This is a genomic window from Streptomyces endocoffeicus, assembly GCF_016741935.1.
Taxonomy (GTDB): Bacteria; Actinomycetota; Actinomycetes; order Streptomycetales; family Streptomycetaceae; genus Streptomyces; species Streptomyces endocoffeicus.
In genome coordinates, this window is record NZ_JAERRG010000024.1 from 1 (window position 1) to 57,518 (window position 57,518).

Annotated in this window: 49 protein-coding genes and 1 pseudogene (1 of these 50 running past the window's edge); 29 read left to right on the plus strand and 21 right to left on the minus strand. The window is 70.0% G+C overall.

Annotation, left to right across the window (positions count from 1 at the left end; translation table 11 throughout):
- Nucleotides 1–39: 39 nt before the first annotated feature.
- Complete coding sequence (locus JK364_RS40080) at nt 40–1,416, minus strand: MFS transporter (RefSeq protein WP_201856350.1); 1,377 nt, start codon at nt 1,414–1,416, stop codon at nt 40–42.
- A gap of 537 nt (nt 1,417–1,953) precedes the next feature.
- Between JK364_RS40080 and JK364_RS40085 the strand changes: the two genes are divergently transcribed.
- Complete coding sequence (locus tag JK364_RS40085; protein WP_201856351.1) at nt 1,954–2,592, plus strand: RraA family protein; 639 nt, start codon at nt 1,954–1,956, stop codon at nt 2,590–2,592.
- Complete coding sequence (locus tag JK364_RS40090) at nt 2,589–3,677, plus strand: D-2-hydroxyacid dehydrogenase (protein WP_201856352.1); 1,089 nt, start codon at nt 2,589–2,591, stop codon at nt 3,675–3,677. Before JK364_RS40085 ends, JK364_RS40090 begins: the two co-directional genes overlap by 4 nt.
- A 42-nt stretch (nt 3,678–3,719) precedes the next feature.
- Here the strand turns inward: JK364_RS40090 and JK364_RS40095 are convergent, their stop codons facing one another.
- Nucleotides 3,720–6,071, minus strand: coding sequence for a glycosyl hydrolase family 95 catalytic domain-containing protein (locus JK364_RS40095; RefSeq protein WP_201856353.1), 2,352 nt, complete (start codon nt 6,069–6,071; stop codon nt 3,720–3,722).
- Between the two features lie 187 nt (nt 6,072–6,258).
- Nucleotides 6,259–6,912 carry a DUF998 domain-containing protein gene (locus JK364_RS40100; protein WP_201856354.1) on the minus strand — a complete coding sequence of 218 codons (654 nt, stop codon included), beginning with the start codon at nt 6,910–6,912 and terminating at the stop codon, nt 6,259–6,261.
- Between the two features lie 347 nt (nt 6,913–7,259).
- Here JK364_RS40100 and JK364_RS40105 point away from each other — a divergent pair, with 347 nt between their 5' ends.
- Nucleotides 7,260–8,417 (plus strand): alkaline phosphatase PhoX, encoded by a 1,158-nt coding sequence (locus JK364_RS40105; protein WP_201856355.1) that lies wholly within the window; start codon nt 7,260–7,262, stop codon nt 8,415–8,417.
- A 67-nt stretch (nt 8,418–8,484) separates the two neighbouring features.
- Here the strand turns inward: JK364_RS40105 and JK364_RS40110 are convergent, their stop codons facing one another.
- Together JK364_RS40110 and JK364_RS55925 are read right to left on the minus strand one after the other, a co-directional pair.
- Nucleotides 8,485–9,705, minus strand: a complete 1,221-nt coding sequence (locus JK364_RS40110) for an LCP family protein (RefSeq protein WP_443732271.1) — start codon at nt 9,703–9,705, stop codon at nt 8,485–8,487.
- 572 nt (nt 9,706–10,277) lie between these two features.
- Entirely contained in the window at nt 10,278–10,679 is a 402-nt protein-coding gene (locus JK364_RS55925; RefSeq protein ID WP_230993229.1) for a hypothetical protein, read from the minus strand.
- Nucleotides 10,680–10,842: 163 nt separating this feature from the next.
- On the opposite strand from JK364_RS55925, the gene JK364_RS40120 reads away from it, so the two are divergent.
- The 5 genes from JK364_RS40120 (at nt 10,843) to JK364_RS40140 (ending at nt 17,413) form a co-directional block, all read left to right on the plus strand.
- Nucleotides 10,843–11,748, plus strand: coding sequence for a LysR substrate-binding domain-containing protein (locus tag JK364_RS40120; protein ID WP_201856357.1), 906 nt, complete (start codon nt 10,843–10,845; stop codon nt 11,746–11,748).
- Nucleotides 11,749–11,928: 180 nt separating this feature from the next.
- A complete protein-coding gene (locus JK364_RS40125) occupies nt 11,929–13,257 on the plus strand; it encodes an MFS transporter (protein ID WP_201856358.1) in 1,329 nt (442 codons plus the stop codon).
- Between the two features lie 55 nt (nt 13,258–13,312).
- Entirely contained in the window at nt 13,313–14,989 is a 1,677-nt protein-coding gene (locus tag JK364_RS40130) for an acyl-CoA dehydrogenase family protein (protein ID WP_201856359.1), read from the plus strand.
- Nucleotides 14,982–16,229 (plus strand): CaiB/BaiF CoA transferase family protein, encoded by a 1,248-nt coding sequence (locus JK364_RS40135; protein ID WP_201856360.1) that lies wholly within the window; start codon nt 14,982–14,984, stop codon nt 16,227–16,229. Before JK364_RS40130 ends, JK364_RS40135 begins: the two co-directional genes overlap by 8 nt.
- Before the next feature lie 2 nt (nt 16,230–16,231).
- Nucleotides 16,232–17,413, plus strand: a complete 1,182-nt coding sequence (locus JK364_RS40140) for an acyl-CoA dehydrogenase family protein (protein WP_201856361.1) — start codon at nt 16,232–16,234, stop codon at nt 17,411–17,413.
- 72 nt (nt 17,414–17,485) lie between these two features.
- On the opposite strand, the gene JK364_RS40145 is transcribed toward JK364_RS40140, so the two are convergent.
- Nucleotides 17,486–18,706 carry a cytochrome P450 gene (locus JK364_RS40145; RefSeq protein ID WP_201856362.1) on the minus strand — a complete coding sequence of 407 codons (1,221 nt, stop codon included), beginning with the start codon at nt 18,704–18,706 and terminating at the stop codon, nt 17,486–17,488.
- 259 nt (nt 18,707–18,965) lie between these two features.
- On the opposite strand from JK364_RS40145, the gene JK364_RS40150 reads away from it, so the two are divergent.
- The gene (locus JK364_RS40150; protein WP_201856363.1) at nt 18,966–19,316 is read left to right on the plus strand and encodes a hypothetical protein; all 351 of its coding nucleotides are present in this window, start codon (nt 18,966–18,968) and stop codon (nt 19,314–19,316) included.
- Nucleotides 19,317–19,461: 145 nt separating this feature from the next.
- Here the strand turns inward: JK364_RS40150 and JK364_RS40155 are convergent, their stop codons facing one another.
- The 9 genes and pseudogenes from JK364_RS40155 to JK364_RS40190 form a co-directional block, all read right to left on the minus strand.
- A complete protein-coding gene (locus JK364_RS40155; protein ID WP_307841522.1) occupies nt 19,462–22,131 on the minus strand; it encodes a SpoIIE family protein phosphatase in 2,670 nt (889 codons plus the stop codon).
- A 625-nt stretch (nt 22,132–22,756) separates the two neighbouring features.
- Nucleotides 22,757–22,879: pseudogene (locus JK364_RS55930) on the minus strand (extracellular catalytic domain type 1 short-chain-length polyhydroxyalkanoate depolymerase); the annotation flags it as partial.
- A 196-nt stretch (nt 22,880–23,075) separates the two neighbouring features.
- Nucleotides 23,076–24,404 carry a cytochrome P450 gene (locus tag JK364_RS40160; RefSeq protein WP_230993230.1) on the minus strand — a complete coding sequence of 443 codons (1,329 nt, stop codon included), beginning with the start codon at nt 24,402–24,404 and terminating at the stop codon, nt 23,076–23,078.
- Nucleotides 24,405–24,529: 125 nt separating this feature from the next.
- Nucleotides 24,530–25,084, minus strand: a complete 555-nt coding sequence (gene ssuE, locus JK364_RS40165; RefSeq protein WP_201856365.1) for an NADPH-dependent FMN reductase — start codon at nt 25,082–25,084, stop codon at nt 24,530–24,532.
- Nucleotides 25,085–25,112: 28 nt separating this feature from the next.
- The gene (locus tag JK364_RS40170; RefSeq protein ID WP_201856366.1) at nt 25,113–25,574 is read right to left on the minus strand and encodes an OsmC family protein; all 462 of its coding nucleotides are present in this window, start codon (nt 25,572–25,574) and stop codon (nt 25,113–25,115) included.
- 79 nt (nt 25,575–25,653) lie between these two features.
- On the minus strand, nt 25,654–27,018 hold the full coding sequence (locus tag JK364_RS40175; protein ID WP_201856367.1) for an LLM class flavin-dependent oxidoreductase: 1,365 nt from the start codon (nt 27,016–27,018) through the stop codon (nt 25,654–25,656).
- Between the two features lie 58 nt (nt 27,019–27,076).
- On the minus strand, nt 27,077–28,201 hold the full coding sequence (locus tag JK364_RS40180) for an NrtA/SsuA/CpmA family ABC transporter substrate-binding protein (RefSeq protein ID WP_201856368.1): 1,125 nt from the start codon (nt 28,199–28,201) through the stop codon (nt 27,077–27,079).
- A 127-nt stretch (nt 28,202–28,328) separates the two neighbouring features.
- The gene (locus JK364_RS40185; RefSeq protein ID WP_201856369.1) at nt 28,329–29,108 is read right to left on the minus strand and encodes an ABC transporter ATP-binding protein; all 780 of its coding nucleotides are present in this window, start codon (nt 29,106–29,108) and stop codon (nt 28,329–28,331) included.
- On the minus strand, nt 29,075–29,830 hold the full coding sequence (locus JK364_RS40190; protein WP_201856370.1) for an ABC transporter permease subunit: 756 nt from the start codon (nt 29,828–29,830) through the stop codon (nt 29,075–29,077). Before JK364_RS40190 ends, JK364_RS40185 begins: the two co-directional genes overlap by 34 nt.
- Before the next feature lie 664 nt (nt 29,831–30,494).
- Here JK364_RS40190 and JK364_RS40195 point away from each other — a divergent pair.
- The gene (locus JK364_RS40195) at nt 30,495–31,160 is read left to right on the plus strand and encodes a GntR family transcriptional regulator (protein ID WP_201856371.1); all 666 of its coding nucleotides are present in this window, start codon (nt 30,495–30,497) and stop codon (nt 31,158–31,160) included.
- Nucleotides 31,161–31,227: 67 nt separating this feature from the next.
- On the opposite strand, the gene JK364_RS40200 is transcribed toward JK364_RS40195, so the two are convergent.
- Nucleotides 31,228–31,899 (minus strand): HAD family hydrolase, encoded by a 672-nt coding sequence (locus JK364_RS40200; protein WP_201856372.1) that lies wholly within the window; start codon nt 31,897–31,899, stop codon nt 31,228–31,230.
- Nucleotides 31,900–31,914: 15 nt separating this feature from the next.
- Nucleotides 31,915–32,799, minus strand: coding sequence for a MurR/RpiR family transcriptional regulator (locus JK364_RS40205; RefSeq protein ID WP_201856373.1), 885 nt, complete (start codon nt 32,797–32,799; stop codon nt 31,915–31,917).
- Nucleotides 32,800–33,182: 383 nt separating this feature from the next.
- Here JK364_RS40205 and JK364_RS40210 point away from each other — a divergent pair, with 383 nt between their 5' ends.
- The 5 genes from JK364_RS40210 to JK364_RS40230 all read left to right on the plus strand — a co-directional run bounded on the left by JK364_RS40210 (nt 33,183) and on the right by JK364_RS40230 (nt 38,704).
- Nucleotides 33,183–34,313, plus strand: coding sequence for an aminotransferase class I/II-fold pyridoxal phosphate-dependent enzyme (locus JK364_RS40210; protein WP_201856374.1), 1,131 nt, complete (start codon nt 33,183–33,185; stop codon nt 34,311–34,313).
- Between the two features lie 102 nt (nt 34,314–34,415).
- Nucleotides 34,416–35,387, plus strand: coding sequence for an amino acid ABC transporter permease (locus JK364_RS40215; protein WP_201856375.1), 972 nt, complete (start codon nt 34,416–34,418; stop codon nt 35,385–35,387).
- 59 nt (nt 35,388–35,446) lie between these two features.
- The gene (locus tag JK364_RS40220; protein WP_201856478.1) at nt 35,447–36,202 is read left to right on the plus strand and encodes an amino acid ABC transporter ATP-binding protein; all 756 of its coding nucleotides are present in this window, start codon (nt 35,447–35,449) and stop codon (nt 36,200–36,202) included.
- Between the two features lie 29 nt (nt 36,203–36,231).
- Nucleotides 36,232–37,200 carry an ABC transporter substrate-binding protein gene (locus tag JK364_RS40225; RefSeq protein WP_201856376.1) on the plus strand — a complete coding sequence of 323 codons (969 nt, stop codon included), beginning with the start codon at nt 36,232–36,234 and terminating at the stop codon, nt 37,198–37,200.
- 85 nt (nt 37,201–37,285) lie between these two features.
- A complete protein-coding gene (locus JK364_RS40230; RefSeq protein ID WP_201856377.1) occupies nt 37,286–38,704 on the plus strand; it encodes an alkaline phosphatase family protein in 1,419 nt (472 codons plus the stop codon).
- On the opposite strand, the gene JK364_RS40235 is transcribed toward JK364_RS40230, so the two are convergent.
- Together JK364_RS40235 and JK364_RS40240 are read right to left on the minus strand one after the other, a co-directional pair.
- Nucleotides 38,668–39,936, minus strand: a complete 1,269-nt coding sequence (locus JK364_RS40235; protein WP_201856378.1) for a serine hydrolase domain-containing protein — start codon at nt 39,934–39,936, stop codon at nt 38,668–38,670. The genes JK364_RS40230 and JK364_RS40235 overlap by 37 nt on opposite strands.
- Nucleotides 39,933–40,766: an IclR family transcriptional regulator gene (locus tag JK364_RS40240; protein WP_201856379.1), complete on the minus strand. Its 834-nt coding sequence runs from the start codon at nt 40,764–40,766 to the stop codon at nt 39,933–39,935. Before JK364_RS40240 ends, JK364_RS40235 begins: the two co-directional genes overlap by 4 nt.
- A 95-nt stretch (nt 40,767–40,861) precedes the next feature.
- Here JK364_RS40240 and JK364_RS40245 point away from each other — a divergent pair, with 95 nt between their 5' ends.
- From JK364_RS40245 to JK364_RS40265, 5 genes are read left to right on the plus strand one after another with little or no spacing between them, the layout of a single operon-like run.
- Nucleotides 40,862–42,391, plus strand: a complete 1,530-nt coding sequence (locus JK364_RS40245) for an ABC transporter substrate-binding protein (RefSeq protein ID WP_201856479.1) — start codon at nt 40,862–40,864, stop codon at nt 42,389–42,391.
- Entirely contained in the window at nt 42,388–43,362 is a 975-nt protein-coding gene (locus JK364_RS40250) for an ABC transporter permease (RefSeq protein ID WP_201856380.1), read from the plus strand. Before JK364_RS40245 ends, JK364_RS40250 begins: the two co-directional genes overlap by 4 nt.
- Nucleotides 43,359–44,195, plus strand: a complete 837-nt coding sequence (locus JK364_RS40255; protein ID WP_201856381.1) for an ABC transporter permease — start codon at nt 43,359–43,361, stop codon at nt 44,193–44,195. The genes JK364_RS40250 and JK364_RS40255 overlap by 4 nt, the downstream gene beginning before the upstream one ends.
- Nucleotides 44,192–45,010 (plus strand): ATP-binding cassette domain-containing protein, encoded by an 819-nt coding sequence (locus JK364_RS40260; protein WP_201856382.1) that lies wholly within the window; start codon nt 44,192–44,194, stop codon nt 45,008–45,010. The genes JK364_RS40255 and JK364_RS40260 overlap by 4 nt, the downstream gene beginning before the upstream one ends.
- Nucleotides 45,007–45,885 carry an ATP-binding cassette domain-containing protein gene (locus JK364_RS40265; RefSeq protein ID WP_201856383.1) on the plus strand — a complete coding sequence of 293 codons (879 nt, stop codon included), beginning with the start codon at nt 45,007–45,009 and terminating at the stop codon, nt 45,883–45,885. Before JK364_RS40260 ends, JK364_RS40265 begins: the two co-directional genes overlap by 4 nt.
- On the opposite strand, the gene JK364_RS40270 is transcribed toward JK364_RS40265, so the two are convergent.
- Nucleotides 45,872–46,837 (minus strand): ROK family protein, encoded by a 966-nt coding sequence (locus tag JK364_RS40270; protein ID WP_201856384.1) that lies wholly within the window; start codon nt 46,835–46,837, stop codon nt 45,872–45,874. The two genes, JK364_RS40265 and JK364_RS40270, sit on opposite strands and share 14 nt — an antisense overlap.
- Here JK364_RS40270 and JK364_RS40275 point away from each other — a divergent pair.
- From JK364_RS40275 to ssuE (JK364_RS40315), 9 genes are all read left to right on the plus strand, one after another.
- Nucleotides 46,836–47,618 carry a creatininase family protein gene (locus JK364_RS40275; RefSeq protein ID WP_201856385.1) on the plus strand — a complete coding sequence of 261 codons (783 nt, stop codon included), beginning with the start codon at nt 46,836–46,838 and terminating at the stop codon, nt 47,616–47,618. The two genes, JK364_RS40270 and JK364_RS40275, sit on opposite strands and share 2 nt — an antisense overlap.
- Before the next feature lie 13 nt (nt 47,619–47,631).
- Nucleotides 47,632–48,741, plus strand: coding sequence for a mandelate racemase/muconate lactonizing enzyme family protein (locus tag JK364_RS40280; protein ID WP_201856386.1), 1,110 nt, complete (start codon nt 47,632–47,634; stop codon nt 48,739–48,741).
- 506 nt (nt 48,742–49,247) lie between these two features.
- Complete coding sequence (locus JK364_RS40285) at nt 49,248–50,822, plus strand: ABC transporter substrate-binding protein (protein ID WP_201856387.1); 1,575 nt, start codon at nt 49,248–49,250, stop codon at nt 50,820–50,822.
- A gap of 29 nt (nt 50,823–50,851) precedes the next feature.
- Nucleotides 50,852–51,880, plus strand: a complete 1,029-nt coding sequence (locus tag JK364_RS40290) for an ABC transporter permease (RefSeq protein WP_201856388.1) — start codon at nt 50,852–50,854, stop codon at nt 51,878–51,880.
- A 3-nt stretch (nt 51,881–51,883) separates the two neighbouring features.
- A complete protein-coding gene (locus JK364_RS40295; RefSeq protein ID WP_201856389.1) occupies nt 51,884–52,771 on the plus strand; it encodes an ABC transporter permease in 888 nt (295 codons plus the stop codon).
- Nucleotides 52,771–53,670, plus strand: coding sequence for an ABC transporter ATP-binding protein (locus JK364_RS40300; RefSeq protein ID WP_201856390.1), 900 nt, complete (start codon nt 52,771–52,773; stop codon nt 53,668–53,670). Before JK364_RS40295 ends, JK364_RS40300 begins: the two co-directional genes overlap by 1 nt.
- Nucleotides 53,667–54,539 carry an ABC transporter ATP-binding protein gene (locus JK364_RS40305; protein WP_307841523.1) on the plus strand — a complete coding sequence of 291 codons (873 nt, stop codon included), beginning with the start codon at nt 53,667–53,669 and terminating at the stop codon, nt 54,537–54,539. Before JK364_RS40300 ends, JK364_RS40305 begins: the two co-directional genes overlap by 4 nt.
- Nucleotides 54,540–54,562: 23 nt before the next feature.
- Nucleotides 54,563–55,897 (plus strand): LLM class flavin-dependent oxidoreductase, encoded by a 1,335-nt coding sequence (locus JK364_RS40310; RefSeq protein ID WP_201856391.1) that lies wholly within the window; start codon nt 54,563–54,565, stop codon nt 55,895–55,897.
- 113 nt (nt 55,898–56,010) lie between these two features.
- Nucleotides 56,011–56,568, plus strand: a complete 558-nt coding sequence (ssuE, locus tag JK364_RS40315) for an NADPH-dependent FMN reductase (RefSeq protein WP_201856392.1) — start codon at nt 56,011–56,013, stop codon at nt 56,566–56,568.
- Between the two features lie 74 nt (nt 56,569–56,642).
- On the opposite strand, the gene JK364_RS40320 is transcribed toward ssuE (JK364_RS40315), so the two are convergent.
- Nucleotides 56,643–57,518, minus strand: partial view of a carbohydrate ABC transporter permease gene (locus tag JK364_RS40320; RefSeq protein WP_230993232.1) — the 3' portion only. It continues 75 nt past the right edge of the window; only the last 876 of its 951 coding nucleotides appear in the window; its start codon lies off the right edge, out of view; its stop codon occupies nt 56,643–56,645.

A 57,518-nucleotide genomic window follows, 5' to 3' on the forward strand; every position in this document is an offset into this window, starting at 1 on the left:
AGGTAGGGGCGGGCGCCGAGTGGGACGCCGCCGGGCGGCTCAGTGGCTGGCGAGGGGCCGGCCCTTGGTCTCGCGCACGAAGGCGACAGTGGCCAAGGTGATCAGAGCGGTGATGATGGAGGCGTAGGCGGGGATCATGTTGGAGCCGGTCGATTCGATCAGCTCGGTCATCAGCAGGGGGGCGCTGCCGCCGAAGAAGATGGTCGAGATGCTGAATCCGATGCTGTAGGCCGAGTAGCGCACGCTGGTCGGAAACATCTCGGCGAGCACGGTGTGGACGACGGCGGCGTGCCCGGAGAAGGCGATCGCCAGCACGATGGTGCCGATACAGGCAAGCCCGAACTCGCCCGTGGTGAGGAGCCGGAACATCGGGTACGAGACGGCGGCCATGGCCACGGCCGATCCGGCGAGGATGGGTTTGCGGCCGATCCGGTCCGACAGGCGGGCCATGAGCGGGATGCAGATGGCGATGGCGAGCAGGCTGAACGCCGTGACCATGAGAGCTCGCAGCATGGAGAAGTTGTGCTCGCCGAGCGATGTCTTCAGGTACGTCGGCATGTAGACGAAGAGCAGGTAGTAGCCGGGGCCGTTGAGCGCGGGGAGGAAGATGGTCAGCCCGATCGCCTTCAGGTGGCGCGGCGAACTCAGCGCTTCCCGCAGCGGGTTGCGCGCGACCGTCCGCTGTTCGCGCAGCGCCTCGAAATGAGGGGTTTCCTCCAGCTGGCGACGGATGTAGAAGCCGATGTACCCGAGGGGGACGGCCAGGAGGAACGGCACCCGCCAGCCCCATGAGGTCATCGAGTCGTCGCCGAGCGCGGTGATGAGGATCGCGGAGAAGGCACTGCCGGACATCAGGGCGATGAACGAGCCCACGGCGATGAAGCTCATCATGTAGTTGCGGCGCGCGTCGGGGGCGTATTCACCGACGAAGGACATCGCGCCGGCCACCTCGCCGCCCGCCGAGAAGCCCTGGAGCACCCGCAGCAGGACCAGGAGGACGGGCGCCGCGACGCCGATGACCGAGTGGGCGGGGATCAGACCGATCGCCGCGGTCGCCGCACTGATGAGGACCAGCAGGGTGGCCAGCAGGGACTTCCGGCCGATCTTGTCACCGAGGTATCCGCAGATGACGCTGCCGAACGGGCGGGCGACAAAGCTGATCAGGAAGCCGACGTTGGTGAGGAAGAGGTTGCCGGCCTCGGCCTCCCCCATGATGTTGATCGCGAGATAGGTGACGAGCAGGCCGTAGATGCCGTAGTCGTACCACTCGACGAAGGACCCGACCGCGCCCGCGAGGGTGGCCTTGCGGACCACCTTGTCATCGGCGGAGACGACATCGGCGGCTGCTGTATCGATCTGGCCCGGCACCGCCTCGCGGCGGGCTGATGTGGCATCAAGCCGATCTGACGCTGTCATACGCGTTCACTTTCGGTGTCGCGGACTCCGGGAAGGGTGTCCTGAAGAAGGATCGTGAGCTGGAGCCTGGTAGCCGCCGGCAGCCGCGGTGATGCCGAGGCGCACCCCTGCGCTGTGGTCCGGCGGGGAAGGCGGTGACGGCGCCTCGGGAGAGTTGGGTGGCTTGGGGATGTTCAGGAACCCGTCCGTCCAGGGCTCGCGGTGGTCCGTGCCGGACCGCTCGTCGCGACGGTTCCAAGGTGCGACTTGAATCGCGAATGAGAATAGATTCGCATTCTTGAGGCGGTCAAGGGTCCGCGTTGCCCCCACGTTAACCTTTCGACTCCATCGCCCTTCCGTCCCTGATTGCCGGAATTGCCCCGTCGATCGAGGCTCGCTCCGGTGACACACTCCCCCACGTCGACCCTTGTCCTGCGGCGCGGAGCGATGCACACTGACACCCACGAAACGCGAAAACTTTCGCAGTTTCTCTGTCGCACGACACCGTCGCCGGCGCGCTTCATCCCTCGCGCCGGACACCATCCGAAGGAGCCCGCGATGACTCAGGACAACGTGCGCGTGACACCCCCATGGGAACGCGTCGACGGGCAGCTGCTGGACCGGTTCCGCGCCCACTCCGTCGCCAACCTCGGTGATGCGCTCGACCGGCTGAACATCGTCGACGGTGGCATCGCACCCGTCTGGCAGGGCGCCAAGGCCGTCGGAACCGCCCTTCCGGTCCTGACCGTCGCCGGGGACAACAAGGCGGTGATCGCGGCACTCGAGCACATACGCCACGGCGACATCCTCGTCATCAACGCCTTCGGCCACGACGGGCGCGCCGTCATCGGGGACAACCTCGCCCAGCGCTTCGCCGCGTACGGGGCCGTGGGCGCGGTCGTCGACGGCTACGTCCGCGACGCCGCGATCATCGAGGAACTCGGCGTCCCCGTCTTCGCCCGGGGGCTCACCCCCGCCGGCCCGTTCAAGAACGGGCCCGGCGCCATCGGCGAACCGGTCGCCATCGGCGGCGTCGTGGTGAATCCCGGAGACATCGTCGCGGCCGACGGCGACGGCGTCATCGTCATCCCGCCCCACCGGGCCCACGAAGCGCTGACGTCGGTCCAGGAGATCGTCGCCCGCGAGGCCGCGCTGGACGCCGAAGTCGAGGCACTGCGGAACGCGGGCGTCCGATGAGCGACCGGAACCAGGCGGAAGGCAGCCTCAACCAGGCGGGAGGCCGCCTCCGTGTCGCGGTCGCCGCCCCGCTGTCCGAGGAGAACCGCGCCCGCGTCAAGGAGCTGGAGCCGCGGATCGACCTCGTCGTCGACCATGATCTGCTGCCCCCGATGCGCTGGCCCGCCGACTTCGCGGGAGACCCGGCCTGGCGGCGCGGCCCCGCGCGGCAGCGCGCCTACGAAGAGGCCATCGACTCCGCCGACGCCCTGTACGGCGTCCCCGACGTGGACCCGGCCGCCCTGGCGCGAGCCGTCCGGGCCAATCCGCGCCTGCGCTGGGTGCACACCATGGCCGCGGGCGGAGGCAGCCAGGTCAAGGCCGCCGGGCTGCGTCCCGATGAACTCGACCGTGTCCTCTTCACCACCTCGGCCGGGGTCCACGGACGCCCGCTCGCGGAGTTCGCCGTCTTCGGCGTGCTCGCGGGAGCCAAGGATCTGCCCCGTCTGAACCGCCAGCAACGTGATCGGCAGTGGAGCGGCCGCTGGACGATGGGACAGGTCAGCCGCCAGACCGTTCTCGTCCTCGGCCTCGGCGGGATCGGCCGGGCCGTCGCCGGGGCACTCCAGGCGCTGGGGGCGACGGTCATCGGCACGAGCCGGAGAGACGTCACCGTCCCCGGTGCCTCCACCGTGATCCACCCCGACCGCGTCACCGAGGTGGCACCGACCGTGGACGCCGTCGTGAACACGCTCCCCGGCACCGAGGCGACCGAGCACCTCCTCGGCGAGCGGTTCTTCGACACCCTCCGCCCAGGGGCCTCCCTTGTCAACGTCGGCCGCGGCAGCGTCGTCGACGAGGCCGCCCTGGCCCGCGCACTCGACTCGGGCCGGGTCGGCTTCGCCGCGCTGGACGTGTTCGAGCCGGAGCCCCTGCCGGTCGACAGCCCGCTGTGGGACCACGAGCGGGTGCTGGTGAGCCCGCACACCGCCGCGCTCGACGCGGCGGAGGACCGCCTCATCGCCGAACTCTTCGCCGCCAACGCCACCCGGCTCCTCGACGGAGACGAGCTGGTCAATCGTGTCAACACCGTCGAGTTCTACTGACCGGGGAGCCCCCCGTACATGATCGCTCCCCGGAACCCCGGCTCAGTCCGGCAGCCCCCACGGCTTCGCGTCGCCGACGGCCGGTACGTCGCGCGGGCGTAGATCGGGGTGGGCGCCGCGCGGAGCGACGACCGCCGTCTCGTCCCGGCCGAGGGGGATCTCGATACGGCCGGGGCCCGTCTCCCGGTACCGCAGCCGCCGGCCGTGCTCGTCCCGTACGTCGATGGCGCCGGCGATGCCGTGCTGCAGCACCAGTGGCGCACCCGCCTCGCTGTGGACCCGCACCCACCGGGTCCTGCCGTCGGAGCGGTCCGCGTCGACGAGGAACGCGCCCTGGGCGCGCAGGGACTGGAACGAGACGTCGGGCCAGCGCCGTGAGACGGAGGGGAAGACCCGGACGACGCCGCCATGGCTCTGTATGCCCATGTCGAGGATCGACTGGGCCGTGGTCAGCGGGCTCTCGATGCCCAGGTTGGTGTCCTCCGCGTACATGGTGTTCGCGGTCATGTAGCAGTCCATGTAGGACTCGTCGAAGCGGTTCCCGGTGAAGGTGGTGAGGAAGTCGAGGGCGTCCTCGGGCCGCCCCATCCGCGACGCCATCGAGGAGGCCGCCGCGTAGCTGTACCCCGCCCAGAGGCTGCGGTCCTCGGTCCAGTGGTCGAACGTGGTCCGCATGATGTCCCGGTCGCCCGGCCGGTCCCAGTCCAGCTCGTGCAGCGGGTACAGCCACAGCATGTGGGAGAAGTGGCGGTGGGAGTCGGCGAGTGGTGTGCCGGCGCCGATCAGGACGCCGTCCGCGCCGCGCGGGTAGTCGACCAGACGCCGCAGGATCTCCCGCCAGCGCCCGGCGCGCGGGTTGTCGGTGCGGAGGATGCGCAGGCAGTCGAGGAGCGTGGCGCAGCCCCAGCGGAGCAGGGAGAGGTCGTAGGTGCAGTCCACCGCGTCCGCGTACTCCGGAGAGCGGGTGAGCGGCAGATGCAGCTTGCCGTCACCGCCCTCGTAGAGGAAGTGGTCGTAGTAGTTCACCGCTTTGACGAGGATCGGGTAGAGGACGTCGCGCACGATGCGCGTGTCCATGGTGTGGCGGTAGCTGAGCCAGACGTTGTGCATGGCCCAGGAGAGGTTGCCGTTGTTGTCGGTCTTGGTGGAGGTGCCCGGGACGCCGACGGTGTGGGCGCCGGGGCGCAGCGTCCAGTCGGAGGGGTGGGACAGGGCGTAGATCTCTTCGTTCGGGATCTCGGGCGGGAGGGACAGCGGCAGGTTCTTCTCGAAGCTCTTGAAGGTGGAGGTGACGGAGTCGAGTTCGAGGTGGTTGGAGCCCTGGATCAGCCAGGTGGCGATCTGGACGTTGAGGTTCCACCAGACCGCGGTCCAGCTGCCGCCGGTCTCCGGGTACCAGGGTCCCCACTCGGACATCGAGGGGCCTCCGGCGCGGGTGGCGCAGGCGGCCTTGTAGAGCTGGATCCAGTAGAAGTCCTGGATCCGCTTGTCGGGCACGGAGAGCAGGCTGCGCTCGTAGAAGCGGTTCCACCAGCCGCGGTGCTCGCGCACCAGGTCGTCCGGGTCCTCGGCCAGGGTGCGCGCCACCTCGGCCACGGCCAGTTCGGTGGTCTTCGCGAGGTCGTCGGGGTAGCGGTAGACGATATGCGCGGCGAGCAGCCTGCCGGTGCCGACTCGGCGCTCACGCCAGGCGGTGGTCCACCCGCCACCCGCGATCAACGGCTGTTCGACGTAGTGGGTGGCGCCCGTGGAGCCGGTGCGGGGGTCGGGGTTGCCGGTGTAGTCGGCGGGCTTGCCCTTCGTCCGGGGCGAGGTGGCGGACATCCATGTGAACGACCAGGCCGCGCTCTCCTCGCCCGCGCTGGGCCGGGTGGAGATCAGCAGCGCGGTACGGGCGTTGTGCACCAGCATCGAGAAGCGGACGCTGCCCCGGGTGGTGGTGACGGTGCCGGTCAGCTCGGCGTCCCAGATGTCGAGGGTCCAGTCGACATCGGTCACCTCGCCGGCGAGGGTGAGGTCGAAATGCCCTATGGGCAGGCGTGAATAGCCGTATGTGGCGGCCCACTGGGGTCGCTGGTCCTGTACCTGGTTGTGGCTGACCATCACCTTCACGGAGTTGGCCGTGGCGCCCCGGTAGACGTTCACCCCGAGCAGACCGTTGGCCAGGAACGGACCGTCCTTCCAGTCGCCGGGCATCCGCCGCCACCGCGGAGCGGCGGCCCTGGCCAGCCGTTCGGGCAGGCTTCCCGACCCGTCGGGCCCCCGGGGCGCGGCCCAGGCGGTACCGGAGCCGGTCAGCCGCCCTCCGGCACCGAGCGCGACCGCCGAGCCGGCTACGGCCGCCGAGCCGATCACTCCTCTTCGAGAGATCCCGTTCCCTGTTGGCGCGGTCACGTATGTGCCTCCCATATCCGGTGGTGAACTACCGGCATGGTGCAGGCCATATGAGCTCCAGGGGAAGACCTCCGACGTATCAGAATCCAGAAGGGCCCATATCCGCAGGTGAGTTGGACGGCTCAGCGGCTCCCGCAGTGATGAAGAACGCCAGCCAACCGATGTATAGCCCCCTGTGCGGCGAGGGTCAGCGACACCCGCCTCTCCCAAGAGATCCACGAGCATGGAACAGCCCGAGGGCGCCGCCAGCCAGCACCCACGTCAGGAGAGGGAAGGCCGCGACTCGCTCCATACCTCCCATGCCCAGCCCCAGGTAGTGGTGCGAAAGGAAGAGCCCCAGGGCGGTGATTGCCATGATCCCCAGCAGGCTCGTGGCCCAACGCAGTGGACCCGGAGCATCGTTGGACAGGCCGACTCCCGCCAGCAGAAGGCCGATGTTGCCCGTTCCCATGATCAGCAGGGCACCCAGGACGTGCTGGTCCTCGTTGACGTCCGCAGGCGCCAGCCCCGCGAGCACAAATCCCAGACCGGCTCCGGCCAGCAGAAACCGCGCCACGGTGGCGGTGACGCCGCGGCGCCACATGGGGCCGGTCAGAGCGGCGCCGACGATGAGCAGCGTTCCCAGGGTGATGAACGAGACGTTCATCAGGTTGTGTTCGGGAGAACAGATATACCGTGGATCGGGTTCCCGCTGCATGGCGCAGTGAGCGTTGCCCAAGTCGCTGATGTTGTTCCGTGACCAGCTGTACGGTCTCCCCCAGGCCGACTCCACGATCGCGTGGATCACAAAGAACTGCGCTACACCCGCGATCCATGCGGAATATCCGATCCGAACCTTCACCTGTCCGCCTTCTGCCGCCCGATTCCCGTACGAGCCAGCGGACCATGCGGCTCCGGCCTCAGGCACTCCGGTGAGCCCCCGAAGCGGGGTAGGGCAGACCCCATGAAGTGTCGGACCCGGGAGGATGGCCGCCCGCTGAGCGGCGGGGGCGCACTGCACGGCGCGTTCGGAGGTGATCCGGGGCGACGGCAGTGCCAGCGCCTTTGACGGACACACTCCACGCCCGCGTCATGTGGTGTCCAGGCCCTGTCAATTCTGCCCACTGGCCGTCTGTCTAGGGTTCAAGACCGTGGGACCCCGCCGTCGGCCGGCGGCGGGGAACGGTCACGGCACTCCTTGGAGCCAGAGTGAAACGTCGCACCCTCCTGCGCGCCGCCGTCATCGGCGGCTCCTCGGCAGCTCTCGGCGGAACCCTGTGGCGCGGCGCCGCGTACGCCGCACCGGCGCAGCCGGGCGCCGGCCCGTACGGGGCGCTCGGTTCGCCGGACGCCAACGGCGTACGGCTTCCCGCCGGGTTCACCAGCCGGGTGATCGCCCGTTCGCGGCAGACGGTCGCCGGCACCTCGTACACCTGGCACGACGCCCCGGACGGCGGAGCCTGCTACGCCGACGGCAGCGGCTGGATCTACGTCTCCAACTCGGAGATCAACCCGTCCGGCGGGGCGAGCGCGGTGACGTTCTCCTCGGCCGGGGCGGTCACGGGCGCGTACCGCGTCCTCTCCGGTACCCGGCAGAACTGCGCGGGAGGCAAGACCCCGTGGAACACCTGGCTGTCCTGTGAGGAGGTCGACCGCGGCTATGTGTACGAGACCGATCCGTGGGGCGTGAAGGCCGCGGTGCGGCGCGACGCGATGGGCCGCTTCAAGCACGAGGCGGCGGCGGCCGATCCCGTCCGCCGGACCGTCTACCTGACCGAGGACGTCACGGACGGGTGCTTCTACCGTTTCACGCCCACGACGTGGGGTGACCTGTCCTCCGGCAAGCTGGAGGTCATGGTCGCCGGCTCCGGCACCAGTGGCCCCGTGACCTGGGCGACCGTGCCGGACCCGACCGGCGCCACCGCCACCCGCAACCAGGTGGCCGGGGCCAAGCGGTTCAACGGCGGCGAAGGGTGCTACTACGCGAACGACACCTGCTGGTTCACCACCAAGGGCGACAACCGGGTGTGGCAGTACGACGCGGCCGCCCGGACGATCGAACTGGCCTATGACGATTCGCTGGTCACCGGCGGCACGGCCCCGCTGACCGGTGTGGACAACGTGACCGGCGCGTCCTCCGGCGATCTGTACGTGGCCGAGGACGGCGGGAACATGGAGATCTGCGTCATCACCCCGGACGATGTGGTGGCCCCGTTCCTGCGCGTCGACGGCCAGTCGGGCTCGGAGATCACCGGCCCGGCGTTCTCGCCGGACGGCAGGCGGCTGTACTTCTCCAGTCAGCGCGGCACCAGCGGCAGCTCGTCGGGCGGCATCACCTACGAGGTGACGGGGCCGTTCCGCGGCTGACGGCCCGCGGTTGTACCGGAGCCGGAGACGCCGAGCGGCAGGCCGTCCAGCCGCCGCTCGGCGGGGATCACTGTGTGTCGGTCACGGTGACCGGCTCGTCGTTCTTGAGCTCCTGCACAAGCTGCTTGACCTTGGCCTTGTCCCACTGGAGGTTGCCGCCGACGCTGCCGGAGAGCGGCATGTTCAGCGACTTGCCGTCGCTGCCGGTGACGTCCTGCATGGCGAAGAACATCTTGGCCAGGTAGTAGGGGTTCATGTCCTTGTCGACGATGAGGGTGTCGAGTCCGGCTCCCATGGTGGGGTAGAGCTTGAAGGGGTTCAGGAGCGTGCCGGGCGTCGCGGTCTGGCCGGCCAGCGCGGAGAGGAACTTCTGCTGGTTCTTGGTGCGTTCCAGGTCGCTGGTGGCGAACGCGTGCCGGGTGCGGACGAACGCGAGAGCCTGCTGGCCGTTCAGCGTCTGCTCGCCCGCGTCGAAGTCGGCGCCGGACCACTTGTCCTTGAAGCCCTTGTCGAGGGTCATGTCGACGCCGCCGATGGAGTCCACGATGTTGGCGAAGCCGGAGAACCCGACCTCCGCGTAGTGGTCGATGTGCAGACCGGTGTTGTACTCGACGGTGCGGACCAGCAGCTGGGGGCCGTCGATGGAGTACGCGGCGTTCAGCTTGTTGTCGCCCAGCGGGCCCTTGAGGTCCCCGGACTCGGAGCCGCGGAACCTCGGGATGGTCACGTTCGAGTCGCGCGGCAGCGATATGAGTGTCGGGCCGGACGCGCCGTCGTGCAGGATCATCATCGAGTCCGTGCGCTTGCCGTCGGCGGAGCCCGTGTGCAGGTCCTTCTTCTGCTGGTCCGACATGCCCTCGCGGCTGTCGGATCCCACGATCAGATAGTTGGTGCCCTCCCCCGTCCCGGGGCGGTCGACCACCTTGCCGAGGTCGACTTCCTTGCGCAGCTGGGAGTCGGCCCAGAAGTACGTCGCCACCGAGACGACCAGCAGAACGAGGACCAAGGCGACCAGGACACGTATGACCGTCCTGCCACGGCGGCGGCGCGGCCTGCCGCGGTGCCCACCACCGTGCTCCTCGTACGGGAAGTCATCCGGTGGGTAGGTGCCGTCGTTGCCCGGCGCGGGGCTTCCCCATCCAGCGGGGTGCGCGAAGTCGGGGTTTCTGCTGTCTGTCCTTGGGTGCATGCCCGACAGTGTGCATTCCTCGCCCGGCCGAAACGCAAATGCCGGAGGGGATGCGCCTCGGAGTGTTTCCAATTTGATATACAACTCCAAGACGGGCAGGGAAAAACGCACAGCCGATATTTCCCATCAGCTATGGCTGCTTATGTGAAGGCCCTGCGACCACTCTGCATTTCGGACATTACCTGTGTGTGCTCCCGGTGGACCTCCGGCTCTCGTGTGCTGATCTTCTGGGATTTACCGCGTACGGCTGGGGCGCGTCGCCACACACCACTCCATGGCGGTGCCGACAGTGCCATTACCTACAGCGCCGAGGGCGCGGATCGTGTTACTCGGCCAGGATCGGACGGGGTCTGCCGGGCGAAAACGGACCGGAAGTAACACGCGTTTACGGTACGGCGCTGTAGGTACTGCCGACTGGTCCTCGGCGCGCGCCCTCCCTGGTCGATCTCCGGTCCCCCCGGGTTCAGGGACAGCAGGGCGCGTGGCGCGGGCGGGTACCCGCTATCCGCCCGCGCCCTCCTCCGACCCCCCGCCGGCCCCAGCCGGCGACATCGCCCGCACGGGGCATCTCCGCTGGTCATCACATAGTCCGGAGCGTCTGTCCGCCCGAACACGGCGGCGGCCGGTACCCCTCGGCACGAGGAGGGGCACCGGCCGCCGAGCGTGTGGAGTCAGAGCCGTCGCACCCAGGCCGCGGCGCCGTGCCCGATCGCCAGGTAAATCACCGCGGGCAGTGCGTAGTTGAAGAAGACTCGCACGGATTCCGTGTCCATCGTGAAGATGTCCTGTGACCATCCGGCGAGCCAGTCCGCTATACCGTGCACGAAGTCGACGAAGACATTCGCCTGATTCGCGTCGAGCAGGTACAGCAGGATCCACAACGCCAGAAAACCCGCGGCGATGTCCGCGAGGGTGTGAATGACCAGCGCTGTCCTGTCTGCACCCTGACCCCCTCCATTGCCCGCCCGACGCCGATTGGCGGCGGGATAGCCGACAGGGTCGGCATGGTATGGGCGATTTCCATCGCTGTTGTACTGACTGTTATCCGCTACGCGGTCATGGGGGTAACTCATGGAGCTCCCCCTTGCCGAGTCAGCCCAACCGAAACCTTCTTCACACTCGTTTCACACCGGTGTTCCCGGGGTGTTATGAATTCCGCCGAGCACCGGCCTCGGCCGACGAAATTTGAGGTGGCGTCAGTTCTCCTGGAGCGGTGCGGATGGCATGGTCGGGTGCGTGGAGCTACGTCACCTTTCCGGATTCGTCGCCGTCGCCGAGGAACTGCACTTCGGGCGGGCGGCCGAGCGGCTGCACATCGCCCAGTCGCCGCTGAGCCAGCAGATCCGGCTGCTGGAGCGCGACCTCGGGGTCAGGCTGTTCGACCGCACGACCCGGTCCGTGCAGCTCACCGCCGCGGGGCGGGCGCTGCTGGAGCCCGCCCGGCGGCTGCTGGCCGAGGCCTCGGCCGCACGACGGACCGTGCAGGCGGCGCATCTGGGCGAGGTCGGCCGCGTGACGCTCGGCTTCGCGGGTGCCAGCAGCTACTCCGCCCTGCCGGTGCTGACGCGTGCCGTCACCTCCGAACACCCTGGTATCGAGTTGGTGCTGGAGGGCCAGACCTATGCCGGTGAGGCGCTGGGACGGATCGCCGAGGGGTCGCTGGACCTCGGCTTCGTGGCACTGCCCGTACGGCGCGGGATCAGCGCACGCGTCGTCCGCATGGAGCGGCTGCAGCTGGCGCTGCCGGACAGCCATCCGCTCGCGAACCGTGCCGAGGTGGCCTTCGCCGAGCTGGCGCGGGAGCCGTTCGTGACGTTCCCGCTCTCTCGCGGCTCCGCGGTGCGGGAGGCGATGGTGCAGGCCTGCCACGAGGCGGGGTTCGCGCCGCGGATCGCTCAGGAGGCACCCGATTCGTACACCATGCTCGCCCTGGTCGGCGCGGGTGTCGGCCTCGCGGTGGTCGTGGAGTCGGCGCGCAACATTCAACTGGAACATGTCGTCTTCCGTCCCCTCGCCGGGGACGATGTGCCGGTGCTGCCGATCGCGCTGGGCTGGCGCTCGGGCAACGAGTCCGCCGCGCTGGCGGCGGTGCTGCGCGTCGCCGACCGGGTGCTGCCCACCCCGGCCGACTTCCATCGATAGCGGCGGTCGGCCGTCGATTATGACGGATGACGTCTGACCGATGGGCGTAATTGGTCTTGGACACCTCTGAAACGGCGGGTGCACAGTGATGCCCATCTCGCGATGGGGCGCCGAGCGGCCGCACCGCTCTCCTCCACAGGCTCTCGTGGCGAGATCTGCCGCTACGAGAGGACGCTCGTCATGCAGCACACCGCACCCGCCGATCGGCCGCCCACGGCCCGCGACGCCAAACGTGCCGGGATCACCGCCTTCGTCGGCACCACCATCGAGTGGTTCGACTTCTACATCTACGGCTCCGCCTCCGCGCTCGTCCTCGGCAAGGTCTTCTTCGCCGACATCCCGCCCGCGGTCGGCACACTGGCCGCGTTCGCCACCTTCTGGGTCGGGTTCCTCGCCCGCCCCCTCGGCGGCCTGATATTCGGCCACTACGGCGACCGCCACGGCCGCAAGAAGGCCCTGATCACCACGCTCGTCATGATGGGCACGGCCACCTTCTGCGTCGGGCTGCTGCCCGGATACGCGCAGATCGGCGCCGCCGCCCCCGTCCTCCTCGTCCTGCTGCGTATGGTCCAGGGCGTCGCGATGGGCGGGGAGTGGGGCGGCGCCGTGCTCATCGCCACCGAGTACGCCCCGCCGAAGCGGAAGCTGCTCTACGGGGCCTTCGCCCAGCAGGGCTCCCCGGTCGGCAATCTCCTCGCCACCCTCGCCTTCCTCGGCATCGCCAGGCTCCCGGACGCCGCCTTCGAATCCTGGGGCTGGCGCGTACCCTTCCTCGCCTCCGCCGTCCTCGTGGCCATCGGCCTGGTCATCCGGCTGCGGCTGGCGGAGACCCCCGAGATGCTGGCCGTCCTGGAACGCAAGCAAACCGCCAGGCTGCCCATCAAGGTCGTGCTCACCCGCTATCCGCTGCTCGTCGCGCTGGGCGTACTCGCGGGCACCGCCGGCGTCGCGATCACCTACATCAAGACGACCTTCGCGCTCTCCTGGGCCACCTCCGACATCGGCTTCGACCGCACCACCTTTCTGACCGTCATCTCCCTCACCCTCGTGGTGCAGGTCGTGGTCCAGCCCTTCGGCGCCGTCCTGGCGAGCAAGTGGCCGCTGAAGAAGGCCGTACTGTGGATGCTCATACCCGAGTTCGTCGTCCTGCCGCTGATGTTCGTGCTCTGCGCCACCGGCAACTTCTGGCTCGCCGTCCTCGGGATGGGGCTGGCGACCTTCCCGCACGCCATGTACTACGCGGCGCTGGCGGGCATCCTCGCCCGTGTCTTCCCCGTCGAGGTCCGCTACACCGGAATGTCCCTGTCGTACCAGCTGTGCACGACGCTCTTCGCCGGGACCGCGCCGATCGTCGCCCAGTACCTGCTCACCACCTCCGGCTCGATCTGGCCGGTCGTCGGTCTCGGCCTCGGCTACACCGCCGTGACCCTCCTCGGCGTGCTGCCCCTGCTGGCCCGCACCGGTGAACCTTCCCCGGCCGTCACCGCCCGCGCCGCCACACCCGTCTGAGCCGCCTCACCCGTCTGAGCCGTCTCACCCGCCTCACCCAACAGGAGAACCGTCCGTGAACTACGCCGATCAGGACCCCGCCCTGCGCCCGCTGCTCGACCGGATCCTGTCCGCCGAGGACCGCGCCCGAGTGGAACCGCTGCTCACCGAACTCGGCGAGCTCGCCGCCGGTGAGCTCGACCGGCAGGCCGCGCTCGCCGATGCCAACCCGCCGGAGCTGCGCCAGTACGCCCCGGACGGTGAACGTGTCGACGAGATCGAGTACCACCCGGCGCACGACCGGGTGGCCTCGATCGCGTACGAGCGGTTCGGCCTCGCCGCGATGTCGCACCGCCCCGGCGTCCACGGCTGGCCCACCGCGATCCCGCACACGGTCAAGTACGCACTCTCCTATCTGTACGTCCAGTCGGAGTTCGGCATGGCATGCCCGCTGTCGATGACCGACTCCGCCGCCCGTGTCCTGCGTCTGTTCGACCCGGAGCGGTACGCCGACGAGATCGCCGCCCTGTCCTCCACCGACCGTGAACTCCGCGCCACCGGGGCGATGTTCATGACGGAGCAGCAGGGTGGTACGGACGTCGGCCTGACACGGACCCTCGCCACCGACCACGGCACCCACTGGAGGCTCACGGGCAAGAAGTGGTTCGCCTCCAATCCGGCCGCCGATGTGATCCTCACGCTCGCCCGTGTCCCGGGGCAGGGCGCGGGCACGCGCGGGCTCGGCATGTTCCTCGTGCCGCGGCTGCGCCCGGACGGCAGCCGCAACGCCATCCGTATCGACCGCCTGAAGGACAAGCTCGGCTCGAGGTCCATCGCGAGCGCCGAGGTCTCCCTCGAGGAGGCGTATGCGACCCCGGTCGGCGAACTCACCGGCGGATTCCGCCAGATGGCCGAGATGGTCAATGTCTCCCGCCTCTCCAACGCCATGCGCGCCACCGCTCTGATGCGCCGCGCCGTCCGCGAGTCCGTCGGCCACACCCGCGTCCGCGAAGTCTTCGGCAAGCCGCTGTTCGAGCAGCCCCTGATGCGCGCCACCCTGCTGCCGATGGTCGTCGACGCGGAGGCCGCACTCGGCCTCGTGCTCGAGGCGGCCGCCCGTCTGACCGAGGCCGACAACGGGTCCGCCGCCGCCCGGGACCTGATCCGCGTCCTCACCCCCCTGGCCAAGTACACCCTGTGCAAGCGTGCCCGCACCGTCACCGGCGAAGCGATGGAGATCCGCGGCGGCAACGGCTACATCGAGGACTGGGTCAACCCGCGCCTGCTGCGCGACGCCCACCTCGGCTCCATCTGGGAGGGGTCGTCGAACGTGATCGCGCTCGATGTGCTGCGCTGCATGCGCCGCCGGAGTGCCCACCACACCCTCGCCGACACCTACGGGACCGGCCGCCTCGCCGACCGCTGGAAGGCGCTGCGCGAGAAGGGGGACCGGCTCCTGGAGCTCCCCGGGGAGGAGGCGGAGATGAGGATCGGCCGGTACGCCGACGAACTCGCCCGCACCGTCATGGCCACACTCCTCTTCCAGCAGGCCGAGTACGAGGCCGAGGCGACCGGCAACGGCCGCACGTTCCTGGTCGCCCACGCCTGCCTGGCCCTGCTCAACGACCCGGACGCCCTCCCCCGCACCGCGCTGGACCACCTCGCCGAACTCGCCGACGGCGGCCGGGTGCCGCTCGCCCTGGTCCCCGCGCCCGGTGCCGGGTACGAGGCGATGGAGGCCGCCCGTGTCTGAGCAGCCCACGGCCGCTCCGCTCGCCGGGATCAAGGTCGTCGATCTGTCGAAGATCCTGGCCGGACCGTATGTGACGATGTCGCTCGCCGACCTCGGTGCCGACGTCATCAAGGTCGAACATCCCGATGGCGGCGATCCCACGCGCGGCTGGGGCCCGCCCTTCAACGGCCCCGACGCGACGTACTACTTGGCCGCCAACCGCGGCAAGCGCTCGGTGACGCTGGACCTGAAGTCGCCCCTGGGCCAGGAGGCCGTCCACCGGCTGCTGGCGACCGCTGACGTGGTCGTGGAGAACTTCCGCCCCGGCAGTTCCCTCGCACGCGCCTTCGACTACAAGGATCTGTCCGCCCGCTACCCGCGCCTGGTGCTGCTGCACATCTCGGCGTTCGGCGACCACGGACCGCTGCGCGACGAGCCCGGCTACGACATGATCGCGCAGGCCTCGGCCGGCCTGATGTCGCTCACGGGCGAGCCGGACGGCCCGCCCGTCAAGGCCGGATACGCGATGGGGGACCTGGCCGCCGCCCTCTTCGGCCTCATCGGGGTGACCTCCGCACTCGTCGAACGGGAGCGGACGGGACGCGGGCAGTACGTCACCACCTCGCTGTACGAGTCCCAGCTGGCCCTGCACATCAACTGGGCGACGGGCTACTTCGCGACCGGGGAGCGCCCCGGGCGCCTGGGCTCCGGCCACCCGAGCCTGGTCCCGTACCAGGCCTACCCGGCCGCCGACGGACACTTCGTGATCGCCGTCGGCAACGACGCGCTGTTCCGCCGGCTGTGTGCGGCGCTCCGCCAGCCGCAATGGGCGGACGACCCGCGGTTCGTCACCAACCGCGACCGGGTGGCGAACCGCGCCGCCCTCAACGCCAAGCTCCAGGCCGTCCTGGTCGACGACACCGTGGCCCACTGGTGTGCCCTGCTGGGACGCGAGGGCGTCCCGGTCACCCCCATCCGCCATCTCGACGAGGTCTACGACTGCCCACAGACCGAGGCGCTGGGCATGCTCCGCCACGTCGACCACCCCACCATCGGACCGCTGCGGCAGATCGCCTTCCCCGTCACCTTCCGCGGCGAGCGCCCACCGGTGCGCACCGCCCCGCCCACACTCGGCCAGCACAGCCGCGACGTACTCGCCGAACTCGGCTACGGCGAGGCCGAGATCACCCGTCTGCTCGACCACTCGACCCCGCACTCACACCAGCGCTCACACCCACGCTCACGCCAGCGAGGAGCCTGACCATGCCGTCCACCACCCTCGACCCGGTCGACCCGCTCGGCCTGGAATCCCTCCTCACCGACACGGAGCGGGCCGTCCGCGACACCGTCCGCCAATACCTGGCCGACAAGGTGGAACCGCACATCGCCGAATGGTTCGAACAAGGCGAGCTCCCCACCCTGGCCGACCTCGCCCGCGATTTCGGAGAGCTGGGTCTGCTCGGCATGCACCTCGACGGATACGGCTGCGCGGGCATGTCCGCCCTGGCGTACGGGGTGGCCTGCCGTGAGCTGGAGGCCTGCGACTCGGGCCTGCGTTCCTTCGTCTCCGTACAGGGCTCCCTGGCCATGTTCGCGATCCACCGCTTCGGCTCCGGGGAGCAGAAGGACCAGTGGCTGCCGCGGATGGCGGCGGGCGAGGCCATCGGATGCTTCGGCCTGACCGAACCCGACCACGGCTCGGACCCCTCGTCGATGCGCACGCGCGCCCGGCGCGATGGCGGCGACTGGATCCTCGACGGCCGCAAGACGTGGATCACCAATGGCTCGGTGGCGGCGGTCGCCGTCGTCTGGGCACGCACCGACGACGGCATCCGCGGCTTTGTCGTACCCACGGACACCCCCGGCTTCTCCGCGCCCGAGATCAAGGGCAAGATGTCGCTACGGGCCAGTGTCACCAGCGAACTCGTCCTGGACTCCGTCCGGTTGCCCGCATCCGCGACGCTGCCCCGGGCCCAGGGCGTCTCCGCCCCGCTGACCTGCCTGAACGAGGCGCGGTACGGCATCGTCTGGGGCGTCACCGGCGCGGCCCGCTCGGCCTGGCGGACAGCCGCCGACTACGCGGCCCAGCGCGAGCAGTTCGGCAGGCCACTGGCGGCCTTCCAGCTCACCCAGCAGAAGCTGGTCGACATGGCCCTGGAACTGCACAAGGCGACGATGACCGCGATGCGGCTGGCGGACCTGAAGGATTCCGCTGAAGGCGTCCACCCGGCGCAGATCAGCCTCGGCAAGCTGAACAACGTACGGGAAGCCCTCGAGATCTGCCGCACGGCCAGGACCATCCTCGGCGCCAACGGCATCTCCCTCGAATTTCCGGTCATCCGCCATATGAACAACCTGGAGTCCGTCCTCACCTACGAGGGCACTTCCGAGATGCACACCCTCGCGCTCGGCCAGGCGCTGACCGGGCACGCGGCCTTCCGCTGACCCGGACGGCTCCGGGAGCCGCCGTCCTGGAGCTCCCGTCGCCGGTCCGCGCCTAGGCCCACCGGTCCGCGTCTAGGCCCGCCGGTCGAACCGCACCCGCAGCGAGCCGGGGCCCCGGGTGAACACCCCTGCCTCGGTGGGGACCTCGCCATCGGCGAAGGCCATCGCCGGGAAGGCGTCCAGCAGGTGGTTGACGCCCACCTCGACCTCGGTCTTCGCCAGCAGCGCCCCCACGCAGAAGTGCCGCCCGAGCGCGAACGCCAGGTGGTCCGCGGCGGCCGAGAAGGCGCTGCCGGTCGTGAGGTCCTCGCGGAAGATGTTGAAGGTGTCGGGGTCGGCGTAGCGGCTCCCGTCACGGTTGGCCGCGCCGATCAGACAGGTGACGGTGGCACCCGCCGGAATCGTGCCACCGCTCACCGCCACGTCCTCGCGCGGCTGACGGAAGATCATGTGCACCGGAGGCGTGAAGCGCAGCGTCTCGGCGAAGGCCGCCGGGATGAGCGTACGGTCCTCGCGCACGGCCGCCAGTTGCTCCGGATGGGCCAGCAGATTGCGGAAGAGACCGGCGATGGCCTTGTCCGTCGTCTCCCCGCCCGCCGCGAGCAGCAGGCTGACGAACGCCTTGATGTCCTCGTCGCTCATCCGCGTGCCGTCTATCTCCGCGGTGCACAGGACGGAGAGCAGATCGTCACCCGGGTGGGTGCGCCGGTCCTGGATGATCGGGATCATGTATGCGGCGAGTTCGTCCCGGGTGCGCAGCCCCGCCGCCGCGATCTCGGGGTCCTGGCTCAGATTGCCCAGGAAGTCGATCATCGAGGTGTACCAGACGTGGAACCGGCCGTGGTCCGCCCGGTCCAGCCCGAGCATGTCGACGATCACGTTGATCGGAAAGCGGGTCGCGTACTGTCCCACCAGATCGGCCTCCGGCGCGTCCCGGAAGGCGTCGATGAGCTCCCGGGAGTTGCGCTCGATGACGGGCAGGAACTTCTCCCGTAAGTCCTTCCCCCGGAAGGCGGGCGCCACCAGCGCGCGGCGCACGGAGTGCTCACGCCCGTCCATCTGGAGAATGGTCCGGCCGTGCACGGGCTCGATCTGCCAGTCGTAGTTGTGGCTGGTGAACACCGGATCCTTGAAGGCCCGGGCGACGTCCTCGTAGCGGGAGATGATGTAGCCGTCGGTCGTGTGGTGGTGGATCAGCGGAAAGTCCTCGCGCATGGTCCGGTAGGCGGGGTACGGGTCCGCCGCGAACTCCGGGGAGAGGATGTCGGGCGCCATGGAGGGGGTGGTCGTCATGAGGGAGCACTTCCTGGGCGAGCGGCGGCGGTCACCGGCCGTACGCGCCCATGGCACATGGCACGGGGCATCACGGCAGGTCACGACGGCGGCCCCGCTCATGCCACATGATGGGACGTCAGGTCGTGGCCAAGGCTAGACGCAGCGGAACCGGCGGGTCCAGATCCACTCCGGCCACTCCCTGGGCGCGGTGCCGTTGCGTGCTGGCTCCGCGAGTATTCATCGTGATCATTTGCCGGAGAGGTCCTACACTGACCCGATGCCGCTTGTGGAAGTGACCTACGCTCCGGGTGTCGCTGAATCGGAGCTCCGCGAACTGGGTTCGGCGCTGCCGCACTTGGTGTCCAAGGCCGTGGAGTGCCCCGAAGAACCGTACGACGGGGCCCTGAAGCCGGGGGATGTCGAGATTCGCTTCCGGAGGCTGAGTCCCTTGGACCACAGCGGTTTGGACGTGGTGATCGAGGTGAAGTCCAAGTGGTTCGAGAGCAGGGCCTCCAACCGCCAGGAACGCGTGGATAAGCTTCACGAGGACGTCAGGACCACCACGGGACTCCGCGACTTCGGCATTTACTTGTCACTCCCGTCAGCCGCGTGGTCACAGGGAGACTGAAACGCTCATCCATCACCAGCAGCCGGTGCCGGTCGGCCAGCGGACGCTGTGCGCGGCGAGCGCATCGTGGTGCTCCAGGCCACCTGGTTCGGCTGACGGTCACCGCCGATCCGTGCCTCGTCCAAGCGGGGCTGCTGGGTGTCGTTCACTCTTCCCATTGATCCAAGAGGGCGTCGGTCAGCGCGGTGGTGGGGGCTGCGCCGTCGTCGTGGAGGGACTGTTCGGTCCAGATGATTTTGCCGCGGGCCGTGTAGCGGGTCCCCCAGCGCTGGGCGAACTGGGCAACCAGGAACAGGCCTCGCCCGCCCTCGTCGGTTGTGGCCGCCCGGCGCAAGTGCGGCGAAGTGCTGGAGCCGTCCGCGACCTCGCAGATGAGGGTGCGGTCGTGCAGCAGGCGCAGCCGGATGGGCTGTGTGCCGTATCGGATGGCGTTGGTGACCAGTTCGCTGGTGATCAGCTCAGTGGTGAAGCCCAGTTGTTCCAGGCCCCAGGTTTCCAGCTGGTGGGTGACCTCGGAGCGGATACGGGAGACCGCCGCGGGGTCGGAGGGAACGTCCCATTCGCGGACTTGAGCGGGGTCCAGGATCCGGGTGCGGGCGACGAGCAGGGCGACGTCGTCGGTGGGGCGCTCGGGCAGCAGGGCGTCAAATGCCGCCTGACAGGTCTGTTCCGGGGTTCGTTGGGTTTGGCCAAGGACGTCTCGCAGAAGCTCCAGGCCTGTGTCGAGGTCTCGATGGCGGTCCTCGATCAACCCGTCGGTGAACAGGGCCAGTCGACTGCCCTCCGGCAGGTGCAGGGTGGCGGTTTCGACCGGGAGACCGCCACCGAGGCCGAGGGGTGGTGAGACAGGGGTGTCGGGGAACGAGACGGCACCGTTGGGGTGGACCAGGGCGGGGCCCAGGTGACCGGCGCGGGCGATGGTGCACGTTCCGGAGACCGCGTCGTAGATCGCGTACAGACAGGTGGCTCCAGTGACCTCCTGCTCGACCTCTTCTTCGCTTTCGTCGGTGTCCATGTGGGCCACCAGCTCATCCAGGTAGCCCAGAAGTTCGTCAGCCGAGAGATCCAGGGCAGACAAGTTGTGGATTGCGGTGCGCAGCCGTCCCATGGTCGCCGCCGCGTGCAGACCGTGGCCGACCACATCGCCCACCACCAGTGCGATGCGCGCTCCCGGGAGGGGGATGATGTCGAACCAATCCCCGCCGACCCCAGCCTGCGCGGGCAGGTAGCGCCACGCCACCTCCAGGGCGTTCTGCTGTGGCAGCCCTCGCGGCAGCAAACTGCGCTGAAGCGTCACGGCCATCGCATGCTCCCGCGTGTACCGCCGCGCATTGTCGATGCAGACAGCAGCCCTCGTCGCCAGCTCCTCCGCGAACGAAAGATCGTCCTCCATGAACGCCGGTGAATCAGCCCCGCGCCAGAAGTCCACCATGCCCACAACCACTCCCCTGGCCTGCAACGGCACGGCGATCAGGGAATGCAGTCCGCCCTCCAGCATCCTTCGGGCCCGGTCGGGATCCTGCTCCCGCCACCCTCTGGTCCCCAGCAGGTCCGCCTCAACCAGCGCCCGCCCCGTCTCCAGCGCCCGGGCCTGTAGTGTTCCCGGCCGGAACGTGATCAACTCACCCTCCGGATACAGGGGCAACCCGTCGCGATGGCCGCTGATCGCCGTGCGCCGCATCTGCCCCCACGGCTCCCGGGCCGGTTCTTCCCCCTGTACCACCACGTCCAGAAGATCCACGGCGACGATGTCGGCGAACCGTGGCACCGCCACCTCTGTCAGTTCCTGTGCGGTGCGGACGACGTCCAGTGTGGTCCCGATCTTCACGCCGGAGTCATACAGCAGCCTCAGCCGCTCCCCCGCTTGTTCCGCCCGTCCCGACACCGCCGCAAGCTCCGTGGTGTCGCGCAACGTCACCACACTGCCCGCTTGTCCGCCGAAGGGGGCGGTCGGTCGCTTGTTCACCGCGAGCAGCCGGTCCCCCGCCAGATGCACCCCATCCGTGACCGGGTCAGCCGACGCCAGCAGCCGCACCGTCTTGCTGTCCAGACCTATGTCGTCCACATAGCGGCGCTCCGCGTCGGTCGGCAGATCGAACAGTCGCCGTGCTTCGTCGTTGACCAGCAGCAGCCGCCCGTCGGCTCCGATGATGAGCACGCCCTCCCGGACCGCGTGCAGCACCGCATCATGGTGCTCGTACATCCGTGTCATTTCCGTCGGCCCCAGCCCATGCGTCTGCCGCCGCAGCCGCCGGGAGACCAGCATCGTGCCGGCCGTCGACGCCGCGAGCGCGCCGGCGCCGGCACCGAAGACGATCGGCAGCTGCTGCTCGGCCAGTCTGGTCACGTTCTGGATCTTGACCCCCGCCGCGACCAGGCCGGCGACCGAGCCATTGTCGCGGAATACCGGGACAATGGCCTCGATGGCCGGGCCGCTGCCCCCGGGCAGCGGCGGCCCCCCGCGCGTTCGCTCAACGGTGACGCGACCCGCCAGCGAGGGCCCGATGATGCCCCCGAACCTCTTCCCGATCGCCTCCGGGAAGGGATGCGTATAACGGATCCCGTGCGTGTTCATGACGACGAGGAAGTCAACATCCGCCCGCTGCCGGGCGGCCTCCGCGCGTGGCTGTAGCACCGCCGTCGGATTCCGGCTGTCCAGCGCCGCGACTACGCCCGGCGAGTTCGCAAACGTCTCGGCGGCGGTCACCGACTGCTGCCGGGCCTCGCGCATGCTGTACTGCCGCGCGAACAGCACGAGGGCCAGTGCCCCGGCCGCGACCAGCAGCACCACGATGATGACCTGCGCAACGAACACCTGCCCGGCGGCGCTGCCCAGGTTCAGCAGGGAGCGGAGTCCCGAACCGGCACCTGGGTCCGATTCTGCTCGCAGTGGACCGGTGGCGAGACGGCGGAGCCAAGGCCGGTTACGACGGGAAAGCCCCTTCACAGTTCATTCATAACACCGCTTTGTGCCCTAAGGTGAATATTCGGGCGATCGGGATTCCGCAGGACAAATGTGGGATACGAGCGGGCCACGGCGGTGAGCGGGAGACTCCGCCAGCCAGCGGGCAGCTCCTGAGCAGCGTCGCGGGATCCGCGGCGGCCGCGCGCCGGACGGTATGGTCCGCCGTGACGCGCTTGTTCCACTCGGCGATGGCGTCACCGGGCCTGTCCGGCGCAACGGCTGCCCGGTGTCCCCTCCGCACCGGCCGCGGGCGCCGCCACGGCCGATACGACGAGGAGCGAACAGACAGGCGCCCGTGAGCGACAGTGCTCGAAGAGCGGCACGCCGTCCGGGCCGTCCGCGGGGTGGGGCGGCGGTGGCTGCGGCTGTCGGCGACGGTGCGGGAGCCGGTGGGGGCGACTCCCTCGGGATGGCGGCTCGGCACGCCTGTACAGGCTGGTTGCGGCGTCCGCCGTGGCGCGCGCCGCCCTAGCCGCCGGTCCGCGAGCTCGGGCAGCCCCGAGTTGTCGGCGTAGACCTGGGCGTTTTGTGTGCACCCGTGGAGGGCGACGACCACGGGCGCGTTCGCGGGCAGCGACGCCGGCTTGTACACATACATGTTCAACGCGCCCGGATTGGAGCCGAAGTCGATCACCTTCGTGTTCTGTCGTTATGACCACCGCCCCCGACCTAGCCCTGCCGCCCGGCAGCGAGGTGCCGGGCGGCAGGGCAAGGTCGGGGGCCGGACCGGAGCGCCGGCGGTGGTTGGGCTCGGTGAACGGGCGCCGTTGCACCGTCGTGGGATGAGGGCGGGGTCAGCGGGCCGTCTCGCTCACCGCCGGCGTCGAGGTGAAGTGCACGGGCAGTGTCGTCATGCCCCGCGCCCAAGGGGAGGGACGGCGGGTGAGTTCTTCGGCCGGGATGGCGAGGTCGATGTCGGGCAGCCGGTCGAGAAGCACCTCGATGGCCGTGCGGGCGATGGTCTCGGCGATCTCCTGCGCCGCGACCGGGCAGCGGTGCTCGCCGTGCCCGAACGAGAGGAACGCGTTGTTGCCGCCGGTCAGCCTCGTGCCGTCGGGGCGTATCTGCGGATCCTTGTTGGCGGCGGCGAGGCCGAGGCACACCATGTCGCCCGCCTTGATCCGGCGGTTGCCGAGGATGGTGTCGCGGGACGCCCACCGGCCGACGCCGTTCTGGGCGGGGGTGTCCTCCCAGAGCACCTCGTTCATGGCCTCCGAGACACTCTTGCGCCCGCCGGCCAGGGACATGACGAACCGTTCGTCCGTGAACATCAGCCGCAGCGAGTTGCCGATCCAGTCCGCGGTCAGGGTGTGGCCCGCGATGACCAGCACGATCAGGTCGTGGAGGATCTCCTCGTCCGTGAAGCCGTGGGTGTTTCCGACCAGTTGGGCGGCGACATCCCAGGGGCCGTTCCCCGACTTCCGCTCGGCCATCAGGGCCGCCGTGGCCTCGGCGAGGTGGACCTGGGCCGCCTGGGCCAGGTCGCCGCCGTCGGCCAGGTCGATGGCCGCCGCGGCCAGTCCGGGCCCCTGCTCGTCGGGGAAGCCGTAGATCTTCGCCAGGACACGCACCGGGAAGGGCATCGCGTACTGGGCGATGACGTCCGCGCTGCCCTCGCCGCAGAAGCCGTCGATCAGTTCGTCGGCCAGTCGCTCGGCGTGCTGCCGGATCTCGAAGGGGTCGACCGACTCCAGCGCGTCGCTGATCATCCCGGCCCGTACGCGGTGCCGCTCACCGGTCGTGTACAGGATGGACGGCTGGCCACGGCCGATCAACGGGGCCAGCGGCCACTCCGCGGGGACACGGTGCCACTGGTTCCAGAGTTCGGAGTCGCGGGTGAAGAGCACGGAGTCGGCAGTGACCTGGTGCAGTTCACGGTAGCCGAGAACCAGCCACGCCGGGATGCCGCCCTCGAGCACGATGGGGGCGACCGCACCATGTTCGCGCCGCAACTCCTGGTAGAGACGGTTGGGTTCGTTAGAGAAGCGGGGGCCGCTCAGGGGCACGGCGAGAGGGCTGACATGGTCCCCGCCGTGTGGGGGCTCGCCGCTTCGATGTGCGGGACACCCGGGTGGCGGGGCGAGCGCTTCGGAGCTCTGAGCTGTGGGGTCGGTCGGCGTCATCGCCGTGGTACCTCCGAGGTCGGGTAAGAAGGTCCCCGCGGATACCGGTCCCCGGATCACCCTGGTCGTCGCAGTCGAGCATGGTCGGCACGGCACCATAACGCACACCATGACCTGTGCGGGCGTCATGCCGTAGAGGCCAGGATGTTCGCGGGGCCGGGCAACGCGGTTGAGAAAGCGTCGGTGACCCGGTCCAGCGCGTCGGCCGCCGCCGGATCGATATCGGCGCGCTCGTCGCCGACGGCGATGTCCCTGTCCAGAGTGAACCGCCCCTGCACGATGTGCGCGGCCCCCATGGAGCTCAGGACGGGGCGCAACGCATAGTCGATCGCCAGGACGTGGGCGGTGCTGCCGCCCGTGGCGAGGGGCAGCACGGTCTTGCCGGCGAGTGCGTACTGCGGGAGGAGATCGAGCAGGGCCTTCAGCAGACCGCTGTAGGCAGCCTTGTAGACGGGAGTGCCGATCACGACCCCGTCCGCGTGCTCGAACCGGGCCGCCGCCTCGACGATCGCCGGGTGGTGGAAGTCGGCGCCGAGAAGCGCGTCGGCCGGCAGCGTCCGGACGTCCAAGGTGGCCACCTCGTGGCCGTGGCGCGTGAGTCGACTCGTCACGTGGCGCAGCAGATGAGCCGTGCGTGAGACGGCGGACGGGCTTCCCGAGACGGACAGGATGGCAGCCATGAAGGACTCTCCAGGTTGGCGCGCGCGGTCACACCGCCGGTGCTCGTCCCGTGGGAACGGAGGAGGCGGGGGCAGGCGCTTCGGTGCGGACGGCGATCTGGACGTTCCCGCCCCGCCGCAGCGTGTTGTAGATGGGACAGCTGTCGGTGAAGAGCCCGGTCAAGGCCTCGGCCTCCTCCTGGGTGACTCCGCTCAGCCGCAGTTCGAGGCGGATGCGGGCATACCGGGTGGGGTCCTCGGGATCGCGTTCGTAGCTGACCTGAGCCTGCCCGCCGGTCAGACCCGATGCCCGTTCCCGCGCGTGGAGTTGGATGTTGCTCAGGGAGCAGGACGCGAGCGATGCCAGCAACAGCTCCCCCGCCTGGACTGCCTCTCCCGGCCCGGTTCGCGCGTCAGAGACGAAGTGGTTGCCGCGTGCGGCCACCAGGAACCGGCCCGGGGTGTCCGTGGTTCGGCCGCTGATGCTTGTGGTCTGGCCTGCGGTCGTCATCGTCCGTGGTCTTCCTTGTGGTCGTCGAGGAGAGGCAGGGCGGGGGCGACTCGGGGATCGCGCCCGCACCGGTCGCGGGTCATAGGCCGTGCCGGCGGCTGCGCCACGCTCCGGCCGCGGGTCGCTCCAGGCCCAGGTTGTCGCGCAGCGTCCGGCCCTCGTACTCGGTCCGGAACACGTCCCGCCGCTGGAGTTCCGGCACCACCTGACGAACGAAGTCCTCGAAGGCGCCCGGCGTGTGGACGGCGCCCAGGGTGAAACCGTCGCAGGCGCCTTCGGTGAACCATCGCTCCATGCCGTCGGCGACCTCGGCGGCGGTGCCGACGAAAGTGCCCTCGACGCGGCCGCCATAGCGCTTGCCCAGTTCCCGCAGCGTCAGGCCCTCGCGCCGAGTCATCTCCACGACCTCCTTGTAGTGGCCCTGGACACCGGGAACATCCACATCGGGCAGCGGCTCGTCGAGCGGGAGACCCGAGAGGTCGACGTCCAAGTGGTAGGACAGAGTCGACAGCCCCGCCAGCGGCGGTACCAGGTCGGCCAGTTCATCCGCGGACCGCTGTGCCGCCTCGGTGGTGGGGCCGATGACGGGGGTCGCCATCGGCAGGATCTTGACGTCCTCGGGGCGACGGCCATGGCGCTCGGCGCGGCCCTTGATGTCCTGGTAGAACTCACGGGCCGACTCGAGCGAGGCGTGGCTGCAGAAGATGACGTCCGACCAGCGGGCCGCGAAGTCACGCCCCTTGGGCGAGGCGCCGGCCTGGATGATCACCGGATAGCCCTGCGGCGGACGCGCCACGTTGAGCGGGCCCCGGACACTGAACCACTCCCCCTCATGGTCGATGTGGCGCACACGCTCGGGTTCGGCGAACAGCGGGGTGTCCGGGTCGAGGACGAGAGCGTCGTCCTCCCAGCTGTCCCAGAGCTTGCAGGCCACTTCGAGGAACTCATCGGCCCGCTCGTAGCGCTTGTCCCGGTCGATGTGACGATCGTTGCCGAAGTTGCGCGCTTCGGAGTCCTGGAAGGAAGTGACCACGTTCCAAGCGGCCCGGCCGTCGCTGATGTGATCGGTCGTGGCGAACGAACGTGCCACCGGGAAGGGTTCCAGATAACTGGTGGAGACGGTGGCGGCCAGGCCGATGTGGTCGGTGACGGCCGCGATCGACGCCAGGATGGGGGTGGGGTCGAGGCGCAGGGACCCGAGCGATCCGTACCGGAGCTGGCTGTCCATGCTGTTGCCGAGGCGGTCCGGTACGGACAGGATGTCCGCGAAGAACATCAGGTCGAACTTGCCCTCTTCGAGCACCCTGCCGATGTGTTGGTAATGGGATGCGGACAGCCAGTTCCGGTCGGCGCCCGGGTGGCGCCAGCCGCCGGGCCGACCGGGACCCGCGGTCACGAAGGCGGCCAGATGCATGTGGTTCGTATGGTTCCGGGAGCTGTTCATCGGGGTCTTTCTGCCTGAGAGTTACGCGGCCGTGGACTGTCCGGGATCGGTGCCGAGGTCACTTCCGCAGTTCGGCGGCGACCGTCTTCCTGATGGAATCGAAGCGGGTGTCCCGCAGGAACCCGGCCACATCGATCTTGGACGGGTAGACGCCCAGGGCGTGGAAGTTGTCGGCGAGGTCCTGGGTGCTCTCGATCGCCTTGCCGTCGACCGGCGCGAGGGCATCGGCGTTCGAGTCGGACAGGAGCTTCTCGCGGGTCAGCTCCAGGTAGACGTCGCGCTCCATATCCGTCGAGCCGAAGCCGCCGATGCGGTCGAAGAACTCGACGCTCTTGTCGGGCGACCGGTTGATGCTCCGCTGCGCGTCACGGACGGCGCGCACGGTCTTCGCCACCGCTTCGGGATAGTCCTTCACCAACGACTCACTGGCCACGTAGAAGCTGTAGTCGTACGTCTTGACTCCGGGCAGGCCGCGCGCCTTGTGCCGGGCCTTGGCCAGGCCGATCGCGGGCTGCCAGCTGATCCAGGCGTCGACCTTGCCGTTGGCGAACGCGGACTCCGCGTCGGCGGCTGGCAGGTTGACGTAGTCGATATCGTCCAGCCGCAATCCGGCGGTCTCCAGGTACTTGATGAGGCTGTAGGTGCCGGTCGTGCCCTTCTGGTCGGCGATCCGCTTGCCCTTGAGGTCCGCGGCGCCGCGGATGGCCGAGCCGCGCGGCACGAGGATCTCGACCTCTGTGCCGGGCAGCGGGTAGGCGGCGAGCGGCACGATCGGGACGTCACCGCCGACCGCGTAGGCGACGGCGGTGGCGGTGGCGAAGGAGAAGTCGACGCTTCCGGCCTTGAAGGCCTCCATGACGGGCAGGGAGGCGGTGAACCCCGACGGCCAGGAGACGGTCGTGCCGCCGAGAGTCCTGCCGAGGTTCACGCCGTTCATCTTGTGGCGGAGGGCCGCGGGTATGCCGGTCTTGCCGCTTCCGATAACCGCGAAGCGGAGCTTTTGGGGCACTCCGTCCGCGAGCGGCTTGATCCCCGGTGCGGCTGTCTTGTCCGCACCGCAGGCCGCGAGGGCGGGGGTGAGGGCGGCGATGCCGCCAAGGGCGAGGAGTCCACGGCGTGAGAGCCCGTCGGCGGGAGTCGCGGGGGTGGCGGAGCGGGAGGTGATAAGGCGGAGTCTGGGCATGGTGAGGTCCTTGGCATTCCGCGGGGACGCGGATAAGGGGGTACGGGGGTGAGCCGGGGACGGTCGGTCCGCAGCCGGTGTCCGGGCTGAAACCGGTGTCCCGGCTGAAACCGGTGTCCGGGCTGATTCAGGCGGCTTCGGTGCCGGCGGACGCGGGTTCGAGCAGGTCCTGGAGGATCTCCTCCTTCCAGGCCACGAGGCGCGGGTGCCCGCGCCGCTCCCCGCGGGGAAGGCCGACCCTCAGGTCTCGTCCGACCGAGCCGGCCGCCAGGACCAGTACGCGGTCGGAGAGCACCAGCGCTTCCTCCACGTCATGGGTGACGAGCAGGACGGTGCGCGGCTGGTCCAGCCAGAGCCGTTCGACGAGTTGCTGCATTCTGATCCGCGTGATGGCGTCCAGGGCACCGAACGGCTCGTCCAGAAGCAGGAGTTCGGGGTGGTGCAGCAAGGCACGGGCGAGGGCGACTCGCTGCTTCTGTCCTCCGGACAGTTCGGTCGGCCAGGCACTTCCCCGGCCGTCCAGGCCCACGGCCCGCAGCAGTGAACGCGCCTCGTGCCTGCGGCCGTTGACGCCCAGCCGGACGTTGTCCTCGACGCTGCGCCAGGGCAACAGGCGGTCCTCCTGGAACATCATGCGGGCCGTGGCGGGCCCCGGTCCGCTTCCGTGGAGGGTGACACTGCCTGTGCTCGGCTGCTCGAGGCCGGCGATGATCCGCAGCAGTGTGCTCTTGCCCACGCCGCTGGGGCCGAGGAAGGAGACGAAGGAGCCGGGCTCGATCTCCAGGTCGAGGTTCCGCAGAATCCACCGATCGCCGTACTGCCGGCCCACTGAGTCAAGCGAAAGCCCGGCGCCCTTGGAAGCGTGCGGACGGGTCACGGGGACGGGCGGCGGTAGCTGGGATGCCATCGCAGGATCCTTCGTTCGATGAGCCGGGTGAGGAGGTCGGCGAGCAGGCCGGCGCAGGCATACAAGACGATGGCGAGCACGATCTGATCGGTGCGGAGCATCTGGCGCGCGTCCTGGGCGAGGTAGCCGATTCCGTCACTGGCCGAGATGGTCTCGGCGATCACGAGCGTGATCCAGGCGACGCCCAGGGAGTAGCGGATGCCGGCCAGAATGGTGGGCATCGCGCCGGGAACCGCGATCTCCCGCACCAGGGCCCATCGCCCCAGTCCGTAGGAGCGGCCGAGCTGGAGCAGTTTGGGGTCCACTCCGCGGATACCGGTGACGGTGTTCAGGTAGATGGGAAAGAACGTGCCCAGCGCCACGAGAAGGATCTTGGGCTCCTCGCCGATGCCGAACCAGGCGATCATCAGGGGCACCAGGGCCAGGTGCGGGATGGTGCGGACCATCTGCAGTGAGCGGTCCAGAAGTATGTCCGCGACTTTGGACATGCCCACCAGAAACCCGAGCATGAGGCCGGTGACCGCGCCGAGCCCGAACCCCTGCGCGATGCGGCGCAGACTGGCGAGGATGTGCCGCTGGAGTTCGCCGGTGGCGGCGAGATCGGAACCTGCCCGTACCACCACCTCGGGGGCGGGCAGTACGGAGGGCGGGAGGACGCCGATCCGAGCGGTGACCTGCCAGACCACGAGAGCCAGCAGCGGTACCGCCCAGGGGCCGACCACACGGCCGACGGCGGGTAGCCGGCTGACGATCCGGCGCGGGACAGGGGATCGGGACGAGGGTGGCACCGGCCCGCGCCCCGCTTCCGATCCGGTGCTCCCCACCGGCGCGGAAGGGGGCTGACCCCCTTCTTTTGTGAGCAGTTGCCGCTCGGGCATGGATCTCCCTTTCAGGAGTGATCGCCTCGGTCCTCACCCGCACAGGAGTCGACGCAGGAGCCGAACCGAGGGTGAGGCCATGGGAGGGTTCCCGCGCGCGGCGGGTGATGTGAAGGACACACTGCCCGGGCTGAGCCAAGGGCCGAGTCAAGGGCGGCGTGCCTGGGAAACGCTCACGTGCGAGAGCCGGGCTCGCCCGGACGTGAAGCTACGAAGTGATCAAGATCAGCGACAGCGCGCGCTGGAGCTGCGCATGAGGTCGATGTGCCGACGGCACGTCAACTCGGTCCGCCACGGGAAGGCGATCACGACGGCCAGGCGGGCGGGACCCCGCCGTGACTGGGCATCGCGATGCATCTGGAACTCCCCTGGACTTGGAGGACGGCCGTCTGGCGTGCGCTCCGAGCCTCGCGGAGCACTTGCGGGGATCATAACCACAGCTGCATCTATGTGCAAACATCTGTATACACTTGTATCGAGTGGTGGACGAGACGACAAGGAAGAGGACGTGACCGCTTCACAGGACGATGGACGCACCATCAGCCACTACGCCCGCATCCGGCAGAGCATCGTCAATGGGCAGGCGGGACCGGGGACCGTTCTGATCCCATCGGCTCTGAGCGCCGAGTACAACGTGTCACGCACCCCGGTGCGGGAGGCCCTGATCAGGCTTGAGCAGGACGGGCTGGTCGAGCAGGCGACTCGCGGCTACGTGGTCCGTACCCGTACCCCGGAGGAGATCCTGCAGATCTGCGAGGCGCGCATCGCGCTCGAGTCGACGATCGCCCAAGCCGCCGCCATGCGACGGACGGAACTCGACCTCGCCCGTCTCGTCCACGTCCACGAGAGCACGGCGGACACCACCGATCCCGCCGAACTGCGGGACCGCAACAGCGAATGGCACGTGGTGCTGCGCGAGGCCGGGCACAACCCCACCATCTCCGAGCTGATGGACCGTCTGGACGCCCAGTTGAAGACGTACGACGCACACACCTCTTCGGCCACCGACCTGCCCGAAAACCTCGAGCAGATCCTCACGGAGCACGCGGGGATCCTGGACGCGGTACGACACCGCGACGCGTCCGCCGCGCGCGACCGCATGATCGCGCACCAGAGCCGCACCCGTGACCTGCGCCTCGGCGCGCTGGCCCGGTCGGCGCGGGGCACGTCGTAGTGCCGGCCTTCCGCGATCCGCTCCAGTCGGGTAGCCGGGTCACGGCAACATGACCCGGCTGCCCGACTCAGTCGAAGTGCACGAGCACTTCTCCCAGGTTGTCGGCGATAGCGGTGTGCGGTGCGGCCTCGAGCCGCTCCCTCCCGTGTGCTCCGCCGAGGACTCCGATGACGTGTCCGGCTCCGGAGCGGGTACCGGCGAGCAGGTCGTTGGCCGTGTCGCCGGCGACGAGGACGCGCTGCACCGCGTCGATCCCGAGGCTGATGACCGCGGTGAGGATCAGGTCGGGGTAGGGGCGGCCGCGGAGTGTTCCGGACTGGGCCACGGTGAGGTCGACGAGGTCGCGCCAGCCGAGGGTGTCGAGGAGCGCGTCCTGGACCGCGGCGTCGAAGCCGGTCATGAGGCAGGTCTTGACTCCGCGTTGTCGCAGGGCGACGAGGACTTCCTCGGCGCCGTCCCTGGCGGGCAGCTCACCGGCAAGCACTGCCTTGAGCATGAGGTCCACGAAGTTCTGGTGGGCTTCCGCGGCCTTGTGCGGATCGGGCGCCAAGTGGTCGAACATGTCGTTCTTCGCCATGCCGCGCAAGGGCTGGAGCGTTTCCGGGGTGATCGCGTCGAGACCGGCGAGCGACAGGGCTTCGTCCACGGCCCGTTCGACGATGCCGTTGTCCGCGATGGTGGTGCCGGCCATGTCGAGGACGGCCAGGTCGATCACTGGGGAGTGGTCGTGGTGGGGCACTGGAGTGTGTTCCTTCTACAGGGAGTGTTCGATCGTGGTGTCGGCCATCACGTCGAGCGCTTTGGTCGATGCTTGGGGGCGGCGGACCGCGATGCCGACGAAGAGAGCGTCGACGACCCCCAGATGGGCGAGGCGGCTGGCCATCGCTTCGAGGCGGAAGCCGTATTCAGGTCCTCCCGCGATCAGCGCGGCGTCCACGACGCGGGTCAGGGGCGAGTTGGTGAAGCTGGTGATGGCGACGGTGAAGGCGCCTGCCGCCCGCGCCGCCTCCGCGGCCCGCAGTGACTCGCGGCTGGCACCGGTGTGGCTGACGACGAGGCATACACAGGACTCGTCGAGGTGGCGTGCGGCCAGGTGCTGGGCCATGACATCGGTGGGGAACATCGTGACGAGGCCGAGCGCGGAGAGCCGGTAGGCGGCGTCGTGGGCCGGCGCCGCGGAGGTGCCGTTGCCGATGACGAGGACGCGGCCGGCCGCGGCGATGCGGTCGATGGTGAGTGACAGCGACTCGGGGTCGACGGTCCGTGCCGCGTCGACCAGGGCCCTGCCGCTGCGGCGCAGGACGCGGTCGAGGATGTCACCGGCAGGCGTCTGGCCGTCTATCCCCTCTTCATGGGCGAGTTCCTGCTCCTCCTCGCCTTGCTGGGCGAGGTCGCGTGTGATGGCGAGCTTGACGTCCTGGTAGCCCCGGTACCCGATGCGCTGGCAGGCACGGACCGCCGAGGACTGTGCGACGCCGGCCCTTTGGGCGAGCTCGGTCACCGAGCCGCGCACCACCGCTTCGGGGTCGCTGAGGATCAGCTCGATGAACCGCTTGTCCGTCGTGCCCAGGCCGGGCAGCGCGGCTTGGGCACGAGTGACGAATTCACCGCTCACCAGGGACGACTTGGCCGCAACCACGGAACCTCACTTCGCTCGCCATGCACGGATCGACTGTCGATGCCGGATGGAGGCTAGCACGGGATGGATTATCCATCCTGGCTTCCAAGCTATATCTGGATAGTTCATCCTTCGGTAACCCCGGCTTGGTTCGCGCGCCACCCCCGACTCCGAGCCTGACACCACCGACGCAGGTCGGCAGGTGTTCGAACGCCCCTGCGCCGAGCGGCCGCACGGGACGGCGGCACCGACCCGAAGTGACCCCGAGAACACGGAGAGTCACTAAGGCTTTCAGATGGCCTGTCGGGCCCATCGACATCGGCGCGGCACCAAGACCCCGCACCAGGGCCTTGCGTCCGCCGCCTCCGGGCGGCCGATCAACTCCGGAAACGAGGAACAACCCCGTGATCACCCTGTCGCCGACCGCCGCCTTGCGCCAACGCGCCGCGAGACTGCGCCGTGACGGCGTCCAAGTCTTCGACTTCTCGGCAGGCGAACTCGACCTGCCGACCCCCGCCCACATCGTCACCGCGGCCATCGAGGCCGCGCGCAGGCCGGAGAACCACCACTACGGGCCGACCGGCGGCGAGACCCGTCTGCGTCGGGCGATCGCCGACCGGCTCACCCCAAGGGCCGGGATCCCCCTCGACGACTCCAACGTACTGGTCACCCATGGTGCGAAACAGGCGTTGTTCAACACGTTCATGGCGCTGCTCGAACCCGGGGACGAAGTCCTGGTACCAGCGCCGTACTGGGTGACCTTCCCGTCCTCGGTCCGGCTGGCGGGCGGCAGTCCGGTGATCGTCCAGCCGTCCGCCGGTGAACTGAAGATCACCCCGGACCACCTGGAGACGGCTCGGACCCCGTCCACCCGGGCGATGGTGCTGTGTTCACCGAACAACCCGACGGGACTGGTCTACGACGCGTCGGAGCTGCGCGCGCTCCTGACGTGGGCGGCGAGGCACAACATCTGGATCGTCTCGGACGAGACCTATGTCGACCTCGGCTTCCGGCCCGTCCCCGCACCGGGCCAGGTCGAGCCCGGGGTGAGCGACCGACTCATCACGGTCGGCAGTGTGTCCAAGTCCTACGCGATGACGGGCTGGCGGGTGGGCTGGATGTCGGGCCCGAAGCAGGTCATCGACGCGGCCGCCGCCGTCCAGTCCCACACCACCTCGAACGTCAGCCGCATCGCGCAGGCGGCCGCTCTGGCCGCCCTCACCGGTCCGGACGTGACGGCCGAATTCCGGGCGATCCTCGGCGACCGGCTGAAGGCGTGCCAGGCCGTGCTGGAACCTCTCGGGCTTTTCCGGACGCCTCCCGACGGCGCGTTCTACGTCTTCCCCGACGTCCGCGGGTTCGCCCCCGACGACGTCACCGTGGCGGACCGCCTCCTGGACTCCGGCGTCATCACGGTGCCCGGTGCCTCTTTCGGGGCTCCCGGGCATCTGCGGCTGAGTTTCGCCATCGCGGAGGAACACCTGCGCAGCGGACTGTCGACCATGGCCGGCCTCCTCGACGGCTGGGCCGCTTGATGTCCTCGCCCGACCGGCAGGCGATGCGCACCGTGTTCCACCGCTTGCTCCGCCCGTCCGGCCCGAACTCACCGCTGAAACCGCTGAATCGGAGACGTCATCATGACCGCTGCCACTGACGGCAGAGCGGCGCTCGCACCACCGGGCAGCGGTGCCGAGCAGTCCAGACCCCCCAAGATCGTCCCCGTCCGGCACCCCGGCCGATGGGTGGCCGTGGCCATCGTCCTCGTCCTGGTGGCGCAGTTGGTGCACGCCCTGGTCACCAACCCCGGCCTGGAGTGGGCGACCTTCCGGCAGTACTTCTTCGACCACAGCGTTCTGCACGGCGTATGGCTGACCGTCGAGCTCACCTTCTACGCCGCGCTGGCGGGCTTCGCGGGCGGGATGGTGCTGGCCTTCATGCGGCTCTCCGCCAACCCCCTGTTGCGGGTGATCGCCTACGGCTATGTCTGGGTCGTGCGCTCCGTGCCGCTGCTGGTGCAGGTGCTCTTCTGGTTCAACATCTCCTATCTGTACTCGCGTCTGAGCATCGGGGTGCCGTTCGGGCCGGAGTTCTTCTCCTTCAGCACCACCAATCTGGTCAGCTCGGTGAGTGCGGCCGTCATCGCGCTCTCGGTCAACGAGGCCGCCTTCGCCTCGGAGATCGTCCGTGCGGGGGTGCTGTCCGTCAGCCACGGTCAGCTGGAGGCCGCCGCCGCGCTGGGGATCCCCCGGCGCCGTCAGCTGATGCGCATCGTGCTGCCGCAAGCCATGCGGACCATCGCGCCCAACGCGGCCAACCAGCTGATCTCGCTGTTCAAGAACACCTCGATCGTCTCCGTGATGGCGATCATGGAGCTCTTCTACACCGTCCAGGTCATCTACGGGCGCACCTCCCGCATCGTGCCCATGCTGCTCGTCGCGACCGCCTGGTACGTCCTGCTGACCACCCTCCTGACGATCTTCCAGTACTACGTCGAGCGCCGCTTCGCCAAGGGCACGACGCGGGCGCTGCCGCCGACCCCTGTCGAGCGGGTGCGCCTCGCCGTCCGCAACCTCCGCGCGGCTGCCGCGGATGAAGGGACCCCGCGGTGACCACGACATCGCCTAACGCCGGCCGCCGTCGCCACGAGGCCGCGGCCGATCCCGCCCGGGTGGTCGTCGACATACGCGGCGTCCACAAGAACTACGGCCTGGTCGAGGTGCTCAAGGGCGTCGATCTCCAGGTCCGCGTCGGCGAGGTGACCGTTGTGCTGGGCCCGTCCGGATCCGGCAAGTCCACCCTGCTGCGCTGCATCAACCACCTGGAGAAGGTCAAGCGCGGCACCGTCACCATCGACGGCGAACTGATCGGCTACCGGCGGGCCGGCGACCGGCTGCACGAGCTGCGCGAGCGCGAGGTGCTGCGTCAGCGCACCCACATCGGCTTCGTCTTCCAGAATTTCAACCTCTTCCCGCATCTCACGGTGGAGGACAACCTGGTCGAGGCGCCCGTCTCCGCCCTGGGGGTGCCGCGTGCCCGGGCCCAGGAACGCGCCGAGCGGCTGCTGGAGCGCGTCGGTCTGCGCGACAAGGCGACCGCCTACCCCGGACAGCTGTCCGGCGGCCAGCAGCAGCGCATCGCCATCGCTCGCGCGCTCGCCCTGGAACCCAAGGTGCTGCTCTTCGACGAGCCCACCTCCGCCCTCGACCCTGAGCTGGTCGGCGAGGTGCTGGATGTGATCAAGGATCTGGCACGCGCCGGCACCACCATGATCGTCGTCACCCATGAGATCGGCTTCGCCCGTGAGGTCGCCGACACCGTGGTCTTCATGGACGACGGCCGGATCGTCGAGCAGGGGACACCGGCCGACGTGCTCGACTCCCCCCGGCACGAGCGCACCCGCACCTTCCTCTCGAAGGTCCTCTGACCCCGCTTCTTCCGAAAGGCAGGACCACCATGTCCGTACTCATCCGCCCCAAGCTCACCGCGCTCACCCTGGCCATCGCCGCCGCGCTCACCCTGAGCGCCTGCGGCGGCCCCACCAAGGACGCATCCGGACCGGCGGCCAAGGAGCGCTTCAACACCGGCCCCGACCAGAACCGCTACTCGGCGCCCAAGGTCGCCTCCATCGCCGCCGAAGTGCCCGCGGCCATCCGGTCCCGGGGCACCCTCGAAATCGGCAACTCCAAGGGGAGCACCGCACCGCTCACCTTCTTCGCCACGGACAACAAGACCCTCATCGGCGTGGAAACGGACATGGCGTACGCGATCGCCTCGGTGTTCGGCCTCAAGGCGCACTACAACCCGGTCTCCTTCGAGCAGGTCTTCGTCGGTCTGGACAGCGGAAAGTACGACGTCGGCGTCACCAACATCACCGTCACCGAACTGCGCAAGCAGAAGTACGACATGGCCACCTACCGCAAGGACGCGCAGGCGTTCGAGGCCAAGAAGGGCGCGACGTGGCGCGTCACCGGCCCCGAGGACGTGGCGGGCAGGACCATCGCCGTGCCCACCGGGACCAGTGAGGAGAAGGCCCTGCTGGACTGGAGCGCCCAGAACGTCAAGGCGGGCCGCAAGCCCGTCAACGTGAAGTACTACCAGGACGAATCGGCCTGCTACCTGGCCCTCCAGTCCGGCCAGATCGACGCCTATCTCCATCCCAACCCCGAGGCCCAGTACCACGCCAGGACCTCCGGCCAGACCCAGGTCGTCGGCGACATCATCGGAGCCGGGAAGAACCTGGAGGGCCTGATCGCCGCGACCACCAAGAAGGACAACGGCCTCGGCAAGCCGCTCAATGACGCGATCAACTACCTGATCAAGACGGGCGTCTACGGGAAGATCCTGGCGCGCTGGGATCTCACCAGCGACGCGGTGAGCACCTCGCGGCTCAACCCGCCCGGCCTGCCGATCGAGAAAAAGTGAGCGCCCGAACACGGAACGTCGGACCCGGACCCCATCCTGGCCCGGGTCAGCCCTCATGGACAGAGCCTCGATCGGAGAACGCGGAATGGTGAGCACGCTCCTCGTCGTCATCGACGGACTACGGGCGACCGATGTGCGGAAGATGCCGTACCTCACGGAACTCGCACACCGCGGCGTGTCGTACCGGCAAGCACGCTCGGTCGCGCCGTCGCTGACCCGCCCCGCCGCGGCGTCCCTCGCCGGCGGAGCGCCCCCCGGCGTCACCGGAATTCCGGGCAACCGCCTCTGGGCCGACGGACATCTCATCGACACCGGCCGCCCCGACCACCTGGAGCTGCTCCGCTCCCTGCGGGGTGATCGGCTGCTCCCCGTGCCGACTCTGGGTGAGCACCTCGCCGGGCACGGGCGCAAGCTCGTCGCCGTCGGAACGGGTTCGAACGGCTGCACACTGCTGCTCAATCCGGGAGCGGTCGACGGGCACGGGGCCGCGATAGGCGCGCGTCCGTTCGGCGATGATGCCTTCTACGCGCGGCCCGAGAGTGTCCGGCGCCGTCTCGCGGGCAGTCTCCCCCACGCCGCGGACGGTCCGTTCCCCGCATTGCGCTGGACAACCGACCTGATCGTCGACTACGTCATTCCGGAGCTGGCGCCGGATGTCCTCGTCCTGTGGTCGGGCGAGCTGGACGACGTGCAACACGACAACGGCGTCGATGGCCCGGCCGGGGACGACGCTCTCTCCGAGATCGACCACCGACTGCGTCAGCTGATCGACCGGGTCCGTGAGCGGGCACCGCACACCGATGTCATCGTGACAGCCGACCACGGCTTCTCGAACGCGACGCACACGGTCGACGTGGCCGACATCGAGTCACTGATTCCGCCGTCGCTCACCGATGCCGTCCAACTTGTCGACAACAACGGCGGGTTGTTGGTGTACGCGCGGCGGCGCCTCCGAACCACACAGATCGATGCGATCCTCGACGCCATCATGTCGGCGGGATGGTCCGGGCCGGTCTTCGCCGAGGGCGACGTCCCCGGGGTCCTTCCGTCGGCCGGCCTGTGGTCCGCCCGAACAGCCGCCGACGGCCTGCTCGCGTATGTGTCGCTCACCTACCACGACCGACTCGGCGATCCGCGCATCGGTCACAGCGTCCGAGACGGCGCGCGGCTCGCGGGTGGCCATGGCTCCACCTCGGCCGCCGACATGCGCATACCACTCGTACTGAACGGGCCGAGCTTCCGGACCGCCCATGAATCCCCGTTCCCGGCCGACCACCTCGACATTCCCCCAACGATCTGCCGGCTCATGGGGCTGCCGGTCCCGCCGTCCATGTCCGGACGGGTGCTGAGCGAAGCCGGCCTGCTCGGTCCGGGATACGCGTCAGCGCCTCCGGAGGACCGACGGGTCGTCGCGGAGCGCGGCACCGCGGATGTCACCACGGCCCACTTTCAGCATTTCGCCGACCGTCAGTACTTCCTCTCGGCCGACAGACACCGAAGCTGAGCCGGACCGCGGCGAACGAGGGCCGCCGCGTGGTGGTGGAAGGCGCGGCGGACCGCCGGGAAGCGGCGGGGATCGCGGCTGGGGTGGACTCGATTGGTGAGGAGGACGTAGTAGTGGCCTTCCGCCCCCGGCCCCTCCGCTCCTGCCCCGTCCGCTCTCGCCATGTCCGCCTGTGCCCCGTCCACCGCAGGCTCCACCCACAGGCTCGTCCCCGTGAAGCCCGTGTGGCCGTACGAGGACGGTCCCATCGCCGTACCGACCGGGGACCCCACCGCGTCCCGCCCCTGCCAGCCGAGGCAGCGGCGCAGCGGGAGGCCCTCCGTATGGCAGGCGGTCATGCGGGCGAAGCCGGGCGCGCTCAGCAGGCCGTCGCCGCCCGCGGCGAGCGCCCGGCCCAGCCGGTCCATGTCGGCCAGCGGTGCGAACAGGCCGGCGTGGCCGCAGACTCCGCCGAGCACCACCGCGTTCTCGTCGTGCACCTGGCCGGTCACCAGACGGCCGCGCCAGGTGCACAGCTCCGTGGAGACCGCGCGTTCACGGGCCGCGGGGCCGGGTGCGAAGACCGTCTCGCGCATGCCGAGCGGCTCGCACACCTGCTTCGCCACCAGCTCGTCCAGGCCGGTCGCGGTGGCCTGTTCAAGGATCAGGCCGAGCAGGACGAAGCCCGCGGAGGAGTACTCCACCACCGTGCCCGGCGCCCCGCGGAGCGGTAGCCCGCGGAGGGCCGTCAGCAGCCCGTCCCGGTCCGAGTGCGCACGCCAGAGCGGGGTGCCGCCGGGCAGGCCGGAAGTGTGGGTGAGCAGCTGGCTGACGGTGATGTCCGCCTTGCCCGGCACTCGGCGGTACTCCGGCAGATACGCGCCGACCGTGCCGTCCAGCCGTAGCGCTCCCGTCTCCACCAGCCGCAGTGCGGCCAGGCCCACGATCGGTTTCGTCACCGAGGCCAGATCCCACAGCTCGGTGCCGTTCAGCTCCGCCCCGCCCCAACGACGTGTGCCCAGGTGCCCGTGTGTCTCCCGTCCGGCCGCGGTGCCGACCGACCAGGCGGCCGCGGAGTAGATCCCGGCCCGGCGGCCGGCCGCCAGGAGTGCCGCGAGCCGTGTCGGCCGGTCCGCCGGTGGGCCTGCCTGTCGGTCCGCCGGTGAACCTGCCTGTCGGTCCGCCGGGGGCGGGCAGGCCGTTCCCGTCCGTTCCGCCCCCGGCGGGATCCGGTCGCCCTCGGCCCCGCTCACTCCTGACCCCGCACGATCCCCAGCGCCCCCGAACCGCCGCGCAACGCCGCGGACACCGTACCGGCGGCCGCTCGCACCATCGGCCCCAGCACCGCCACGCTCTCCTCGTCCAGCGTGAACGTCAGCCCGACGATGCCGACCGCGCCGGCGACCCGGTCGCCCGGCCCCAGCACCGGGGCCGCGATGGCGCGGACGTCCTGCTCCGCGTATTCGTCATCGACCGCATAGCCTCGCTCGCGCACGGCGGGCAGGGCGGCGAGCACGGCCCCCGGGTCCCGCACCGTCCGTGATGTACGGGCCGGGAGCGGCTCGCCGCCCAGAAGCTCCGCCGCCGCGGGTGACGGCAGGGCCGACAGCATCGCCCACCCCACCGCCGAGCAGTACAGCGGGACTTCGCCGCCCGCGGTCAGCGGCATGCGGTACGTGGACGACGGCTCCGACTGCGTCACATGCACCGCCACGGCGCCGTCCCGTACCGAGAAGTGGGCCAAGTGGCCGGTGCGCAGCCGCAGGTCGTCCAGGACCGGGCGGGCCAGCCGCAGCTCGCTGCTGGCGGCCAGCGCCGTGGCGGCGAGCCCGAGCAGCCGCGGCCCGGCCTGATAGTTGCCGCCGGGGCCCGGGACCGCGTACCCGGCCTCGGCGAAGGTGTGCAGCAGGCGGTGGACGGTCGGCTTCGGCAGCCCCGTGCGGGCGGCGAGGTCGGCCAGGCGGTGCGGGGCATCGGGCTGGACCAGCGCGTCCAGCACCGCGAGTGCCTTGTCCACGGGACCCGTCGCGGCGGCGGGCGACTCCGCACGGCGGGAGGCGGAGGTATTGACCGGCTTCGGCATGTCGCCTAGCTTAACGCATCATCGTTCCGGCTCCCGGAACGAACGAACTGTTCAATGGAACATCACGCGGAGGGCAGATCGTGACTCCTCCATCAATGTCGCGCCGTAAGGCCCTTCGGCTGGGCGGGCTCGCACTCCCTGTCATCGCCGCGCCGACAGCGCTCACCGGGTGCGGAACGGCCGCGGGCGCGGGCGGCGACGGCACCCTCCGGGTGGCGCAGCCGACCGACCCCACCACGCTCGATCCGCACAAACAGGGCGACATGGTCTCCATGAACGTCCTGATCAACATCTTCGACACCCTCACCACCCGGGATGCCCGTGGCCGACTCGCCGCCCGGCTCGCCACCTCCTGGGAGCCCCGCTCCAGGACCGTGTGGCGCTTCCGCCTCCGGAGAGGCGTGCGCTTCCACAACGGGGAGGAGTTCGACGCCGATGCCGTCAAGTTCTCCATCGAGCGGGTCCTCGACCCGAAGACGCGGTCGCCGATCGTCGAACTGCGGTATGTGACCTCGGCCCGCGTGGTCGACCGCTACACCGTCGATGTGCACACCACACTGCACGACCCGATCCTGCCCGCGAAGCTGTCGCTCTTCGGCGGCGTCATCGTGCCGCCGAAGTACCTCGCCGATGTCGGCGACGCCACCTTCGCCAAGCGGCCGGTCGGCACCGGGCCGTTCGTCTTCGTATCCTTCCGACGCGACCGCGAGCTACGGCTGCGCGCCAACCGCCGCCACTTCCACGGCTCCCCCGGGGCCGACCGCCTCGTCTTCCGCGCGCTGCCCAACCCCGCCTCCGCGCTGGCCGCGTTGCAGAGCGACGAGGTCGACCTGGTCACCGGGCTCACCCCGGACGCCGCCCGGCAGCTGTCCGGCTACGCGGGCGTGGAGCTGGAGAGCCACCGGGGCGTCAGGACCGCGTACCTCAATCTCGACACCACCTCCGGGCCGCTGCGCGACCGCCGCGTGCGGCAGGCGCTCAACCACGCCATCGACGTGCCGCTGCTCATCAAGGCCGTGCTGGACGGCAAGGCGCGCGAGGTGCCCGCGATGCTGCCGCGCGGCGTCGTCGGTTTCGACGGGTCGGTCGAGCCCTTCCGGCGCTCCGTACGCACCGCCCGGCGGCTGCTCGCCGAGGCCGGCCACCCGCACGGCCTCACCACCACGCTCACCGCCTCCAACGACGACGCCCAGGTCGCCGAGGCCATCTCCGGCCTGCTCGACCGCGCCGGCATCCGGGCCCGCGTCGATCTGCTCGACCCCGGCACCTTCTCCGCCCGCCTCACCTCCGACAACCGGCACGCGCTCGGCCCCATCTACCTCGCCGCCTCCACCGCCTGGACGCTCGACGGCGCGTCCATGGTGCAGTCGAACGTGCGTCATGACCGTCGGCAGAGCCGGTGGGTGTCGAAGGAGGCCGACCGGCTCATCGACGCCGAGGAGCTGTCCATGGACCCCGAAGACCGGCAGCGCGCGTTCACCGCGCTCCAGCGCCTGATCAAGCACGAGGCCCCGTTCGTACCGCTCTACCAGCAGGACATCATCCTCGCCCGGACCACCCGGGTGCACTGGACACCGGTCGTCAACGGCTCGCTGGCCATGGAGAGCGCGGAGGTGAGGGCATGACGGCCGCCTCCGTCGAGCCGCCGGTCACCGTCCGGAAGCCGAAGTCCGGCCTCCTCCGCCAGGTCCTGGTCCGCCTCGCCACCGCCGTCGGCGTGCTCTTCGCCGCCGCCACCCTGGCCTTTGTTCTGGTACGGCTCTCCGGCGACCCGGTCAAGCAGCTGCTGCCCCCGGACGCCACCGCCGCCCAGGAGGCCACGCTCCGTTCCCAACTCGGCCTGGACCAACCCCTGATCGCGCAGTACGGCGACTTCCTGTGGGGGCTGCTCCGGCTCGACCTCGGCGACTCGCTCGTCTACCACGAGCCGGTCAGTCAGGTCATCGCCGACCGCGTCCCGGCCACCCTCGAACTCGCCGCCGGCGCCCTGGTGCTCAGCCTCGTCATCGCCATCCCGGCCGGGATCTACGCCGCGACGCACCGTGGCCGGGCCGGCGACACGGGCGTGATGACGGCGGTGCTGCTCGGCCAGTCCACCCCGCCGTTCTGGGTCGGCATCCTGCTGGTCCTGCTCTTCTCGGTGCGGCTCCAGGTGCTCCCGGCCTCCGGCTACGGCACCTTCGCGCATCTGGTGCTGCCCGCCGTCACGCTGTCCGTCTACTCCATCGCGGTCATCGCCCGGCTGCTGCGCTCCTCGCTCATCGACGTCCTCGGCTCGGACCACATCCGTACGGCGAAGGCCAAGGGACTCGGCCCGGCGAAGGTGGTGCTCGCACACGGGCTGCGCAACGCCTCGCTGCCGACCGTCACCGTGATCGGCCTGGAGTTCGGCGGGCTGCTCGGCGGGGCGATCCTCACCGAGCAGGTCTTCTCCTGGCCGGGCATCGGACGGCTGACCGTGGAGGCCATCTCGCACCGGGACTTCCCTCTGGTGCAGGCGGCCGTCCTGTTCTTCGCCGCCGCCTTCGTCCTCGTCAACCTGCTCGTCGACCTCTCCTACAGCCTCCTCGACCCGAGAGTGCGGGCCCAGCCATGACCGTCGTACGCAACCGGCTCGCCCTGGCGGCCCTCGGCGTCCTCGCGCTGCTGGTCATCGCCGCCGTCTTCGCGCCGCTGCTCGCCCCGGACGACCCGGCCGAACAGCAACTCCTCGCCCGGCTCACACCCCCGGTCTGGGAGGGCGGCGGCAGCCTCGCCCACCCGCTGGGCACCGACCAGCTCGGCCGCGATGTGCTGTCCCGCGTCATCTACGGCTCCCGGGTCTCGCTCCTCGTGGGCATCGGCGCGGCGTTGCTCGCGGGTGTGGTGGGGGCGGTGTGCGGGCTGTTCGCCGGCTTCCGCGGCGGCTGGCCGGACCGGATACTGATGCGCTTCGCCGACATCCAGCTCGCCTTCCCCTCCCTGCTGCTGGCCCTCGCCATCGTCGGCTTCCTCGGCTCCGGGCTGTGGAACGTCGTCCTGGTGCTCGGCTTCACCGGCTGGGTGGCGTATGCCCGCGTGGTCCGCTCCGAAGTGTTGTCGCTGCGCACCCGGGACTATGTGACCCAGGCCCGGGCGACCGGCGTCACGGACCTCACGATCATGCGCCGGCACCTGCTCCCCAACGTCCTGCCGCACCTGGCCACCATCGCCACCCTGCACATCGCGGCGGCCATCGTCGCCGAGGCCTCGCTCAGCTACCTCGGCCTCGGCGTGCCCAAGGAGACCGTCACCTGGGGCTCGATGCTCGCCGACGGCCAGCTCTATCTCGGCACCTCGTGGTGGGTCGCGGTCTTCCCGGGGCTGGCGCTGATGCTCACCTCCCTGGCCATCAACATCACCGGCGACGCGCTGCGCGACGTCACGGACCCGAAGGCGTACCGCCGATGACCACACATGCTCCACAAGCTCCCGTGCTCGAAATCCGCGATCTGCACGTCGACTTCCGGCTCGCCACCGGCCCCGTGCACGCCGTGCGCGGTGTGAGCCTGGCGGCACACGCCGGGGAGACCCTGGCCGTCGTCGGCGAATCCGGCAGCGGCAAGTCGGCCACCATGCTCGCCGTGCTGCGGCTCAACCCCGAGCCGCCGTGCGTCTACCCCGGCGGCGAGATCCTCCTCGACGGCCGCGACCTGCTCGCGCTGCCGGAGAAGCGGTTGCGCGAGGTGCGCGGCAACGACGTCGCGATGGTCTTCCAGGACCCGATGACCAGCCTCGACCCGCTGCAGCGGGTCGGCAACCAGGTGGCCGAGGTGCTGCGCACGCACCGCGGGGCCTCGCGCGCCGGGGCCCGGGCGGAGGCCGTACGGGCGCTGGACGAGGTCGGCATCCCGGATCCGGAACTGCGGGCACGGCAGTACCCGCACGAGCTGTCCGGCGGGCTGCGCCAGCGCGTGATGATCGCGACGGCGTTGGTCGGACGGCCCCGGGTGCTCATCGCCGACGAGCCGACCACCGCCCTGGACGTCACCGTGCAGCGGCAGATCCTGGACCTCCTCGCCGATCTGCGCGCCCGGCACGGGATGACGGTGGTGCTCGTCACCCACGACCTCGGGGTGGTCGCGGAGACCGCCGACCGGGTCGTGGTGATGAACTCCGGCCGGGTCGTGGAGCACGGCACCGTCGCCGAGGTCTTCGAGACGCCCCGCGAGCAGTACACCCGCGACCTGCTGGCCGCCACCCCGCGACTGGAGCCGACCTCATGACGACCGCCGTGCCGAAGACACTCGCGAAGCGGCCCATGCTGGAGCTCGACGGCCTGTCAAAGGAGTTCACCGGACCCGGCGCCACCCGCACCCTCGCCGTCGACGATGTCACGCTCACCGTCGAGGACGGCGAGACCCTCGCCCTCGTCGGCGAGTCCGGCTCCGGGAAGACGACCCTGACCCGGCTGCTGCTGGGGCTGCTGGATCCCACCGCCGGGACCGTCCGCTTCGAGGGTCACGACCTCGCCGTACTGTCGGCGGCCGAGCTTCGCGCGCTACGGGCCGGGATGCAGGTCGTGCTCCAGGACCCGTACTCGAGCATGAATCCGCGCATGAGAGTCACCGATATCGTGGCCGAGCCGCTGGTCACCCATGACGTCACCTACCGTGGACGGCGCGCCAGGGCGCGGCTGCGGGAGCGGGTCGGCGAGCTGCTGGAGTCGGTCGGGCTGCCGGCGCGGCTGCAGGACCGGTACCCGCACGAGTTCTCCGGCGGGCAGCGGCAGCGCATCTCCATCGCCCGTGCGCTGGCGTCCTCGCCACGGCTCGTGGTGCTCGACGAGCCGACCAGCGCCCTCGACGTCTCCGTCCAGTCCCAGGTCCTCGACCTGCTGGTCGAGCTGCAGCGACAGCACGGCCTGACCTACGTGTTCGTCTCGCACAACCTCGCCGTGGTCCAGCGGATCGCCGATCGGGTGGCGGTGCTGCGGCGCGGCAGGGTGGTCGAGTGCGGGGAGACCGCCGCCGTGCTGGGCGCGCCCCGGCACCCGTACACCCGCGAGCTGCTGGCCGCCGTGCCACGCCCCGACGCGTACCGGACCAGGACCGGGAGCAGGACGGGGACGGGGAACGGCGGCGGGACTACCGGTGAGTGAGGACCAGCCCCGCGCCGCCGAGCAGCGCAACATCGTCCGGCCGGCCCGCCTCACCCAGCACCACCCGCGGCGGGGCGGCCGTCGACCAGCCGCTGTCCCGCCGCAGCCGCTCCTCGACCCGGGCCCGGAACCCCTCTCCGCCCTCGACGGCCTCGCCGTGGAGTACGAACAGGCCGGGGGCGAAGAGCTGCTGGATGTTGACCAGGCCGAGCGCGAGGTTGTCGGCGTACTCCTCGACCATCGGCCGGGTGCCGTCCCCGCGTCGTACCAGCGCCTCGAGCGTCATTCCGGTGCCCAGTCCGCCCGCCTGTGCCCGCCGCCGCAGCCAGCGCGTCGTGGCCACGGTCTTCCAGCAGCCGCGCGCCCCGCAGGTGCACGGCTCGCCACCGGCCAGCACCGTCATATGGGCCCCGCTGCGGCCACCGTGCGGGGCCAGCAACTCGCCGCCGAAGAACACCCCGACGCCCAGCACCTCGCCGGTGGACACCGAGGCGAAGGACCGAAGGCCCCGGCCCACGCCGAACCACCGGTCGCCCAGCACCTGGAGCCGGGCCCGGTGCTCGACGTACACCGGCACCCCCAGCGCCCGCCGCAGCACCTCCGCGACCGGGTAGCCGCGCAGCGCCGGCACGTCGTTGACCTCGATGAACGTGCCCCGCTCCGGGTCCACGAGGCCGGCCGCGGCCACCCCGACCCCGGTCAGCTCACACCCGTCGAAGCACTCCAGCGCGGCCTGCCGCACCGCCGCGTCCACTCCGGCCGCCTCCCGCGCCGCCGGGTCGAACCCGGCCGCGGCGCGCCGCAGCAGCTTTCCGGAGTGGTCGACCAGCGCCGCGCGCACCTGTCCGGGCAGCACCTCCACCGCGCCCAGCAGCGGGCGTGCGGGGGCGACCGGGGGATCGGGCACCAGGCGGAGCCGGGGGCGTCCGCCGTCGGGGGCGAGTGCGGCCATGCGCAGACTCTGCCACGCCATCAACCCAGGAGGTAGTACCACATTGCTCCGGCTGACCGAACTCACCTGGCGCGAGGCCCGGGCCGCGGGCGCGGACGCCATCGCCCTGCTGCCCATCGGCTCGCAGGAACAGCACGCCGCCCACCTGCCGATGGGCACCGACACACTGCTGGTCACGGCGGTGGTGGACCGGGCGGCCGAGCTGCTGGCGGGCGCCGGGCCGCCGGTCGTACGCCTTCCCGCCCTGCCGTACGGGCACAGCCCGCACCATCTCTTCGCGGCCGCGGTGTCGCTGTCGGCGGGCACCCTGGCGGCGGTCCTCGCCGACATTCTGCGGTCCCTGACCGAGAGCGGCTTCCACCGCGTCATGATCGTCAACGGCCACGGTGGCAATGACGAGATCATGCGCCTGGCGGTCAAGGAACACGCGCTGCGCGCCGAGGGCACGTTCGCGGCCTGCTCCTACTGGACCCTCGGCGAGGCGCGGGAGAACCCCGGGCACGCCGGCCGCTACGAGACCTCCCTCATGCTCGCCGCCCACCCGGACCTGGTCCGTACGCCCATCGAGCCGCACCGTCCCGCGGGTGCCCCGCCGCTCTTCAACGCCCCGCCGCACCCCGGCCTCACCGCCGAGCGGCACGGCGAGTGGGCGCGGGTGGGCGGGATGACCGACGACCCGTCCACGGCTCGCCCCGACCCGGGCGAGCTGTCCACCCGCGCCACCGAACTGGCCCGGGCGATCCGGGCGTTCGCCGAAGCAACCGCCCCCGGTGCCATCTGAGGAGGCCTCGCATATGAAGGTCACACACGTCGACGTCCGGGTCGTGAACCTCCCCCTCACCTCCCCGTTCACCAGCTCCTTCGAGACCAAGACCGGCGAGACCCGCACCGTGGTCCGGATCCGGACCGACGAGGGGGTGGACGGCTGGGGCGAGACGATGTGGGGGCAGCCGGTGGCCGCGCTCGTCCGCAAGCTCGCGCCGGACCTCATCGGTACCAGCCCGTTCGCCCTGGAGTCCTTCCACCGCAAGCAGCACATGGTGCCGTTCTTCCACGGCTACCTCGGCTACGCCGCCATCGCCGCCCTGGACGTCGCCTGCTGGGACGCCATGGGCAAGGCCACCGGCCACTCGCTCACCGACCTGCTCGGCGGGGCGGTACGCGACACCGTCCCGCTCACCGCGCTGGTCACCCGCGCCGACGGCGCCACCCCGGAAGCCCTCGCCGAGCACGCCGCCCGGGTGGTGGCCGAGGGCGGCTTCCGGGCGGTCAAGCTCAAGGGCACCAGGGACGTGGACGGCGATGTCGCCAACCTCCGTGCGCTGCGTGCCGCGCTGCCGGACACCGAGCTGCGCGTCGATCCCAACGCCGCCTGGTCGGTGCCGGATTCGGTACGTGCGGGCATCAAGCTGGAGGAGCTGGACCTGGAGTACCTGGAGGACCCGTGCCCCGGCATCGAGGGCATGAGCCAGGTGCGGGCCAAGGTGCGCATCCCGCTGTGCACGAACATGTGTGTCGTCCGCTTCGAGGACTTCGCGCCGGCGGTGCGGCTCGGTGCGGTGGACGTCGTCCACGGCGATGTCTACAAGTGGGGCGGCATCGCACCGACCAAGGCGCTCGCCGCCCACTGCGAGACCTTCGGCCTCGGCATGAACCTGCACAGCGGCGGCGAACTCGGCATCGCCACCGCCGCCCACCTCGCCGTGGTCGCCAGCACTCCGTTGCTCAGCCGCGCCATCGACAGCATGTACTACCTGCACGCCGATGACATCGCCGACCCGATCCCGCTCGTCGACGGCCGCCTCACCGTCCCGCGGGGCCCGGGCCTGGGCGTGCGCGTCGACGAGGAGAAGCTGCGGCACTACGCGGCGGTGAACGAGCGGGAGGGCGATCTGACGGGGTGACGTCTCCGCCCTGCCCGGCGGGCTCTGAGCTGCGGGAACAGGACTCAAAAAGCATCCCGCACAATGAGACACCAATTGGTGTCCATTGACAGTCGGTGACGCCTGCGGTCAGGATTGCGACATGCTCACGACGCACCCCGGTGTGGTGTGCCGCTACGTGGATCTGCGGCGCACCTCCAGCGCACTCTGTCGCTGACCACCTGCCGCCCACGGCCCACCGGCCCCGATCCGCTCCACCGGAACCGGCCGCCCGCCGTACCACCGCGCCTCGTACCTCCTGGTGCGCCTCTTCCCTCGCGCTTCGCCATCTGCCCTCCCTCCGGTATGCCGGCCCTCTCCCCCGCGCATCCGCCGACGCCTGATGCCCCGCGCCCGGCGCGTCCGACCCATGCCCGAAGGCCCACGTCGGCGTGGACGCCCGGGGGCGGACGGCGTCCGGCGCGGGGTGTGCCCGCGCCACGCCCACCGCCGGGCGGGAGCCGGAACCTTCGAAGAAAGAAATAGTGATGTCCGGACGCCTCACGCCCCGCCGCCCCAGACCCCACCTTCCATCCGCCCGCGGAGCCCGGCGGTTGCGTGCCGCCGCGCTGGGAACCGCCCTGGTCACCGTGGTCGCCCCTGCCCTGAGCGGCTGCGGAGACGGGGCGGCGTCCGCCAGTGGCGGCGCCGCGCTGAAATGGGCATCCTCCTACTTCCCCACCCACTGGGACCCGGTCGTCGGTGGCAGTGGTGCTCAGTTCCGAGAACTCTCCCTGGTATACGCGTCGTTGACACGCACCGACGAGACCGGCAAGGCCGTGCCGGACCTGGCCAAGAGCTGGGAATACAACGCCAAGGGCGACCAGATCACCTTCCACCTGCGGCCCCATCTGAAGTTCAGCGACGGCGCACCGGTCGACGGTGCCGCGGTCAAGGCGGCCGTCGAGCGGGCCAAGAAGCAGAAGAACTCGGCACTCTTCGGCGACCTGACCTCGATCAGGTCGGTGGACGCGAAGGGACTGGACGCGGTCGTCCATCTCACCCAGGTCGACTACCAGATCCCGCAGTTGCTCGGTCAGCGCGTGCTGCAGATCGCCAGCCCCAAGGCGGCCGCCTCCCCGGCGAAGCTGGACCAAAATCCGGTCGGCGCGGGCCCGTTCATCGCCACGCAGCTCATACCGGGCACCAAGGCGGTGCTGAAGAAGAACCCGGACTACTGGGATGCGAAGAACATCCATATCGACAACGTCGAGCTGACCTCGGCACCCGACGCCGCCACCGTCGTGTCCGGTCTCCAGACCGGTGCATACAACTTCGCCGATATCGACCCCAGCCAGGCGCAGGCCGCCAAGAAGGCGGGTCTCGACGTGTTCGTCCAGCCCGGCTTCAACGCCTCCAACATCAGCCTCAACATCAACAAGGCGCCGTTCAACGATGACAAGGTCGTCGACGCCGTCCGCTATGCGATCAATCGCAAGGAGTTCGTCGACAAGCTGACCTTCGGCTACGGGCAGGCGACCGACCAGCCGTTCCCCAAGGGGTACGTGGCCTACGACCCGAAGTCGGAGAACGCCTACCCCTATGACCCGGCGAAGTCCAGGAAGCTCCTCGCCGAGGCGGGCCACAAGAGCGGCCAGATCAAGCTGAACCTGGTCATCCGGGAGGATGATCCGCAGGCGGAGATCGTCCAGTCGCAACTGGCCAAGGTCGGGATCAGCGTCAAAATCAAGATCGACAAGAACTGGGCCACCCCGTTCTTCGCCAAGGACCTGGCCTTCTCGCTCTACGCGACCACCGGCCGTGACTCCGCCGCCCAGACCCTGACCGCCCACTTCGGCCCCGACGGCCCGCTGAACCTCAGCTCGCCCTATGAGCCGGCCGGCTTCGAGGCGGCCATCGCCAAGGTGCGCCGGACCCCGCTCAACTCACCCGACTACGCCAAGGTCCTCCAGGCGGCGACACGGGCCGGCCTGCGGAGCAAGGCGCTGGTCTTCACCTACTCCTCGCCCAACCTCATCGCCAAGAGCAAGACGATCTCCGATCTGCCGAAGAACCCGGCCCACATCGACTGGACCGGTGTGGCCATCTCCGGCGGCAACTGACATCCGTCCACGACAGACAGGGACAACCCATGACGACGACCGAGGCCCGGGCACCGTCCGACCTCACTGGCGGGGTCGCCGCGGCCCGGACACGGCGTGCGCTCGGCCGCGTCCTGGTCACCCTTGTCCGGTCCGTCGCGATCTTCGTACCGGTCTTCCTGGTCGCGACGTTCGTGACGTTCGCGCTGCGCTCGCTGAGCGGACTCAGCCCGGCGCGGATCCAGCTGGGCGAGCAGGCGACTCCCGAGGCCATCGCCAGGGTCGAGGCGCAGTGGGGCCTCGACCGGCCCTTCCTGGTCCAGTACTGGGACTGGTTCACCGGCGTGCTGCACGGACAGCTCGGTGCCAGCTGGACCAACGGCGCCGACATCTCCACCCTCATCGGCCTCGGTCTGGGCGTGAGCCTGTCGGTGGCGACCTTTGCACTGCTCATCGGGGTGGTCGTGGGCTTCGGCCTCGGCACGGTGGCGGCCCTGCGGCACACCACCTGGATCGACCGCGCCATCACCGGCTTGGTGACGGTGATCTCGGTGATGCCGGCGTTCGTGGTCGGCATCGTGCTGGTGGCGGTCTTCGCGGTCGGGCTGCACATCTTCCCGTCCGCCGGATACGTCCCGGCCCAGCAGGGGCTCGGCCCGTGGCTCGCCCACATCACCCTGCCCGCCGTCGCGTTGAGCTTCGATGTGATCGCCGACGTCACCCGGCAACTGCGCACCAGCCTCATCGCCGCCTATCGCGAGAACTACGTCATCGGGGCGGTGGTACGGGGCTTGAGTCCGCGGCGGATCTTCTTCGTCCATGTGCTGCGCAACGGCCTCGGGCCCGCGCTCGCGACGCTCGGTCTGAAGTTCCCCGCACTGGTCGGCGCGTCCGTCATCACGGAGTGGGTCTTCGGCCTGCAGGGCTTCGGCCGATTCGCCAATGACTCCGCCCAGGCCGGGGACGTGCCCGCGGTCCAGGGAGTCCTGGTGGTGTCGATCGTTCTGGTCGTCGCCTTCAACCTGATCGTCAATCTGGTGCTGGCACGCGTGACGCCGGCGTCCCAGCGGGGAGTGTGAACCATGTTGCGCCGCGTTCTCACCCTCCCGTCCGGACGGATCGCCGTCGGCATCCTCGCCGTGACCATCCTGCTGGCCGTGTTCGGTCCGCTGCTCGCCCCGTATAACCCCCTCGCCACCAGCGACAACACGCTCGCGGCGGCATCGGGCGAGCACTGGCTGGGGACGGACTACCTGGGCCGCGACGTGCTCAGCCGCCTCCTGGACGGCTCACGCGTGAGCGTCCTCGGCTCCCTCGAAGTCGCGCTCACGGCACTCGCCGTCGGCTCCGTACCGGGCATCCTGTCGGTCTACTTCGGACGGGCCTTCGAATGGATCAGTCTCCGCCTGGCCGACACGCTGGTCGCCCTGCCGTTCCTGCTGTTCGCCGTCGCCGTGATCGCACTGCTCGGCAACGGCCTCACCCAGGCGATGCTCGTCACCGGCGTCCTGGTGTCCCCGCTGTTCTACCGGGTGTCTCGGGCCGCCACCCTGTCGGTGGCCCGCTCGCCCTACGTGGAGGCCGCGCTCCTGGCCGGCGCCTCCGTTGGCTGGGTGGTACGCCGTCACGTGTGGGTCAAGGTGCTGCCACCGATCGCGGTCGCGCTGGCGCAGACCATCGGTGTTGGCTTCGTCATCGTCTCCAGCCTGACCTTCCTCGGTATCGGCGTCCAGCCTCCCGCACCCACCTGGGGCGGACTGCTCGCCTCGGACCTGGGCTATCTCAGCCACCAGCCGTGGGCGCCACTGCCCCCCGCACTGCTAATCATGATCACCGTCTGGGCCGGCAACCTCCTCGCCGACGCGATCCGCGACGTCTCCGGCGAGGCGGGCCGCGCCCTTGTGGGCCGCCGCAAGGCTCGCACCCACGGCATCGAGAAGACCGGCCCCGTCCCCACCGGAGGTGCGTGATGGCGACTCTGTCCACGAACCGCGTCCCCGGGGAAACCCTCGGGCACGGCCCCGGCGCTCCGCCCGACCCTCGGTCGCCCGTGCTGTCACTGCGCGACGTCCGCATCAGTGACCAGGCCGACGGTCGCGAGATCGTCCACGGCGTGAGCTTCACGCTCACCCCGGGCAAGGTGGTCGGCATCGTCGGCGAGTCCGGCAGCGGAAAGACCATCACCTGCCGGGCGGCCCTGGGCATCCTGCCCGCGCACTTCGAGGTCACCGGCGGATCGATCGAGATCCACGGCACCGATATCGCGGAGCTGTCCCCCGCACGGTGGACGGCCCTGCACGGCCTCACGATCAGCGCGGTCTTCCAGGACCCGGCCTCCTACCTCAACCCCTCGATTCCCGTGGGCGCGCAGGTGGCCGAGGTCGTCCGGGTCAAGAAGAGACTGGGGCGGGGCGCGGCCCGCCGCCGGGCCGTCGAACTGCTGCGGGCTGTACACCTGCGGGAGGCCGATCTGGTCTACGGCCAGTACCCGCATGAACTGTCCGGCGGCATGCTCCAGCGCGTACTGATCGCGGCGGCGATCGCCGCCGACCCGCGCATCCTCATCGCCGACGAGGCCACGACCGCGCTCGACGTCACCGTCCAGGCCGAGATCCTCGACCTGCTCGCCGATCTGCGCGAGCGGACCGGCATGGCCCTTGTCGTGGTCTCCCACGACTTGGCCGTCGTCGCTCAGCTGTGCGACGAAGTCCTCGTCATGCGGCAGGGCGAGGTGGTCGAACACGGACCGACCGGGAGAGTGCTGCACGCCCCGCGGCACGAGTACACCCAGCTGCTGATCGCCGAGCACGAGAGGTACGGCCTGGAGAAGTTCCTCGACCCGAAGCTCGACCCGAAGGAGGAGGCGTGACTGCCGAGCTGCCGCAGGAGGAGGGTTCCGCCGGCGCCGCGCCCGGCCGGGAACCCGTCCTCGACGTCACCGGTCTGGACGTGCACTACGGGTCTCGCCGCAGGCGCCGACGGGCCCTGCACGGGGTCTCACTGACCGTCGCTCCGGGCGAAACCCTCGGCATCATCGGCGAGACCGGATCGGGCAAGTCGACGCTCGCACGGGCCGTGCTCGGCCTGGTACGCGCCTCGGCGGGGTCGGTCGTCATCGACGGGGAGGACGTCAGCGCCTACGATCAACGTCAATGGCGCGGTCTGCGCCGTCGCGGCGTGGTCCAGTACGTCTTCCAGGATCCGCTGCGCAGCCTCGACCCGGACCTCACCATCGAGACCTCCTTGGCCGAGCCGCTGCTGATCAGGGGCGTCCCGTTCGACGAGGCGGCGGCGCGCGTCCGCGCGTTCGTCTCCCGCGTCCGGCTCTCCGAAGACCTGCTCGACCGGTTGCCCGGGGAACTCTCCGGCGGCCAGCGCCAGCGGGTCGCGGTGGCCCGGGCGCTGGTCGCCGAGCCGCGCCTGGTCATCCTCGACGAACCGGTCAGCGCCCTGGACTCCGCCAACCGTGTCCAGATCCTGCGGATCCTGGAGGAGTTGCGCTCCGACGGGGTGGCCCTCGTCTTCATCTCCCACGACCTCGGGTCCGTCGCCGGGATCGCCGACCGCGTCGCGGTGCTGTACCGGGGCGAGCTGGTCGAGGTCGGGACCGCCGCCGATGTCATCAACCGCCCCCGGCACACCTATACCCGGCTGCTCGTCAGCTCCGCCCCCACGCTGCGCGCCGCGCCCGCCGACCGGGCCGAACGCGAGGCACTCCGCGCGCTGCTGCACGCCTGAACCCACCACAGGGAGGAACCCTCATGTCCCGCACCCTCCACTTCGCGCTGCACCCGTACGGCGTCGGCGGCCCGGGCCAGCACGGGCTGTGGAAGCACCCGCGCGTCCCGAAGAACGCGAGCATCGACATCAACTACTACATCCGGCAGGCACAGGCCGCCGAACACGCCCTCTTCGACGCCCTGTTCATCGTCGACAGCCAGTTCATCAACGCCACCTACCCGGCGCACTACCTCAACCGGCTGGAGCCGCTGACCCTGCTGTCGGCGGTCGCCACCCACACCCGGCACGTCGGGCTGGTCGGCACGGCGAGTTCGACGTACAACTCCCCCTTCAACCTGGCCCGGCGGTTCGCCTCCCTCGACCACATCAGCGGTGGCCGCGCCGGCTGGAACGTCGTGACCAGCTTCGACACGGGAGCCTCCCGGAACTTCGGGCTCGAGGAACACCTCGACTACACCACCCGCTACCGCCGTGCCCTGGAATTCGTACAGGTCGCCCGCGGTCTGTGGGACTCCTACGAGGACGACGCCTTCCCCGCCGATGTCGAGCGCAACCTGTTCCTCGACCCGTCCAAGCTGCACCGGCTCGGCCATGAGGGCGAGCACTTCAAGGTGGCGGGCCCGCTCAACCTCTCGCGCTCGCCGCAGGGACAGCCGGTGATCTTCCAGGCCGGAGTCTCCGAAGAGGGCCGCGACCTCGCCGCGCAGGTCGCCGAAGGCATTTACGCGCCGGGCGGCTCGCTGGAGCAGGCACAGGAGTACTACGCCGACATCAAGCGCCGCACCGCCGCCTATGGGCGCGATCCCGAGCACATCAAGATCTTCGTACACGGCGGCCCGGTCGTCGCCGCGACCGACGAAGCGGCCCGGCGCCGCGAGCGGGAGATCTTCGAGGAGGACAACGACTTCGACCGCAATCTCGCGCTCCTCGGCCGTTCCTTCGGCGCCTACGACTTCAGCGCCCACGATCTGGACGCGCCGTTCCCGGACGTGGCGCACCTCGCCGAGAAGGGCGGCCGGACCGGCGCCGCCAAAATCATCGCCCGCGCCACGGCGCGGAAATTGACTCTGCGCCAGGTAGCCGAGTCCGTCGGGGAGTTCCGGCGCTCGCCGTTCGTCGGTGCGCCGGAGACGGTCGCCGACACCATCGAGCGGTGGTTTTCCGCCGGCACCTTCGACGGCATCAACCTCGCCTTCCGCACCGACGACGACCTCGACCTCTTCGTCGACGGCGTCGTCCCGATCCTCCAGAAGCGTGGGCTGTACCGCACCGAGTACCCGGCCGACACCCTGCGCGGCAATCTCGGGCTGCCCGTCCCCGTCAACCGCTGGGCATCCACCGAAGCGCAAGTCTGACAACCCCGGCCACACCGACCACTACGGCCCCGAAGGTCCGCGGACGCCGCCGGCCGGTGCCCTGTCCCGCCCGTACTGACCACGCCTCACGAACCCTCCTGGAAGGTCCCGCCATGGCCGCCATCCTGTCCGTCTCGGGAAGCCCCTCCGCCACCTCCCGCACCGCACAACTGCTGCGCCATCTCGACGACCGCCTCCGCCTCCAGGGCCACGACGTGACCGTACTCGACGTGCGCACCCTTCCCGCCGACGCGCTTCTCGCCGCCGACTTCCGGCACCCGGCCATCGCTCACACCGCAGCCCAGTTCGCGCGCGCGGACGGCATAGTGATCGGCACTCCCGTATACAAGGCCGCCTATGCGGGGCTTCTGAAAGCACTGCTCGACGTACTCCCGCAGTACGCCCTGACCGGCAAGACCGTCCTGCCGCTGGCCACCGGCGGGAGCACGGCCCACGTACTCGCCATCGACTACGCATTGCGTCCGGTCCTCAGTTCGATGGGCGCGGGGCACATCGTGCCCGGCTGGTTCACCCTCGACAAGGACATCACCATCGCCGAGGACGGCACACCGGCCATCGCACCGGCCACCGCCGAAGCCCTGGCACAGGTCACGGACCACTTCTCCGCCGCGGTCGGTGGCCGAACGGCCCCGCTGACCCCCGCCGGCTGAGACCGCGTCCACGCCGAACGCCCGGTACCCGCGCCGGCAGGCCGGATCGGGCAGGTCACGAGCGGGGCGGACCGCTATTCCTTGACCGCCCCCGAGTTCGCCCCCTGCACGAAGTAGCGCTGGAAGCAGAAGAACAGCGCCGCGACCGGCAGGGTCGCCAGCAGGGCCGCCGCCAGCTTCAGCGGGTACTGCGTACCGCCGCCCAGCCCGCCCGAGACAAACCGCGCGAGCCCGGTCGTCAACGTCTCGTACTGGCCGGACTGCGTGGCCACCAGGAAGTGGGTGAACTCGTTCCACGAGCCCTGGAACGCCAGGATCGTCAGGGTGATCAGCGCGGGCCGGGCCATCGGCAGCACCACCGACCAGAAGGTCCGGATCACCCCGGCGCCGTCCACCCGCGCGGCCTCCTCGACCTCCCGGGGGATCGACTCGAAGAACTGCTTCATGATGAAGATCCCGGCCGCGTCCACCATCAGCGGAAGGATCATGCCGGTGTAGGTGTCGAACAGCCCGAAGGTGTTGAGCACCAGGAACTTCGGGATCAGCAACGCCACCGGGGGCACCGCCATCACCGCGAGCACGAAGGCGAACAGCAGCGAGCGGCCCGGGAAGCGCAGCCGCGCCAGCGCGTATCCCGCCATCGAGTTGAACAGCACCCGCCCGGCGGTGACCAGGACCGCGACCAGGGCCGAGTTGCCCAGCCAGCGCAGGAACGGCACCCCGTCCCCGGCCTGGCTCAGCCCGAACAGCCGCTGGTAGGCGGCGGTCGTCGGGGTGGTGGGCACCAGTCCGAGGGGATGCGCCGCCGCATCCGGGTCCGTCTTGAACCCGGTCACCAGCTGGAGCGCGAACGGCAGCAGGTACACCAGTCCGAGCCCCACCACCAGTGCGTATCCCAGCACCCGCAGCGGCCGCGGGAACCGGCCGAGCACCGGGCGCCCCCGCGCCGG

Excerpts from the sequence above, each read along its gene's own strand:
- JK364_RS40080 (WP_201856350.1), bottom strand. The coding sequence starts at position 1,416 with ATGACAGCGTCAGATCGGCTTGATGCCACATCAGCCCGCCGCGAGGCG.
- JK364_RS40085 (WP_201856351.1), top strand. The coding sequence starts at position 1,954 with ATGACTCAGGACAACGTGCGCGTGACACCCCCATGGGAACGCGTCGAC.
- JK364_RS40090 (WP_201856352.1), top strand. The coding sequence starts at position 2,589 with ATGAGCGACCGGAACCAGGCGGAAGGCAGCCTCAACCAGGCGGGAGGC.
- JK364_RS55925 (WP_230993229.1), bottom strand. The coding sequence starts at position 10,679 with ATGAGTTACCCCCATGACCGCGTAGCGGATAACAGTCAGTACAACAGC.
- JK364_RS40125 (WP_201856358.1), top strand. The coding sequence starts at position 11,929 with ATGCAGCACACCGCACCCGCCGATCGGCCGCCCACGGCCCGCGACGCC.
- JK364_RS40140 (WP_201856361.1), top strand. The coding sequence starts at position 16,232 with ATGCCGTCCACCACCCTCGACCCGGTCGACCCGCTCGGCCTGGAATCC.
- JK364_RS40145 (WP_201856362.1), bottom strand. The coding sequence starts at position 18,706 with ATGACGACCACCCCCTCCATGGCGCCCGACATCCTCTCCCCGGAGTTC.
- JK364_RS40150 (WP_201856363.1), top strand. The coding sequence starts at position 18,966 with ATGCCGCTTGTGGAAGTGACCTACGCTCCGGGTGTCGCTGAATCGGAG.
- JK364_RS40160 (WP_230993230.1), bottom strand. The coding sequence starts at position 24,404 with ATGACGCCGACCGACCCCACAGCTCAGAGCTCCGAAGCGCTCGCCCCG.
- ssuE (WP_201856365.1), bottom strand. The coding sequence starts at position 25,084 with ATGGCTGCCATCCTGTCCGTCTCGGGAAGCCCGTCCGCCGTCTCACGC.
- JK364_RS40170 (WP_201856366.1), bottom strand. The coding sequence starts at position 25,574 with ATGACGACCGCAGGCCAGACCACAAGCATCAGCGGCCGAACCACGGAC.
- JK364_RS40175 (WP_201856367.1), bottom strand. The coding sequence starts at position 27,018 with ATGAACAGCTCCCGGAACCATACGAACCACATGCATCTGGCCGCCTTC.
- JK364_RS40180 (WP_201856368.1), bottom strand. The coding sequence starts at position 28,201 with ATGCCCAGACTCCGCCTTATCACCTCCCGCTCCGCCACCCCCGCGACT.
- JK364_RS40185 (WP_201856369.1), bottom strand. The coding sequence starts at position 29,108 with ATGGCATCCCAGCTACCGCCGCCCGTCCCCGTGACCCGTCCGCACGCT.
- JK364_RS40215 (WP_201856375.1), top strand. The coding sequence starts at position 34,416 with ATGACCGCTGCCACTGACGGCAGAGCGGCGCTCGCACCACCGGGCAGC.
- JK364_RS40225 (WP_201856376.1), top strand. The coding sequence starts at position 36,232 with ATGTCCGTACTCATCCGCCCCAAGCTCACCGCGCTCACCCTGGCCATC.
- JK364_RS40230 (WP_201856377.1), top strand. The coding sequence starts at position 37,286 with ATGGTGAGCACGCTCCTCGTCGTCATCGACGGACTACGGGCGACCGAT.
- JK364_RS40240 (WP_201856379.1), bottom strand. The coding sequence starts at position 40,766 with ATGCCGAAGCCGGTCAATACCTCCGCCTCCCGCCGTGCGGAGTCGCCC.
- JK364_RS40245 (WP_201856479.1), top strand. The coding sequence starts at position 40,862 with ATGTCGCGCCGTAAGGCCCTTCGGCTGGGCGGGCTCGCACTCCCTGTC.
- JK364_RS40250 (WP_201856380.1), top strand. The coding sequence starts at position 42,388 with ATGACGGCCGCCTCCGTCGAGCCGCCGGTCACCGTCCGGAAGCCGAAG.
- JK364_RS40255 (WP_201856381.1), top strand. The coding sequence starts at position 43,359 with ATGACCGTCGTACGCAACCGGCTCGCCCTGGCGGCCCTCGGCGTCCTC.
- JK364_RS40260 (WP_201856382.1), top strand. The coding sequence starts at position 44,192 with ATGACCACACATGCTCCACAAGCTCCCGTGCTCGAAATCCGCGATCTG.
- JK364_RS40265 (WP_201856383.1), top strand. The coding sequence starts at position 45,007 with ATGACGACCGCCGTGCCGAAGACACTCGCGAAGCGGCCCATGCTGGAG.
- JK364_RS40275 (WP_201856385.1), top strand. The coding sequence starts at position 46,836 with ATGCGCAGACTCTGCCACGCCATCAACCCAGGAGGTAGTACCACATTG.
- JK364_RS40270 (WP_201856384.1), bottom strand. The coding sequence starts at position 46,837 with ATGGCCGCACTCGCCCCCGACGGCGGACGCCCCCGGCTCCGCCTGGTG.
- JK364_RS40280 (WP_201856386.1), top strand. The coding sequence starts at position 47,632 with ATGAAGGTCACACACGTCGACGTCCGGGTCGTGAACCTCCCCCTCACC.
- JK364_RS40285 (WP_201856387.1), top strand. The coding sequence starts at position 49,248 with ATGTCCGGACGCCTCACGCCCCGCCGCCCCAGACCCCACCTTCCATCC.
- JK364_RS40290 (WP_201856388.1), top strand. The coding sequence starts at position 50,852 with ATGACGACGACCGAGGCCCGGGCACCGTCCGACCTCACTGGCGGGGTC.
- JK364_RS40295 (WP_201856389.1), top strand. The coding sequence starts at position 51,884 with ATGTTGCGCCGCGTTCTCACCCTCCCGTCCGGACGGATCGCCGTCGGC.
- JK364_RS40300 (WP_201856390.1), top strand. The coding sequence starts at position 52,771 with ATGGCGACTCTGTCCACGAACCGCGTCCCCGGGGAAACCCTCGGGCAC.
- JK364_RS40310 (WP_201856391.1), top strand. The coding sequence starts at position 54,563 with ATGTCCCGCACCCTCCACTTCGCGCTGCACCCGTACGGCGTCGGCGGC.
- ssuE (WP_201856392.1), top strand. The coding sequence starts at position 56,011 with ATGGCCGCCATCCTGTCCGTCTCGGGAAGCCCCTCCGCCACCTCCCGC.